Annotated in this window: 65 protein-coding genes and 3 other annotated features (1 of these 68 running past the window's edge); of the genes, 21 read left to right on the top strand and 44 right to left on the bottom strand. The window is 37.4% G+C overall.

Annotated elements, in window-relative coordinates:
- The 3 genes from folE2 to A2U94_RS00280 all read left to right on the top strand — a co-directional run.
- Positions 1-144: the end of a GTP cyclohydrolase FolE2 gene (gene folE2 / locus A2U94_RS00290; RefSeq protein WP_025910043.1), read on the top strand. The gene continues 768 nt to the left of window position 1, outside the view; the window shows 144 of its 912 coding nt (coding positions 769-912); its start codon lies off the left edge, out of view; it ends in the stop codon at positions 142-144.
- A gap of 317 nt (positions 145-461) precedes the next feature.
- The gene (locus A2U94_RS00285; protein WP_025910042.1) at positions 462-1142 is read left to right on the top strand and encodes a response regulator transcription factor; all 681 of its coding nucleotides are present in this window, start codon (positions 462-464) and stop codon (positions 1140-1142) included.
- Positions 1139-2548 carry a sensor histidine kinase gene (locus tag A2U94_RS00280; RefSeq protein WP_025910041.1) on the top strand — a complete coding sequence of 470 codons (1410 nt, stop codon included), beginning with the start codon at positions 1139-1141 and terminating at the stop codon, positions 2546-2548. The genes A2U94_RS00285 and A2U94_RS00280 overlap by 4 nt, the downstream gene beginning before the upstream one ends.
- Before the next feature lie 318 nt (positions 2549-2866).
- Here A2U94_RS00280 and A2U94_RS00275 read toward each other — a convergent pair whose 3' ends face one another.
- Entirely contained in the window at positions 2867-3256 is a 390-nt protein-coding gene (locus A2U94_RS00275; protein WP_035320781.1) for a FixH family protein, read from the bottom strand.
- Between the two features lie 650 nt (positions 3257-3906).
- On the opposite strand from A2U94_RS00275, the gene A2U94_RS21730 reads away from it, so the two are divergent.
- Positions 3907-4044, top strand: coding sequence for a hypothetical protein (locus tag A2U94_RS21730; protein ID WP_226372918.1), 138 nt, complete (start codon positions 3907-3909; stop codon positions 4042-4044).
- Positions 4045-4198: 154 nt separating this feature from the next.
- Here the strand turns inward: A2U94_RS21730 and A2U94_RS21020 are convergent, their stop codons facing one another.
- Entirely contained in the window at positions 4199-4348 is a 150-nt protein-coding gene (locus A2U94_RS21020; RefSeq protein WP_153301153.1) for a hypothetical protein, read from the bottom strand.
- Between the two features lie 142 nt (positions 4349-4490).
- Positions 4491-6224: an ABC transporter ATP-binding protein gene (locus tag A2U94_RS00270; protein ID WP_062954390.1), complete on the bottom strand. Its 1734-nt coding sequence runs from the start codon at positions 6222-6224 to the stop codon at positions 4491-4493.
- Positions 6225-6383: 159 nt separating this feature from the next.
- Between A2U94_RS00270 and A2U94_RS00265 the strand changes: the two genes are divergently transcribed.
- On the top strand, positions 6384-6581 hold the full coding sequence (locus A2U94_RS00265; protein WP_025911246.1) for a spore germination protein: 198 nt from the start codon (positions 6384-6386) through the stop codon (positions 6579-6581).
- A 12-nt stretch (positions 6582-6593) separates the two neighbouring features.
- Here the strand turns inward: A2U94_RS00265 and A2U94_RS00260 are convergent, their stop codons facing one another.
- The 5 genes from A2U94_RS00260 to A2U94_RS00245 form a co-directional block, all read right to left on the bottom strand.
- Positions 6594-7655, bottom strand: coding sequence for a CopD family protein (locus tag A2U94_RS00260; protein ID WP_025911244.1), 1062 nt, complete (start codon positions 7653-7655; stop codon positions 6594-6596).
- A gap of 4 nt (positions 7656-7659) precedes the next feature.
- Positions 7660-8205 carry a copper resistance CopC family protein gene (locus A2U94_RS00255; protein WP_025911242.1) on the bottom strand — a complete coding sequence of 182 codons (546 nt, stop codon included), beginning with the start codon at positions 8203-8205 and terminating at the stop codon, positions 7660-7662.
- A 415-nt stretch (positions 8206-8620) separates the two neighbouring features.
- Entirely contained in the window at positions 8621-8845 is a 225-nt protein-coding gene (locus tag A2U94_RS00250; RefSeq protein ID WP_025911240.1) for a hypothetical protein, read from the bottom strand.
- Between the two features lie 588 nt (positions 8846-9433).
- Positions 9434-9610: a hypothetical protein gene (locus A2U94_RS21415; RefSeq protein ID WP_167556128.1), complete on the bottom strand. Its 177-nt coding sequence runs from the start codon at positions 9608-9610 to the stop codon at positions 9434-9436.
- Positions 9611-9729: 119 nt separating this feature from the next.
- Positions 9730-10008 carry a Fe-S cluster assembly protein HesB gene (locus A2U94_RS00245; RefSeq protein WP_025911238.1) on the bottom strand — a complete coding sequence of 93 codons (279 nt, stop codon included), beginning with the start codon at positions 10006-10008 and terminating at the stop codon, positions 9730-9732.
- 172 nt (positions 10009-10180) lie between these two features.
- Here A2U94_RS00245 and A2U94_RS00240 point away from each other — a divergent pair, with 172 nt between their 5' ends.
- On the top strand, positions 10181-10627 hold the full coding sequence (locus A2U94_RS00240; protein ID WP_025911236.1) for a Dps family protein: 447 nt from the start codon (positions 10181-10183) through the stop codon (positions 10625-10627).
- Positions 10628-10645: 18 nt separating this feature from the next.
- Here A2U94_RS00240 and A2U94_RS00235 read toward each other — a convergent pair whose 3' ends face one another.
- Complete coding sequence (locus A2U94_RS00235) at positions 10646-11197, bottom strand: hypothetical protein (RefSeq protein ID WP_025911234.1); 552 nt, start codon at positions 11195-11197, stop codon at positions 10646-10648.
- Between the two features lie 172 nt (positions 11198-11369).
- Between A2U94_RS00235 and A2U94_RS00230 the strand changes: the two genes are divergently transcribed.
- A complete protein-coding gene (locus A2U94_RS00230) occupies positions 11370-12002 on the top strand; it encodes a spore coat protein (RefSeq protein WP_035321250.1) in 633 nt (210 codons plus the stop codon).
- 37 nt (positions 12003-12039) lie between these two features.
- On the opposite strand, the gene A2U94_RS00225 is transcribed toward A2U94_RS00230, so the two are convergent.
- On the bottom strand, positions 12040-12783 hold the full coding sequence (locus tag A2U94_RS00225; protein ID WP_025911231.1) for a YwqG family protein: 744 nt from the start codon (positions 12781-12783) through the stop codon (positions 12040-12042).
- A 151-nt stretch (positions 12784-12934) separates the two neighbouring features.
- On the opposite strand from A2U94_RS00225, the gene A2U94_RS00220 reads away from it, so the two are divergent.
- Complete coding sequence (locus A2U94_RS00220; RefSeq protein ID WP_062686366.1) at positions 12935-14287, top strand: hemolysin family protein; 1353 nt, start codon at positions 12935-12937, stop codon at positions 14285-14287.
- Positions 14288-14600: 313 nt separating this feature from the next.
- Here the strand turns inward: A2U94_RS00220 and A2U94_RS00215 are convergent, their stop codons facing one another.
- From A2U94_RS00215 to A2U94_RS00195, 5 genes are all read right to left on the bottom strand, one after another.
- A complete protein-coding gene (locus A2U94_RS00215; protein ID WP_025911355.1) occupies positions 14601-15551 on the bottom strand; it encodes a sporulation protein in 951 nt (316 codons plus the stop codon).
- Between the two features lie 329 nt (positions 15552-15880).
- Entirely contained in the window at positions 15881-17065 is a 1185-nt protein-coding gene (gene chrA / locus A2U94_RS00210; RefSeq protein WP_025911353.1) for a chromate efflux transporter, read from the bottom strand.
- Positions 17062-17376, bottom strand: a complete 315-nt coding sequence (locus A2U94_RS00205) for a PadR family transcriptional regulator (RefSeq protein WP_025911351.1) — start codon at positions 17374-17376, stop codon at positions 17062-17064. Before A2U94_RS00205 ends, chrA begins: the two co-directional genes overlap by 4 nt.
- Positions 17377-17520: 144 nt before the next feature.
- Positions 17521-17862, bottom strand: coding sequence for a hypothetical protein (locus tag A2U94_RS00200; protein ID WP_025911349.1), 342 nt, complete (start codon positions 17860-17862; stop codon positions 17521-17523).
- Positions 17863-18017: 155 nt separating this feature from the next.
- Positions 18018-18434: a CBS domain-containing protein gene (locus tag A2U94_RS00195; RefSeq protein ID WP_025911347.1), complete on the bottom strand. Its 417-nt coding sequence runs from the start codon at positions 18432-18434 to the stop codon at positions 18018-18020.
- A 282-nt stretch (positions 18435-18716) separates the two neighbouring features.
- Between A2U94_RS00195 and A2U94_RS20490 the strand changes: the two genes are divergently transcribed.
- On the top strand, positions 18717-18821 hold the full coding sequence (locus A2U94_RS20490) for a YjcZ family sporulation protein (RefSeq protein ID WP_076512409.1): 105 nt from the start codon (positions 18717-18719) through the stop codon (positions 18819-18821).
- A gap of 165 nt (positions 18822-18986) precedes the next feature.
- On the opposite strand, the gene A2U94_RS00190 is transcribed toward A2U94_RS20490, so the two are convergent.
- On the bottom strand, positions 18987-19979 hold the full coding sequence (locus tag A2U94_RS00190) for an extracellular catalytic domain type 1 short-chain-length polyhydroxyalkanoate depolymerase (RefSeq protein WP_025911346.1): 993 nt from the start codon (positions 19977-19979) through the stop codon (positions 18987-18989).
- A gap of 408 nt (positions 19980-20387) precedes the next feature.
- On the opposite strand from A2U94_RS00190, the gene A2U94_RS21015 reads away from it, so the two are divergent.
- On the top strand, positions 20388-20525 hold the full coding sequence (locus A2U94_RS21015) for a hypothetical protein (protein ID WP_153301150.1): 138 nt from the start codon (positions 20388-20390) through the stop codon (positions 20523-20525).
- Positions 20526-20721: 196 nt separating this feature from the next.
- Entirely contained in the window at positions 20722-22230 is a 1509-nt protein-coding gene (locus A2U94_RS00185) for an FAD-dependent oxidoreductase (protein WP_175384184.1), read from the top strand.
- 367 nt (positions 22231-22597) lie between these two features.
- Here A2U94_RS00185 and aroA read toward each other — a convergent pair whose 3' ends face one another.
- The 11 genes from aroA to A2U94_RS22065 form a co-directional block, all read right to left on the bottom strand.
- On the bottom strand, positions 22598-23875 hold the full coding sequence (gene aroA, locus A2U94_RS00175; protein WP_025911344.1) for a 3-phosphoshikimate 1-carboxyvinyltransferase: 1278 nt from the start codon (positions 23873-23875) through the stop codon (positions 22598-22600).
- A gap of 22 nt (positions 23876-23897) precedes the next feature.
- A complete protein-coding gene (locus tag A2U94_RS00170) occupies positions 23898-24755 on the bottom strand; it encodes a prephenate dehydrogenase (protein WP_025911342.1) in 858 nt (285 codons plus the stop codon).
- A 20-nt stretch (positions 24756-24775) separates the two neighbouring features.
- Positions 24776-25942, bottom strand: coding sequence for a chorismate synthase (aroC, locus tag A2U94_RS00165; RefSeq protein ID WP_025911340.1), 1167 nt, complete (start codon positions 25940-25942; stop codon positions 24776-24778).
- Between the two features lie 68 nt (positions 25943-26010).
- Positions 26011-26215: a binding site (T-box leader), on the bottom strand.
- A 6-nt stretch (positions 26216-26221) separates the two neighbouring features.
- Complete coding sequence (locus A2U94_RS00160) at positions 26222-27295, bottom strand: bifunctional 3-deoxy-7-phosphoheptulonate synthase/chorismate mutase (protein ID WP_025911338.1); 1074 nt, start codon at positions 27293-27295, stop codon at positions 26222-26224.
- A 91-nt stretch (positions 27296-27386) separates the two neighbouring features.
- Positions 27387-27591: a binding site (T-box leader), on the bottom strand.
- Positions 27592-27660: 69 nt separating this feature from the next.
- Positions 27661-27865, bottom strand: a binding site (T-box leader).
- Between the two features lie 265 nt (positions 27866-28130).
- A complete protein-coding gene (locus A2U94_RS00155) occupies positions 28131-28661 on the bottom strand; it encodes a chromate transporter (protein WP_025911336.1) in 531 nt (176 codons plus the stop codon).
- Positions 28658-29236: a chromate transporter gene (locus A2U94_RS00150; protein ID WP_025911334.1), complete on the bottom strand. Its 579-nt coding sequence runs from the start codon at positions 29234-29236 to the stop codon at positions 28658-28660. Before A2U94_RS00150 ends, A2U94_RS00155 begins: the two co-directional genes overlap by 4 nt.
- Positions 29237-29269: 33 nt before the next feature.
- On the bottom strand, positions 29270-30883 hold the full coding sequence (locus A2U94_RS00145; RefSeq protein ID WP_025911333.1) for a gamma-glutamyltransferase family protein: 1614 nt from the start codon (positions 30881-30883) through the stop codon (positions 29270-29272).
- A gap of 28 nt (positions 30884-30911) precedes the next feature.
- The gene (locus A2U94_RS00140; protein WP_025911331.1) at positions 30912-32153 is read right to left on the bottom strand and encodes a pyridoxal-phosphate-dependent aminotransferase family protein; all 1242 of its coding nucleotides are present in this window, start codon (positions 32151-32153) and stop codon (positions 30912-30914) included.
- Positions 32154-32165: 12 nt separating this feature from the next.
- Positions 32166-33416 carry an allantoate deiminase gene (gene allC, locus A2U94_RS00135; protein ID WP_025911329.1) on the bottom strand — a complete coding sequence of 417 codons (1251 nt, stop codon included), beginning with the start codon at positions 33414-33416 and terminating at the stop codon, positions 32166-32168.
- Positions 33417-33509: 93 nt separating this feature from the next.
- Positions 33510-33743, bottom strand: a complete 234-nt coding sequence (locus A2U94_RS22070; protein WP_258954101.1) for a hypothetical protein — start codon at positions 33741-33743, stop codon at positions 33510-33512.
- A gap of 11 nt (positions 33744-33754) precedes the next feature.
- Positions 33755-34144 carry a hypothetical protein gene (locus tag A2U94_RS22065; RefSeq protein WP_025911327.1) on the bottom strand — a complete coding sequence of 130 codons (390 nt, stop codon included), beginning with the start codon at positions 34142-34144 and terminating at the stop codon, positions 33755-33757.
- 186 nt (positions 34145-34330) lie between these two features.
- On the opposite strand from A2U94_RS22065, the gene A2U94_RS00125 reads away from it, so the two are divergent.
- A complete protein-coding gene (locus A2U94_RS00125; protein ID WP_025911325.1) occupies positions 34331-35932 on the top strand; it encodes a PucR family transcriptional regulator in 1602 nt (533 codons plus the stop codon).
- Positions 35933-36237: 305 nt separating this feature from the next.
- Here A2U94_RS00125 and A2U94_RS00120 read toward each other — a convergent pair whose 3' ends face one another.
- Together A2U94_RS00120 and A2U94_RS00115 are read right to left on the bottom strand one after the other, a co-directional pair.
- A complete protein-coding gene (locus A2U94_RS00120; protein ID WP_025911324.1) occupies positions 36238-36549 on the bottom strand; it encodes an MTH1187 family thiamine-binding protein in 312 nt (103 codons plus the stop codon).
- Between the two features lie 109 nt (positions 36550-36658).
- On the bottom strand, positions 36659-37828 hold the full coding sequence (locus A2U94_RS00115; protein ID WP_025911321.1) for a C40 family peptidase: 1170 nt from the start codon (positions 37826-37828) through the stop codon (positions 36659-36661).
- A gap of 423 nt (positions 37829-38251) precedes the next feature.
- On the opposite strand from A2U94_RS00115, the gene A2U94_RS00110 reads away from it, so the two are divergent.
- Positions 38252-39949 carry a catalase gene (locus A2U94_RS00110; protein WP_025911319.1) on the top strand — a complete coding sequence of 566 codons (1698 nt, stop codon included), beginning with the start codon at positions 38252-38254 and terminating at the stop codon, positions 39947-39949.
- A 61-nt stretch (positions 39950-40010) separates the two neighbouring features.
- Here the strand turns inward: A2U94_RS00110 and A2U94_RS00105 are convergent, their stop codons facing one another.
- Both A2U94_RS00105 and A2U94_RS00100 read right to left on the bottom strand, forming a co-directional pair.
- Positions 40011-40409, bottom strand: coding sequence for a YfbO family protein (locus A2U94_RS00105; RefSeq protein WP_225002376.1), 399 nt, complete (start codon positions 40407-40409; stop codon positions 40011-40013).
- 306 nt (positions 40410-40715) lie between these two features.
- Positions 40716-42053, bottom strand: a complete 1338-nt coding sequence (locus A2U94_RS00100) for a sodium-dependent transporter (RefSeq protein WP_025911316.1) — start codon at positions 42051-42053, stop codon at positions 40716-40718.
- Between the two features lie 179 nt (positions 42054-42232).
- On the opposite strand from A2U94_RS00100, the gene A2U94_RS00095 reads away from it, so the two are divergent.
- Positions 42233-42688 carry a hypothetical protein gene (locus A2U94_RS00095; protein WP_142925390.1) on the top strand — a complete coding sequence of 152 codons (456 nt, stop codon included), beginning with the start codon at positions 42233-42235 and terminating at the stop codon, positions 42686-42688.
- 25 nt (positions 42689-42713) lie between these two features.
- On the opposite strand, the gene A2U94_RS00090 is transcribed toward A2U94_RS00095, so the two are convergent.
- Entirely contained in the window at positions 42714-43139 is a 426-nt protein-coding gene (locus A2U94_RS00090; protein ID WP_025911312.1) for a DUF6843 domain-containing protein, read from the bottom strand.
- Positions 43140-43317: 178 nt separating this feature from the next.
- On the opposite strand from A2U94_RS00090, the gene A2U94_RS21410 reads away from it, so the two are divergent.
- Positions 43318-43458, top strand: coding sequence for a hypothetical protein (locus A2U94_RS21410; RefSeq protein ID WP_175384183.1), 141 nt, complete (start codon positions 43318-43320; stop codon positions 43456-43458).
- Between the two features lie 51 nt (positions 43459-43509).
- On the opposite strand, the gene A2U94_RS00085 is transcribed toward A2U94_RS21410, so the two are convergent.
- The 9 genes from A2U94_RS00085 to lepB form a co-directional block, all read right to left on the bottom strand.
- Positions 43510-43926: a DUF350 domain-containing protein gene (locus tag A2U94_RS00085; RefSeq protein WP_081801912.1), complete on the bottom strand. Its 417-nt coding sequence runs from the start codon at positions 43924-43926 to the stop codon at positions 43510-43512.
- Positions 43919-45211 carry a glutathionylspermidine synthase family protein gene (locus A2U94_RS00080; protein ID WP_035321296.1) on the bottom strand — a complete coding sequence of 431 codons (1293 nt, stop codon included), beginning with the start codon at positions 45209-45211 and terminating at the stop codon, positions 43919-43921. The genes A2U94_RS00085 and A2U94_RS00080 overlap by 8 nt, the downstream gene beginning before the upstream one ends.
- Positions 45212-45213: 2 nt before the next feature.
- Complete coding sequence (locus A2U94_RS00075; RefSeq protein ID WP_025911357.1) at positions 45214-45510, bottom strand: hypothetical protein; 297 nt, start codon at positions 45508-45510, stop codon at positions 45214-45216.
- Positions 45511-45522: 12 nt separating this feature from the next.
- Complete coding sequence (locus A2U94_RS00070; protein WP_035321291.1) at positions 45523-45969, bottom strand: hypothetical protein; 447 nt, start codon at positions 45967-45969, stop codon at positions 45523-45525.
- Positions 45970-46494: 525 nt separating this feature from the next.
- Positions 46495-46962: a hypothetical protein gene (locus tag A2U94_RS00065; RefSeq protein ID WP_025911306.1), complete on the bottom strand. Its 468-nt coding sequence runs from the start codon at positions 46960-46962 to the stop codon at positions 46495-46497.
- A gap of 96 nt (positions 46963-47058) precedes the next feature.
- Entirely contained in the window at positions 47059-47298 is a 240-nt protein-coding gene (locus A2U94_RS00060) for a hypothetical protein (RefSeq protein WP_025911304.1), read from the bottom strand.
- Between the two features lie 316 nt (positions 47299-47614).
- A complete protein-coding gene (locus A2U94_RS00055) occupies positions 47615-48508 on the bottom strand; it encodes a sulfite exporter TauE/SafE family protein (protein WP_025911303.1) in 894 nt (297 codons plus the stop codon).
- Positions 48509-48751: 243 nt separating this feature from the next.
- On the bottom strand, positions 48752-49855 hold the full coding sequence (locus tag A2U94_RS00050; RefSeq protein WP_025911301.1) for an oxidoreductase: 1104 nt from the start codon (positions 49853-49855) through the stop codon (positions 48752-48754).
- An 82-nt stretch (positions 49856-49937) separates the two neighbouring features.
- Positions 49938-50492 (bottom strand): signal peptidase I, encoded by a 555-nt coding sequence (gene lepB / locus A2U94_RS00045; RefSeq protein WP_035321281.1) that lies wholly within the window; start codon positions 50490-50492, stop codon positions 49938-49940.
- Positions 50493-50832: 340 nt separating this feature from the next.
- Between lepB and A2U94_RS00040 the strand changes: the two genes are divergently transcribed.
- Positions 50833-51495, top strand: a complete 663-nt coding sequence (locus tag A2U94_RS00040; protein ID WP_025911297.1) for a hypothetical protein — start codon at positions 50833-50835, stop codon at positions 51493-51495.
- A 76-nt stretch (positions 51496-51571) separates the two neighbouring features.
- Here A2U94_RS00040 and murG read toward each other — a convergent pair whose 3' ends face one another.
- The gene (gene murG / locus A2U94_RS00035; RefSeq protein ID WP_025911295.1) at positions 51572-52636 is read right to left on the bottom strand and encodes an undecaprenyldiphospho-muramoylpentapeptide beta-N-acetylglucosaminyltransferase; all 1065 of its coding nucleotides are present in this window, start codon (positions 52634-52636) and stop codon (positions 51572-51574) included.
- Between the two features lie 161 nt (positions 52637-52797).
- Here murG and A2U94_RS20480 point away from each other — a divergent pair, with 161 nt between their 5' ends.
- Positions 52798-53160 (top strand): CHY zinc finger protein, encoded by a 363-nt coding sequence (locus A2U94_RS20480; RefSeq protein ID WP_076512423.1) that lies wholly within the window; start codon positions 52798-52800, stop codon positions 53158-53160.
- 337 nt (positions 53161-53497) lie between these two features.
- On the opposite strand, the gene A2U94_RS00030 is transcribed toward A2U94_RS20480, so the two are convergent.
- The gene (locus A2U94_RS00030; protein ID WP_025911292.1) at positions 53498-53812 is read right to left on the bottom strand and encodes an ArsR/SmtB family transcription factor; all 315 of its coding nucleotides are present in this window, start codon (positions 53810-53812) and stop codon (positions 53498-53500) included.
- A gap of 177 nt (positions 53813-53989) precedes the next feature.
- Between A2U94_RS00030 and A2U94_RS00025 the strand changes: the two genes are divergently transcribed.
- The 3 genes from A2U94_RS00025 to A2U94_RS00015 all read left to right on the top strand — a co-directional run bounded on the left by A2U94_RS00025 (position 53990) and on the right by A2U94_RS00015 (position 56206).
- Complete coding sequence (locus A2U94_RS00025; protein ID WP_025911289.1) at positions 53990-54283, top strand: putative quinol monooxygenase; 294 nt, start codon at positions 53990-53992, stop codon at positions 54281-54283.
- Positions 54284-54800: 517 nt separating this feature from the next.
- Positions 54801-55091 (top strand): hypothetical protein, encoded by a 291-nt coding sequence (locus tag A2U94_RS00020; protein WP_025911288.1) that lies wholly within the window; start codon positions 54801-54803, stop codon positions 55089-55091.
- 431 nt (positions 55092-55522) lie between these two features.
- Complete coding sequence (locus A2U94_RS00015; RefSeq protein WP_025911287.1) at positions 55523-56206, top strand: DUF4397 domain-containing protein; 684 nt, start codon at positions 55523-55525, stop codon at positions 56204-56206.
- 37 nt (positions 56207-56243) lie between these two features.
- On the opposite strand, the gene A2U94_RS00010 is transcribed toward A2U94_RS00015, so the two are convergent.
- Entirely contained in the window at positions 56244-56810 is a 567-nt protein-coding gene (locus tag A2U94_RS00010) for a GrpB family protein (RefSeq protein ID WP_025911285.1), read from the bottom strand.
- 424 nt (positions 56811-57234) lie between these two features.
- On the opposite strand from A2U94_RS00010, the gene A2U94_RS00005 reads away from it, so the two are divergent.
- Positions 57235-57671 (top strand): SH3 domain-containing protein (locus A2U94_RS00005; RefSeq protein ID WP_156482204.1); only part of this gene is annotated, 437 nt, incomplete at its 3' end.

The raw sequence follows: 57671 nt of genomic DNA, 5'->3' as shown, positions 1-57671 counted from the left end.
GTTGAAGATATGGTCCGCTTAGTAGCTGCTGACTTATACGAGTATCCATTTGTAGAAGCCTTTACTGTATCATGTCGTAATGAAGAGTCTATTCACTTACACGATGCTGTTGCAACGATTACATTTGACAAACAGCCCTGCTAACTAATAAGGGTGAGACATAGATATTTCAGTTAATGCTAGGTCCGAACTATAGAAAGTTAAATACTTTTGGTAGTTCGGATATTTTTTTGCTGCTTCGGAACACAATTTAAAAAAACTAGCTCCATCGAACGGACGTATTCTCACAACTTATACTATTTAGAAACGGCATGGTTTGTTTTTGAGAGAGAATTGTTTCGTTATATTACAATCTCTTCACAAGCTACAATAAAGCAAACGATTGCAAAAGTTCACTGATTTCTCACATATTTCCGATATACTAAAAGAAGAACTTTATACTGAGAAAGGGCATGATGAAAATGCAAAAGCCAACTATATTAATTGTCGATGATGAACAACAAATGCGACATTTAATCAAGCTATCTCTTCAGCGAGAAGGCTATATGTGCATCGAAGCTTCAAATGGAGAAGAAGCATTAGATGAATTAGCTCATATGCTTCCTTCCCTTATTCTCATCGACGTGATGATGCCAATCATGGATGGGTTTACATTAGCTGAACGAATAAGAAGCGTCCACCCATCTATTCCAATCATCTTTTTGACTGCACGCGGAGATGAATTTGATCGTATACATGGATTAAAGATTGGAGGGGACGACTACATTGTTAAGCCGTTTAGCAGCGGAGAACTAATAGCACGTATTGAGGCTGTCCTCCGCCGTACAACTGCACTTCCACGTTCAGTTGAAGTCTATCAGCGATTTGGAAACGTTAAAATCAACAAGCTTGGTCGAACTGTATATGTAAATGATGAAGCGATATCGCTGACGTTAAAGGAGTATGAACTACTCGTCTATTTATGCAACCACATTGGACGAGCCTTCACACGTGAACAGCTGCTACGTCAAATTTGGGGACTAGATTACCTAGGAAGTGAGCGTACCGTTGATACTCATATCAAAACGCTGCGCTTAAAGTTAAAAGCGGAAGGTGACTTGATTCAAACCGTATGGGGAATCGGTTATAAAGCAGAAGTATGAAAAAGCTTTCACTTTCTCTAACAACCAAGCTCCGCTTATTAATAAGCGGCCTTCTATGTTTTTCTATCGTATTTTCATTTTTATTTATTCAGTTTCTTTACGAATCACTCTATGTAGACAAAACAGAAAGCTCACTTGTAGCAGAAGGCCAACAAATTGCTGCTCACTATCACACAGGTAAAATTTCCGATTTTTTAATTGGAAACGTGAACTGGCATAATACAGTCTCAGAAGCGGAAATTTTAATTTTTAATAATCCCGAAGAGCTGAGTGGATACTCTCCATTTTCTAAAGAAGATAAGCCTATTATTTCAAAAGCAGAACGAAAAAAACTCTTAAAAGGCGAATACATTGTTAAAAAAGGCTACGAAGAAAAATTTGAACGCAATCTTATTGGTGCTATTGTACCGCTAATTGATCAAAAAACAAATGAGCTAGCAGGTATCGTTTACCTATATGTCCCTTTAGCTTCATTGAATGAAGTTTTTACAAAAGCAGCAAAAATCTTAGCGATTGTCGCAGTTATTACGTTTATTTTTCTATATTTAATTGGTAATCGGATTACAAAAGCAATTGTGAATCCATTACAGCGAATGAAAACTTTTTCAAATGAAATTGCAAAAGGAAACTTTTCTATACGTATACCTTCTACCAGCAATGACGAAGTTGGTCACCTTGCTGAAGCGTTTAACTCCATGGCATCTTCCTTAAAAAAAAGTGATGAACAAAAGCGTGAGTTTCTTGCAAACGTCGCTCATGAACTACGCACACCGCTTAGCTATATAAAGGGCTACAGTGAACTTTTACAAGATTCAACTATGAGCCAACAAGAACGAAACGATTATTTGCACGTAATACAACGAGAAACGACAAGAATGAATGCACTTGTTCATGATCTTTTAGACTTATCTCAGCTTCAATCCGAAACGCTCACCATGACAAAGTCGCCTCTTGTTTTGGCTCAGCTTATTAATGAAACGCTTGACGTTTTAGCCATTAGCATTGCTAAAAAGCGGTTAACAGTTTCAGCCAACTTAGATGAAGATATTATCATGAATGCAAATGAACTCCGTTTAAAACAGGTATTCTATAATCTGATTCATAATGCAATTCGTTACACGAATGCGGAAGGACACATTGACATCTCACTTTCCCATGATGAAAATAAAGTTGACATCAACGTAACTGATACGGGAATCGGCATATCAAAAGCAGATTTAAGTCGCTTAGGAGAACGTTTTTTCAGAGCGGATAAAGCTCGGACTCGCGACAAAGGTGGTACGGGCCTTGGATTAGCGATATCTAAGGAAATTATTCATTATCACGATGGAACCTTAAACTTTAAAAGTAATCTTGGTCAAGGAACTACCGTTACAATTACGTTTCCTTACGAATCTTTCCAATAGAGAGTTTGAGACATAACAAAATGAGTGCTTCTAAAAGACGAACACTAGCTGTTCCCATCTCTTTGATTTGTCTCAACTCGTTCGTTCCATTGCGCTACGGCCACTCGCTTTCCGCGGGGAGGAACCTGAGCTTCCTCGCTGCGCTGCGGGATCTCACGTTTTCCTCTCTTTCCCGCAGGAGTCGAGTGTCCTACGCTCCATTCCACCCTGTTTCCAACATTGTTTTCACAATCAACCAAAAAACCTGAACGATTAAAAGTTATGAACTCTCAATCGTTCAGGTATAGTAAGGACTGAACTACTTATGTCTCAGTCTCTTCATTTTACTTCCACACGTATTTTAGGCATATTATGAGAGTCTTTTGCCGTTACGTGCGATTGAACTGTATAAATTCCAGGCTCTTGAAAATCCGTTTCCACTTCGTATATGCCGTCCTTGCGATGTTTTGCTTCAATCATTTCCCCTTGTCCCTCTGCATTTTCTTTCTCAATTTCAAATTGTACGTCATCTGCGTTTTCAACTTTCTCATCACCATATGTAACAACCGCTTTAAAGATAACGGTTTCATCTTTAGATACTTCAGATGGACCATTCAGCTTCACATCTAGCATTTTAGGTTCAGCACTCGCTTCTTGCTCTTGATCTACCCCACACCCCATTAGAAAACCACATATACTTACTAGACATACAATTTTCTTTGCGTTCAATTTGACCGCTCCCTTCCATATAATCCCCTCATTATTTACTATAAACTGTAAATGTGAGAAAATCATGAAGTTTTTGCAAAATTTCATGATTTACAAAACATAAGCTGTCTATTATTATAAATAATAATAATTTCGATTTGTTTTAAAGAAGAAGGTGTTTTTATGTCTTCTCTGCTAGTTGTAAATAGCCTTGCATATAAGTACAGTCATTCATTTTACGAAGTGCTTCATAAACTCAAACAGAGCTTGAACATTCCTATCTTGTTTATAACACAACAGATACCTAAACAACTTCATACTTCTATTACATATCTAGAAGATCAATCCTTGAGTTTGGGACATAACAAAATGATGGCTTCTAAAAAACGAACACTAGCTGTTCCCATCTCTTTGATATGTCTCAACATGTTCGTTCCATTGCGCTACGGCCACTCGCTTTCCGCGAGGAGGAACCTGAGCTTCCTCGCTGCGCTGCGGGATCTCCGTTTTCCCTCTCTTTCCCGCAGGAGTCGAGTGTCCTACGCTCCATTCCACCCTGTTTCCAACATTGTTTTCACAATCAACAAAAAACCTGAACGATTAAAAGTGAGAAACTCTCAATCGTTCAGGTTTATCATTGGCTGAATTACTTATGTCCCAGCCTCTTTTTCATGGCACGTAAATTAGCCGTATTATCAAGCGGATATGAAGAAAAAGAGTATAAGACTGGATGGTGGGCAGAAGAACTATTTGCTCCTTTATTAAAGCTAGAAGAAGCAGGACATACAAGAGTATGCTGTTTGGGCTAACGACCAAATCATTACAAGCCGTGATCCGTTCTCTTCAGAACTGATGGGCGATGAACTTGTGAAAAAGCTAAAAGCTTAACTGATTACCCCCCTTTACTTTCACCTTGCTGAAGGTAAAGGGGGTTTTATAATTCAATCATGTTACTTCTCACTCTCAGTTATTTTTAACTTTAGCAGCATCAACAATAATGGTCTTTCCAAAGTCCGGTTGTTGGGTCGACAAAAGCTCTAATGTTCCATTACGATATACATGAATAAGCTTATATGATTTACTGTTATAAAAAACGTTATCTCCTACTTTCATTATCTAGCCCCCTTTTTTTCAGTAAATGGTTTTAACGTTCACTCTATCATAGTTCTAGGATGTCTCACAAGACCTTCGACAAAGATAGTGATTTTCCACTAAAAAAAGCGCACTACCACTCTAGTACGCTCTTTTTACATTATCAAGATTCTGTTTGGAACTGCTGTTGAACCAAGCGGCGATAAAAGGTGTGCGTGCTTAGAAGCTCTTCATGTGTTCCATTCCCCGTCACTTCTCCATCTTCAATTACTACGATTTGATCAGCACTTATAACCGTTGATAAGCGGTGTGCAATGACAAGGGAAGTTCGCCCTTTCATAACTCGTTCAAGCGACTCTTGCACAAGCTTTTCAGACTCCGAATCAAGACTTGCTGTCGCTTCATCAAGAAGTAAAAATTGAGGATTGCGAAGCAGCGCTCTTGCAATTGCAATTCGTTGACGCTGACCTCCAGATAAGTTTACTCCTCTTTCACCAAGCATTGTATCGTATCCATCGTCAAAATTAATAATGAACTCATGAGCATTTGCCTGCTTTGTTGCTTCAATTATTTCAGCTTCTGAAATTGTACGCTCTAGCCCATACGTTAAATTTTCACGAATCGTTCCTGCTAAAATTGGCGAGTCCTGCTGCACATAGCTAAACAACTGACGCCACTCTCTTAGATTAATAACCTGACTATCTTTACCCTCTAATAAGATTTGACCAGAAGATGGGGCATAGAAGCGCTCAAGCAGTGAAAAAACGGTTGATTTCCCTGCACCGCTTGGACCAACTAACGCCGTTACTTCTCCTTTTCGAGCAGAAAATGAAATATTTTTCAACACCAATTTTTCCTCGTATTTAAACGCAACACGTTGAAACGTTAAATCACCAATTCGCTTAACTTGTTCTCCATGATGAAAAGACTCTTCTTCTTCATCCAAGATAGCAAAAATACGCTCTGATGCACCTTTCGTTTGTTGAAAGCTTGTAATAAAGCGAGTAAGTGAACCAACAGGTACCATAATTTGAAAGAGATAAAGAACAAATGCTACTAGCTCTCCTGCGCTAATAAACTCCTGACTAACGCGGTATGCACCAAATCCTACAATTGCAATCATAACGCTTGTCATCACGGTACTAATAATTGGCGTTATAATCGCTTCAATCTTTGCACGGCGTATCCCAAATAAAAAAAGTGAGTGAAATGAGCTTTTCCCCTCTTCAATTTCTTTCCTTTCAGAACTTGATACTTTAATTAAACGTATCTCACTAAGCATTTGAGCTAAAAACGCCGTGAGCTTTGACATTTTATCCTGCTGTTCACGAGAGATCTTATGAATCTTTCTGGCAAGTGGCATAACCAATAAGAACATTACTGGAATAACCGCTAATAAAATGAGCGTCATTGGAATATCTAGCGTAAACAAAATAACAATTGATATACTGATTGATAAAATATTTTTGACAAACTCTATCATTTCTGTTGATAGTAAGTTCATCACAATGGTTGTGTCATTTGTGATTCTACTCACCATTTCGCCAGAGCGATTGCGGTCGTAAAATGATACCGGCAGCTTAACAAGCTTATCCCAAATCGTTGTGCGCAGCTTCTCAACCACGCCTTGTCCCACTTGCGCCAAAAGATATAGAGATAAAGCGCTGGTAATCATTTGAATAATAAATAGTCCAATTAAAACTGCAATCATTTGTTTTGATAAACCGCTGTTAATTGTATCCATCAGCTCTTTAATTAGTAAAGGAATAACAAGAGAAGACCCTGTATTTGCTAATGCAAATACAAAAGAAACACTAAGCTTTCCTTTTGATGGATTGGTTAGTCTCCAGAGCTTTTTAAATGAAAAGTTTGTTTTAGCTTCTTTAGATTTGTTCATAATTTACCTTCTATCTTTCTAAATTCTACGTTTTCCATTTCTATTGTACACGAAATGAAAACAAATATAGAAATATTTACTTTCCCTTTACACTCGTCTATACATGATAAAATGGCTTGTCATAATATATAAAGAGTGCTCAAAAAAAGGATGATGATTATGCCCGTTTGGATTAAATCCGTTTACATTGGAAAAATCACCGGTGGAATTGTTAATTTTGGTGACGTATGCTACATTTCTCCTTTCACTAACTCAAAAGAAAATAGCGTATCGCCCACAACAGGTGATGAACCAGCTAATGATAGCAAATCAGGTAAAAAATTACGGCAACGAAAAAAGACTTTCAAACAACGTTGAAAGCCTTTTTTATTAAAAAGAAATGCTTGTAATCATAGCAATGTATAAAGAAAATACAAACAATGCTCCACTTAGCAAACTAAACCAGGCATTTATTTTTTTATAAAAAATAACAAAGATATATGCAAGAAAGAAGATTGCCAAAAACGAGAAGATTGCACCTACGATTGTAAAGTGAAACGTAATTGGTAAGGTGATTGGCTGACCATAAATAAATGGAAGCAGAGAATTTGCTTCTGCATACTGTAGATTTGTAGGCGGTGATTGATTAACCATCACGCCTGTTACAAAGAAAATAATTAGTAAGGTCACCGCTTCAACTCTTAGCCATCTAGTTGGGCGAAAAGTATGTGAGCGTTTCACTTTACGAAGCAAAATACCATTGATTACTGCAAAAACGATTAATAAAATAATACTTATTTGTTTAAGTAACAAACCTTGTCCATAGTTTGTAGACCATGAATTTATGTAGTTAGGGAGTCCTACTATAATAAGCATGGCAATTACTCCGCTTAGTGAAAGTAGAATAAAACACCCTACTGCAAAGGGAGTAAACCATGTTAAAAAAGGTTTCCAATTCACAGCTTTTTGTATAAAAAAGGAAACGGTTAAAACAACTCCGCTCCAAAGACCGACAAACAGCACGTGAAGAAAATGCGAAAGCATGCCGTTAAGCGGCGAAATCGAGGCGGCGTGGCCAGCATAAGAGATCCCAAGCACTAGACCAATAGTTAGTATTGTATAGATATGAGGATGACTTTTTACGACAATCGTAAGAATCAATAACATCGAGGAAAGTACAACAATCAACCATGCATGACCTGTTTTACTTCCAAATAGTACTGCCTGAATTGTATCTGAGAAACCTCTAATTTTTGAAAATGCAAGCACAATTTCTAAAACTGGGCCTATAGAAAAAATTCCTACTGCAGAAGCACTGCCAATTAGCCACTTACTCGATATACTTAAAGCAGGCTTGTTCTCTTCAGAGATATACTGTAAAACTGCTGTACCGAGTAAGAACGCTAAACCAATATACGTAACCCATTCAAATAGCGGTAAAACTACTGACATTGAATCAGCCTTTCTTTTTTCTAAACACAAAGATGAGTGCTGTTGCTACGATAACCACTGCTACAATCATAATAACGAAGAAAGATGAGTTTTCGCTTGTTGATTCAGCTTCTGTTTGCTCATCTGGAGAGCTGCTTTTTTCAGCTTCTTCTGTAGCAGACTCTTTTTGTGTATCTTTATTTTCAGATGTTACTTCTTCTTGATCTGCATTCACGGTAAATGAAATTGCATCTTCCATAACATGACCATCTTCTCCTACAATGTTCCACTTCACTTCATATTCTCCATTTGGAAGCGGCTCTTCAAATGTACCTATTAAATCATGACCTGATACTTCCTGTGAATCAATTGAAAGTTCTTGACCATCTTTTGTCACGGTCAGTGTACTTACTTTTTCAATATGTGTCTCAAAGCTAAGTTTTATTTCAGTTAGCTGAGACGTAACCGTAGCCCCGTTTTCAGGTACGGTTGTTTGAACATGCGTATGGGCAAAACTCACCGTTGGAAGAGCGAGTAACATTACCATTAAAAACATCATGATTTTTCTCATTAATTTTCACCTTCATTTAAATTTTCTATGTATTTGTTTCTATCCATTACCAAGTGTACGTTTTTCTTTATGTCTTCTCAATAAACAACACAATTTTGCTACAAAAAATTCACAAATGAAGTTCCATCATTGTTTGTGCAGCTGTTTTTTTAGAATGATAAACCCTCCGACAAGAAACGGTAACAACACACCAAATACTAACAAAGCAATTACAATCACAATCGATAGCATTAATATTCCACCCGTACTACCTAACATATGCTTTTGTAGCTGCTTTTTGGTTTCTTACAAATGGAAAGATAGCAATTAAGATAATCATTTCAAATACATATTGAAATAATAAAAAACTGTTTGGGGCTAATGATTACTGCTTCCTGATGCATATCGACCTTTGTAATAGCACGTCACCTCATCTCTAGTTTACAATTAGGTGGTTAATAGGCTTAAAAATTGCAATCAGCCAATCTAACGGATTAGGGAGCGGAAAGTGCATGCTATGTAAAATATTTAGAGTCATGCTAAAGAGTAGAAAGAAAGAAAATAAATAGAGTTCTTTTTTCTGCTCTTTTTTTAATAAAGAAGGAAGCTCAATCGCCGTAATGATACCGCTTAAAAGTAAAACACCAATTAGTAACTTCATCTTCCTTCCCTCCTTCTTCATCCTAGTTAGTAATAGCATTTCTCTAACCCCAAAAAATATTTATCAAAATAAAAAGACTAGATACTGGTTTGTATCTAGCCGGTAATCTAGCAACTTATTAGCTTGTCCGTTAGGTGTTATAAACTGATCTTTAATAATAACTTTATCCATCCAAAGACAGAAAGCCAAAGCGGAATACTTAAAGACGTTCCCCATAGTAAGCCCAGTAAGAAGTTTCCATTTTCACTCATGCAAACCAACTCCTTCTTGCTTTTTAGAACGCATTTTACATATGTTATATTGGAACTAATTATAGTTTAACTTTAACAGAAAACGCTTTCAAAAGATAGTGAAATAATACCTAATAAAGAGTCTAGCACATAACGAAATGATTCTTTCCCAAAGACGAATGGTGATGTTTCTAAAATAGTTAGGTTGTAAGAACAAGTTTGTTTCATTGCGCTGCAAACACTCGCTTTTTTAAATTGTTTTCAAACCAACAAAAAATATCCGAACTATCAAAAGGAGTTAACTCCCGACAGTTCGGATAGATCCTTGACTGAAATACGTATGTCCCAGCCTTGTTACTCACTTGTGCTCTCCATGACGCTGAAGACGATTCTCGATAAACAGTCGCTCAACAAATTGATTTAACTGCTGCTGATACATCAAACGTTCTTTGGCTGAACGCGAGTCTCGAATTAACTGTTTAAAATGTTTAATTTTTTTACGTTGTTCAACCGTTACATGATGAGAAAGAAGCATGTAATCCCCCCTCGTTTTCATTAACGCTTAAATTAAGTAAAACAATATTTTTCCATTATTCCAACAGATTTGTCAGACATTCTAACAAATTATTTATCGACTTTTTTCAAAACCTTTACTTATTGACCTTTGGCACCTACTAAAGCTAGCCCAGGTCCGTATGGTGTTAGATGAACATCTAGTAAAAGTTCTTTTGTATAAGGTAGAATCGCCTCTTGGATTGCTACTGATATACCGTTAATGACCTGCAGTTCATCATTTTCTTGGGCTTCTTCAAATGACAATCCGATATTTGGAATTTCACAGCTAATTCCTTTAAAGTAAAGACGAATACCTTCAATTTCTTGTTCTGATAAAATCTCTTCAATCAATGCTTTTGCTTCATTTGTAATAATCATTCAATCTCTTCCCTTTACTATATTCTCTTAGCTATCTTAACATAACCTCCTAACTCTTCTCATTAAAGAAAAAAGGTTCGTTATTAAATTATAATAATTATAAATAAGTATTGATTATAATTTAATATATGTTATAATCTATATATATCAGTTAAACCAGGAGGAATGACACATGAATTTAGAACAATTCTTAAATCAACAAATTGCTAACTTAAACGTATTTTACACGAAGCTCCACCGCTTTCATTGGTATGTAAAAGGACCTCAGTTCTTTACTCTTCATGAGAAATTTGAAGAACTATATACAGAAACGGCTGCGGATATCGATGAATATGCAGAGCGTTTATTAGCAATTGGTGGACAGCCTGTAGCTACGTTAAAAGGTTTTTTAAGCCTAGCTACTTTAAGTGAAGAGGGAAATGAACAAACTGCTCACGAAATGATTGAATCTGTTGTTAATGATTACCTAATTCTCGTTCAACAGCTCAAAGTGGGGATTAAGATTGCTGAAGAAGCAAATGATCACGTTACTGCTGACTTATTCATCGGCACAGTTGGTCGTTTTGAAAAGCATATCTGGATGCTTAATGCGTTTTTACCAGTAAAAGAATTAGTATAAATAAAAGACGAGCCTACTTTACTTGGCTCGTTTTTTATGTTGTAGCCATTTAAAAAAAGTCATATCATCTTGAACACCTTCAACCAAAACTGCTTCATACACATGTGCACTTTTATAATAGCGATTATACCCATTTTGCTGTTTAAAAAATAAAATCTGCTCTCTTTTCTTCTCTGTCATTTTTGCTTTTAACTTTTGCTGTTTTTGTAGCATCTGCTGTATGGTTGCTTCAGACACAACATTCACATTAATTTTCCATTCATGTCCTTCGATGTCTGTGTATACAGCCCAAGTCATTTCTTCTTCCTTTTCTTTATTACCAATAAAGATCATTTTAACGGGCTTCATTCTCAATGCTAAGTCTTTACCAAGTGCAAAAAATAAATCTTCAATAACCTTATCGCTTCCAATGTAAACATCGAGATGACGAAGTACCATGACATTTAAATCAAAGCTGCCTGCAATGAGAGGGTTGCCATATTGTTTGCATAAATGTAAAAGCTGATATTCTTCCAATAAGCTTGTTGCTTCTGCTTGTAGTTGCTCCGACCATACCATTAACTCATTCATTAAGCTATATCTCCAATCCTTAAAGTTAAAGTTCATATTCGATATGTGTTGTAAAATTCCTTTGATATCATCAATAAAATCTAAAACCTTTCAATATTTTTCTTTTTGTACGTATAAAGATGCTTGGATTCTTTACACTAAACAACGTATTTATTACACTAGGAGGATGGATATGAATAACGAACAAACACATATGAATATGCATACTGGTAAGGTTCCTCAAGTTATGAATCACGGAGGACATGAACTATTTGACGTTCATGAAACGCTAGCTGGCATGATCAATGTTTTAGATCAGTTCATGATGTTTCGACAATACATTCAAGATGAAGAGTTAAAGCAAATGTTAGATCGTCAATATAGTTTTATTTTGGAAGACTACAACCGTATTGTAGAATCTTTTTCAACAGGCCAAGACCCTTCTAGTCCAACGCAAACCTATAACATGGCAGAATCAAACGATTTTGTATACGGATTAAAAGCAAGTCAGCCTAAAAAACCAAATCAATCCATTAATGACATTAGCGATAAAGGAATTTCTGGGCACATGTTAGGCTTATTAAAAGGTCATGCTTCACTCGTTACCATGACCTCACTTGAAATTACAAATCCTATTGTACGCCGCTTATTCGCTGATAGCGTTCCTAATTGGATTGAAATGGCATATGAAGTAGCCCACTATCAAAACAAGCGTCATGATTACCAAGTACCGCAGCTAGCCGCTCAAGATGTACAGCAAATGACGCAAAGTTTCGCAAAATCTACACAGCCTCCCGAGCTTCCAAACAATAAAACGTTACATTAAAAAAAGCATCTGCTTTGTGTGAAAGCAGGTGTTTTTCTTATGAACATTGCATGATTAACCATGTGTTTTCGAATTGTTTTTTTTCAAGAGCTTGTCTTTCAACACAATAATATAAGATTCCAACGTCGCCCCACATCATATTAAGCTGATCATCAGAGTCAATTTGAAATAATAACTGCCAGTCGCCTTTCTTACCAGAGAACTCTTGACATTCTTCCAAAACGTCCCCTTGGATATCCCACGCTGTTCCCCCAATTTGGTGAAATGGAATGTTACCATTGATTTCTAACATAAGAGCATCAAATTGATCATACAGCTGATCGTCTTCTATATATGTATCTCCAAGTCGGATATCATAGCTAAACTCTACCCCACACTGTAGGTATATGCTTGAAACGTCTACTTTTGTTGCAGTTAAATCATCTGCTGTCCCTTCATAAAAAAGTACGCGCCAACCATTTTGTTGATCCGCTTCACCATATGCTTCACCATCATAAAAGAAGTACAGATAACCCGTGTCAGGAAGAAGTAAATCTTGCTTCCACGCACCTTCTAACTGAGATAGATTGATTTGACCAATAAACTGTAGATATTCTCCATCCTGTTTAGGCCAGTAAAAATCTTCCGGTAAATCTGGGTATCCTCCTAATTTTGATGTACCCACTTCCAGTTCGTCAGCACGTGTTGGGTGTACCATAACACATGTATACAAAGAGCTATATATATCTTCCTTTAGTGTTTGAAGTCCATGTTTCAAAATTAAATTATCCAATATATTCACTATTTTCACCTCTAGGCTAGTATAGCACAAACCCATTAATGAGAACGCTTCTTTCTCTTTTTAAATAGCGCTGGGGATTGTTTCAATACATGTTCTTCCTTCGTTTAGATAACACTTACTATATACACGTACTAAATAGGTGGTGAAACGTTTGACGATTTTAAATCTTTTCCTCGTTGCTCTTTTAATTGGCTTAACTGCCTTTTTCGTAGCAACTGAGTTCGCAATTGTAAAAGTGAGAAGCTCGCGCATTAACCAGCTTGTTGATGAAGGAAATAAAAAAGCGATAGCGGCTAAGCATGTTATCACGCATCTAGACGAATATCTATCTGCTTGTCAGCTTGGAATTACCATTACAGCTCTAGGTCTTGGTTGGCTTGGTGAACCAACACTTGAACGCATCCTACATCCTCTTTTTGACGATATCAATATGAATGAACGTTTAGCAGGCATTCTGTCATTTGCGATTGCATTTGTCATTATTACATTTTTACATGTTGTGGTAGGTGAACTAGCACCGAAAACGTTCGCTATTCAAATGGCAGAACGAATTACTTTATTATTTTCTAAGCCAATTATTGGGTTTTATAAAATTATGTATCCATTTATTAAAACACTAAACGGATCCGCTCAGCTCCTAACTCGTATGTTTGGGTTACAGCCTGCTTCTGAGCATGAGGTAGCTCATAGCGAAGAAGAAATTCGAATTTTACTTTCTGAAAGCTTAAAAGGCGGAGAAATTAACCAATCTGAATATAAGTATATGAATAAGATTTTTGATTTTGATGACCGCTTAGCAAAAGAAGTGATGGTACCTCGCACTGAGATTGTAACTGCATCAAAAGATGATATTGTAGAAGTTTTTCTACAAGTGGCCAATGTGGAAAAATATACTCGCTATCCAATTATTGAAGATGGTGACAAAGATAAAATAGTTGGGCTTGTAAATATCAAAGAAATTTATAATGACATTGTGTTTAACCAAAAGGATGGTACAAACACTTTAGAATCCTATGTCAAGCCAATTTTAAAAGTAATTGAAACCATCCCGATTCATGATTTATTAGTAAAAATGCAAAAAGATCGTGTCCAAATGGCGATTTTATTTGATGAGTATGGCGGTACAGCTGGTTTAGTCACAATTGAAGACATCGTTGAAGAAATTGTTGGTGAAATTCGTGATGAGTTTGATGCAGACGAAATTCCCTATGTACAAAAAATTAAAGAAAATCATTATATTTTAGATGGCAAAATGTTAATTAGCGAAGTAAATGATTTGCTTGGTACAGATATTAGCGACGACGAAGTAGATACGATTGCCGGTTGGGTACTAACTGAACGATTCGATGTTGTTAAAAACGATATAGTACAATATAATGATTTTTATTTTAAAGTGTTAGTCATTGAAGACTTTCATATTAAATACGTGGAAGTAAAGAAACGAAAAGAAAATTCTTCAAGTAGTAATGAAGATAAAATAAAAAAAGAAGAGTTTGGGACATAACAAAATGATGGCTTCTAAAAGACGAACAATAGCTGTTCTCATCTCTTTGATTTGTCTCAACACGTTCGTTCCATTGCGCTACGGCCACTCGCTTTCCGCGGGGAGGAACCTGAGCTTCCTCGCTGCGCTGCGGGATCTCAGTTTTCCCTCTCTTTCCCGCAGGAGTCGAGTGTCCTACGCTCCATTCCACCCTGTTTCCAACATTGTTTTCACAATCAACCAAAAAACCTGAACGATTAAAAGTTATGAACTCTCAATCGTTCAGGTATAGTAGAGGCTGAACTACTTATGTCTCAGTCTCCTTTGTTTCTTATTACCACTCATCGTCTCCGCTAAAAAAGTCACCATCAAAGAGATCATCGGCTCCTTCTAAGTCTTCTTGTATGTCATCAAATGCCACATCTTCAAACATGTCATCCATCACTTCTCCTAAAAGCATACCACCTATCATACCTGCTGCAAACCCTCCCATAGCGCCTCCAAGACCGCTCATACCTCTTTTATACTCGCCTCTTTGGTAATGAGAAGGCTGAAAGTGTTCATAGCTAGCTGGATTGTCAATCATTTCTTCAATAATTTGATGAAGTGATTGCTGAAGCTTCTTATTATTACTGAGTTCTTCAGTTGAAAAAGAGATTTCTCGCTTTATTTCACGCTCTCGACCAAAGCTTGGTAAATCCAGTTCAAGCAAAATACGAAGACCTTTATCTTCTACAGCTACCTCAAATTCTAGCTCTCGAATACGGCGTTGAAATTGAGAGGTTGGGAAAAACTCAAACTCTTGTTTATAACCGTTAAATTGGCCAGAATGCTGTTTCTCTCTAAACCCTAAACTTTCAAGTGCTTCTACAAATTGATAAAGTGCCTCAGGAGCTTTAATACGGATGTCATCTCGATCTTTGGCATCTGCTCCTCCTTCAATATCTAAATGTGTTTGAAAGAAATAGCTACAATTGCTTGCTGAAATAGGAATATCCATTGGTAAATCATATTTAAAACCCCATTCTTTCTCTTCTCCTTCTCTAATAAGGAAAGAAGAAACGATTGGGATGCTCGCTACTTTATGTGTATGAAACTGACCGTTACGTCCACGCACCTCCAGCCATAGTTCTACATTTATAAAATTAATGTGCTGCTCAATTTTGCCACCTTGGACTTTGATTTTTCCTTCCACATGCTCACCTAGCTTATATGTATTTTCTTTCAAAGTGAGGTCGACTTTTGCAGCGCCTACACCCATCTTTGCAAATATTTTCTTTAACATGATAATCCTCCTTTTAAATTACTTACACTTGTATTACTACATACGAACGCTTTTTATATAAGTTTCAAAAAAAAGTTCTCACTCCGAGAACTTTTATCGCACCCTTAATTCTTTCATCTTTTGTAAAATGTTCAGCTCGCTTCGCCGACAAATAAACAAATATAGCCTATCACAATAATGCTAACACCGACTGTTTTAATTAACTAAGCCGCAATTTCTTTATCACGTAATAGCTCTTCAATCCACTCCATGGATTTTTCCTCTTCAGTGATAACGCATAGTTATCTATACTATGCGTTCGCCCAGTTAGAAGTGAATAGTCATTGGTATTAGAAAAAAACCGATAGTAGATAACCACCTAGAGCAGTTGCAAGTACAACAATCCAGGGAGCTACTTTCCAGTACATTAATAAGCCAAATGCCACAAGCACTAATGCAAAGTCTGGTGTTGTTTTGATTGCACTAGTAAAAACTGGATCATATAATGCTGCAAGCAAAATTCCTACAACAGCTGCATTTACGCCCATTAAAGCTGCTCGTACGCTTGGTTTTCTACGAAGAACATTCCAAAATGGTAAGGTTCCAAGAACAAGCAAGAATGACGGTAGAAACATTGCAACAGTTGCAACTAAGGCACCGGACCAACCAGCGGTTACTGTTCCAAGGTAGCTCGCAAACGTAAATAAAGGCCCTGGAACTGCTTGAGTTGCACCGTATCCGGCTAGAAATTCAGACTCTGTCACCATGTTAATTGGTACTACTTCACGTTCTAGCATTGGAAGAACAACGTGGCCTCCTCCAAAGACAATCGAACCAACTCGATAGTAAATATCAATTATGCTCATCCAAACAGTAGGAATTGCGGTACGTAAAAGTGGTAATCCTACTAATAATGCGATAAATACAATCCATGCCAGCACGCCAACTTTTCGGCTGATTGTAATAGGCATGTCCTGCACATCATCCATTTTCATTTCTTTATATAGAACATATCCTATTATGCCAGCAGCTATAATAGTACCAATTTGTCCAATAACGCTTGGAAAAAACAAAGTAATTAGCGCTGCGAGTATAGCCATCGCAATACGAGGTCGATCTGGCGCTAAGTTTTTTCCCATGCCAAGAACCGCTTGGGCAACTACTGCAACAGCAACAATTTTCAGACCATTAATCCAGCCTGCACTTGATGCGTCAAATCCTTGCACTAAATATGCAAACACGATAAGCACAATAACTGAAGGCATTGTAAAACCTATCCATGACAACACGCCTCCAAAAATCCCACCGCGCAGCATCCCAATCGAAATTCCCACTTGACTGCTAGCTGGTCCCGGTAAAAATTGACACAATGCAATCAAATCCGCATAACTTTTTTCATCAAGCCACTTTCTCTTTTTTACATATTCTTCTCTGAAATATCCTAAATGTGCAATAGGCCCACCAAAAGAGGTTAACCCAAGCTTAGTTGAAATCAGTAAAATTTCAATCCACCTTCGAAACACTGATTGATTCATGTTGTATCCTCTCCTTCTTTTAATACTTCTCTAGCTAATTCACGAATTTGCTCTTTTGCACCTTGAAGCACCTCTTGCCCTTTTTCAGTAATCGTATAATACTTGCGAATTTTCCCTTTTACAATTCGCTCTTCTTTTATTAAAAGCCCATCTTTCTCCAAATGATGAAGCGTAGGATAAATGGTTCCAGGGCTAATATCGTAACCATGTGAATGAAGTTCTTCAATCATATACGACCCGTAAATTGGCTCGACGCTGGCATGGTACAAAATGTGGATTTTAATACTTCCCAGAAAGAATTCGCGTAACATAAGGATCCCCCTTATCCAATATCATATTTTGATATCGGATATTGATATCATAACATGATAAAGTTAATCATAATGTTAAGTGTTTGTAAACTTTATTTTTTTATTAAAATAAAAAAACCTTACCCGATGTAAGGTTTTACACTCTTAATATAGTAGGCGATTCCAGTTATCTCCCTTTTTCTTATGATGCGTACTTTTTTCATCATGCTGTTTTTTTTCTTTTCGATCCTGTCTTTCCGCTCTACGCTCATCACGAAGGCGATGTCTTTCTGCACGTTCTTCCTTCTTTTTGCAGTGCCCTTTTTCTCTTTCTACTCGCTCTTCCTTCTTTTTACAGTTCCCTTTTTCTACACGACATTCCGCTTTGGCATAATCTTCTTCTTTGCGTTTGCATCTTCTTTTCTTACATTTAGCTTCTGCTTTAAAGTAGTATTGATTTGATTGATGAAACTTTTTTTCTGCTTCTTTACGATGTTTTTCTGTCATATAAATTCACCTTTCAACATAGAATATTTTATTTATAGTAATAAACTATGTACAATCCTATAAGTACGTGCATTGTTGCAATTAAGTAACTGCGCCTTTTTTTATATTTCTTCTAAAAAAAAGCCTTTACATCGTTTTGGATGTAAAGGCTTTTTTCACTTAATCATACGTTTAATTATATTATCTGAATAAAACTCTAATATTTCTCTTCTACGAATAATACCGATAAAGACTCCTTGATCATCAACAACAGGTACAAAATTTTGCTCGATTGCCTTTGTAATAATCCCATCAATTTCTCCATAAATTGGAATTGGTTGATAATCTTGATAACGATCAACCTCTGTTACCTTAATATTTTCCATATCTTGAAAGCGATAATCTCCTAGACTTTTTAACTTCCAAAGCAAGTCCCCTTCAGTTAAAACACCAACGTATTTACCTTCATCATCTACCAAAGGTACCGTAGAATAGCGATGGTGCTCCATCTTCTCAAGCGCCTGCCTTAAGGTTGATTGAATATTAAGGGTTACTACTTCTTGTTTTGGAATCAAAAAAAATGCCAAATTCATTTTTTACTCTCCTTTTTCCCCACTAAACGTCCTTCTTATCTGTTTACTTTTCTTGTTATTTATTTCGAACAGTAACAAATTATAATTAGTATATACATGTTTACACGTTTTCTTCATTACTATTCCCTAACAAGCATATCATCAATCTTAAATTACACATTTTATTCACTCTAATCGAGAAATTACATAAGTTCGCACATTTAGTATTCCCGCCTATTATCGTCACCTTTTCAAGCGTCTTGCGTACAATAAAAGTGTAATATAAGGAAGGAGGCGTTACGAATGGGTTCTTATGGCGGTTACAATGGTGGTTTTGCATTTTTAGTCGTACTATTCATTCTTTTAGTTATCGTAGGTTGCAGTTGCTATGGTGGCTGGGGATACTAATGAATAAGTGGAGAGCTGACTCGTCAGCTCTTCTTCCTTTATATTACATATTCTTTACACACCTGAATATTCCTGCTATACAAGGCTATTTATCATAAGTAAATGTCTTGATATCATAGTAGAAAGCTCAGTATATGAACCGGACTGAGCTTTTTATTTATTAGTTTATACACGAAAAGCATTTCCGTTTTTCATAAAAAACTCCCACATAATCCTACTTGAATCAGGGCCTTTTTCATCCGTATAGCTTCCTTCTGCGCTTCCGCCAGACCACGCGTGTCCCATACCATTTACAGTGTATTGATCGATTGAAATTTCTCCTTTGGGGCTTGCATATTGAGCATAAGTAAAATCTCTTCCAAACTGCCTTTTTTCTTCTCTAACCACTTTAGGCTTATGGTCAATCCACCCTTCAACCTTTCCATCAAACGCTAAATTATTCGTAGTAATCCACTGTTCTACGACTTGATCTGCATTTAAAACATTTACCGTAGAGTCCGCATTTCCATGAAACACAATCACCGGCATCGGCTTAGCTCGCTTACCCATTACCTGATGTGCAACTCTACCTTGTCTCACAGGTGGAGGACCTTGATTCGCCATTGCTGCGTACGCATTAAATACATTTAATGCTGCCTGATACTCAAGTCCAGCCGCCACGCCGATTCCAGAAAATAATTCAGGATACGTAACGCCCATAACGATGCTCATTGCTCCGCCAGCAGATAGCCCTGCAATAAACACTTTGTCGTGTTGAATAAAGTGCATACGCTTTACTTTTTTAACCATCCCAGCAATAATAGCAGGCTCTCCCAAACCTCTCAGTTGATGAAGAGGCTCAAACCAGTTCCAGCACTTCTTTAAATTTGCATTACTTGATTGCTGAGGATAGATAACGATAAATCCTTTTTCATCTGCAAGTGTGTTCATGTTTGTTCCTTTTGCGAAATCGCCTGCGCTCTGTGTACAACCGTGCAGCATAACCATAAGAGGATACGTTTTCAAGAAATAATAATTTTTAGGCAAATAAACTTTAAATTTCTTTCCTTGATAAGTATATGTTTTAAACGTACCACCAGATTGTGTTGAGAATTCCTGATCGTGATCTAAAGAGAGAAGTAACAAAGCCATAATAACAAAAGGTAGTGAGCCTGTCATAACATTCCACCTCTTTTTGTCAACGTTTTCATTTTTCTGTTTACACCTATATGTGAAAATTGTCACTAGAAGATGATAAAAGGACAAACAAATCGTTTGCCCAGTTATAATTAAACGAATAAGAACGTCGTCAGTGTACTTATTCTATACCCCGTTAGCTAGTCTTGAACACATTAATGTTCATATACTTCTATTCTATGAACGTTTTTTGACAAATATCATTTTTATTATGATAAACAAACAATGGTTAACGTAACACCGGCTCCAGTAGTCAATACGGCTGCACCAAGTAAACCAAATAACTGTAGTGAAATTGTCGAGCCTGCTGCTAAAGTGACGATACTTTATCCCTTATAGTTTAGTAAACTAACCAAACCTCCTACAACCATGGATGGGACTGCTACACCATTGGTTACAATCCGTGCTGTCGCTAATAAGCCTGCATTAGACTGCTGTTTGTTAAGCATTCATCAACTAGTTGATGAAATTATTATTATCGATACGGGTTCTGTTGATGATACAGTCAAAATTAATGTACGGATTTAATCCCTACACACGCTAGCACTTTATATAATGAACACTATTTTAAGCAACGAAAATCTTTGATATAGACTGAGCTTAGAGGACAACGCTAAGCTCTTTAATGATTTATAGACATATTCACGACCTTATTTGGAAACATTATGCATATACAACGAAAAAGGTGGAGATAGTGTTGGATATTCCCAAAAAGGCACAGCCGATGTGGAGAGAAGAAGTTAAACTCCCAAAAGGCAGTACATTACAGGAAAATCGCAAAGTAGATGTGGTAGTAGTTGGTGGTGGAATTACTGGAATTACAACGGCTTATTTGTTGCAGAACGAAGGGCTAAACGTGGCACTTCTAGAAGCTAATGAAATTTTAAATGGGACAACTGGTCATACAACAGCCAAAATTACTGCTCAGCATGACGTTATTTATGATGAACTAATTGGACATATTGGCGTTGAGCAAGCAAAGCTTTATTATGAAGCAAATGATAACGCTCTACACTTTATGAAAGATCTAATCGAAAAAGAAAACATTGATTGCCAATTCTCAACGCAAGACGCTTACTTGTATGGTGCTACACTAGAATTTGATCATCGGATACATAAAGAATTTCGTGCGTATGAAAAACTTAACATTCCATGCGATTTTAAAACATCGCTTCCGTTTCAGTTTGATATTCGCGCTGCAGCTATTATGAAAAATCAAGCTCAATTTCATCCTCTCCAATATTTAACTCACCTTGCCAAACAGTTTTTGGAAAAGGGCGGAGTGATTTTTGAAAATACCGTAGCAAATGATATTGAAGAAGGTACATCCCCTACTGTCATTACGAGGGATGGCCACCGAATATCCTGTCAGCATGTTGCAATTTGTACACATTTTCCTTTTTATGATGGAGCAGGGTTTTTTTATACTCGAATGTACGCCAAGCGCTCTTACGTATTAGCGGCAAAAACAAAACAAAAATTTCCGGGAGGTATGTACTTAGGAGCAGACCAACCAACACACTCGCTGCGCTCAGCTACTTTAAATGGGGAGGAAGTAGTGTTAATTGGTGGTGAAGGTCATAAAGTAGGACAAGGAATCAATACAGAATACCACTATCAATCGTTACAGCGATTTGCAGAAGAAAACTTTAACGTTCTTTCCTATCCCTATCGATGGTCAGCTCAAGATCTTATTACCATTGACAAGATCCCTTATATTGGTAAATTGAAAGAAAGCAAAGAAAACATCTTTATTGCAACAGGATTTAAAAAATGGGGAATGACGCACGGAACGGTAGCCGCACAGCTTATTACAGACCTTATTATGCAACGGAAGAATCCGTATGAAGAAGTATATAAGCCTTCTCGTTTTCATGCTGATCCAAGTATCCGCTACTTCTTACGTCAAAATTTAGATGTTGCAGATCATTTTATTCGTGGAAAGCTTGATTTGCCTAAAAAGTCCGTTGAACAACTAGAAAAAGGAGAAGGAAATATCATTTATGTAAACAGTAAACGAGCAGGAGCCTACAAAGATGAAGGTGGAAAAATCCATTGTGTTGACACTACTTGTACACATTTAGGCTGTGAAGTGAACTGGAATGCTGGAGATAGCACATGGGACTGTCCATGTCATGGATCCCGCTTTTCTTATGATGGCACGGTCTTAGAGGGTCCAGCTAAAACGCCGCTAAAAACGATTAATCTAAACGACGAAGAAAGCACACAATAATGTGTGCTTTCTTTATGCTTCTTTTCGAAAGAATCGATTATAGACTAAAATCATTGCGTACATCATTAAAAAGGAAGAGGTAAAAAAAACAAGCTTTCCCCAAACTGGGATATGATTAAAATAGCTTGTTTCATAAAACAAAACAAAAAAGCTAAATGGCAACAAAAACAATAGCCAAATAAAATCTCTATCCTTTAAAACTTTTAGAAAGAATAAAATCCCTCCGATATAGACAAACATTAAAAACATTGTAATTCACCAAATTCTCTTTCGTACTTTCTTCCATTATATAAGATAGTTAAAAGAAAACCTAGGTATATTCAAGTTAAATATGAAATACCGATCTTTTCACCTAGTTTTTAATCGATTATTTACTTCCTTTAAGTTTATCTAGATGAGCAAAGAATGATGGGTATGATACCGATACAGCTTCGCGGTTTTTAATGATTGTTTCACCTTCTGCAATACAAGAAGCAACTGCTAGCATCATGCCAATACGGTGATCTCCATGACTATTTACGCTTGCACCATGAAGCGGCGTTCCTCCATGAATAATCATTCCATCTTCTGTTGCTTCAATATTAGCACCCATTTTATTTAGCTCATTAACGACTGTGTCAATTCGATTTGTTTCTTTCACTTTTAATTCAGCTGCATCTTTAATAACTGTCGTTCCTTGAGCCTGAGTTGCAGCCAGCGCGATAATTGGAATTTCATCAATTAAACGAGGAATGAGATCGCCTCCTACTTCAGTGCCTTTTAAAGGTGCTGACTTTACAACTAAATCTGCAAAAGGTTCTGCTACATCTGTCTTTAAATTCTTTTCTTCAATAGATGCACCCATATTAAGTAATACATCTAAAATTCCTGTGCGAGTTGGGTTCATACCAACCTTTTTTAATTCAATTTGACTGTTTGAAATAATAGACCCTGCTACTAAGAAAAACGCAGCCGATGAAATATCTCCGGGCACTTCAATATGTGTACCCGTTAACGTTTGTCCACCTTCAATTGAAACAGATAATCCTTCTTCTTTCACTTGAACACCAAAAGCTTCTAGCATTCGCTCAGTATGATCTCGCGACTTTTCTGGCTCAATAACCGTTGTAACGCCTTCGGCTTGTAGCCCAGCTAATAAAATCGCTGACTTTACCTGCGCACTAGCTACCGGAGATTTATATGTAATTCCTTTTACATTTCCACCTCTTAAAGAAAGAGGAGTAAAGTTGCCTTCTTCACGTCCATCTAATTGAATTCCCATGCTACGTAAAGGGTCTGTCACTCGCTTCATGGGACGTTTTGCAATAGACTCATCTCCTATCAGCGTATGATGATGTGCCGTATTTGATAAAATCCCCATTATTAAACGAATTGTTGTTCCTGAATTTCCAACGTCCAATACTTCAGTCGGCTCTTGTAGCCCTTGAATGCCACGACCTTTTACAATAACTGTTTCTTCATTCACAACTTCAATTTCTACGCCTAATTTACGAAAGCAAGAAATAGTGCTAAGGCAATCATCACCTGGTAGGAATCCTGAGATGGTTGTTGTTCCTTCTGCAATTGATCCAAACATTACCGATCTGTGCGAAATCGATTTATCACCTGGAACTTGAATTACCCCGTTTAATCCTTGAAGTGTCATATTCATTCTCCTTTATAATAATTTATACGTGCAGGGAATCTCTGAATTGTTTAGCATCTGAAAAGTAATGAAACAATTCATGACTATCTCCCTTTTCGAGCAAGTTCTTCACTTGCTCCATTTCTTTCATCCAATCATCTAAAAGTGCTAACAGCGTGTAGCGATTTTGTTTTAGAATATCTCTCCACATATGCGGGCTACTTGATGCGATCCGAGTAAGGTCTCGAAAGCCTCCCGCTGCCATCTCAGTAATAAGCGTATTCTTTGCTGAGTATCCTTTCACTTGACGAACAAGACTGGTGGCAATTACATGAGGCAAATGACTGATAACCCCTGTTACTTGGTCATGTGTAATCGCATCTATAAAGACAAAGTGAGCTTGTGTCGGCGCAAGTAAATGCATAAGCGCATCTATCTTTTGTGGATTTTCGTCTTCAAAAGGGGTTAACATATAGCGAGCTTCATAAAATAGATCTGCTCGTGCATTACTTGCACCACTTTGGTGAGAACCAGCCATTGGGTGTCCGCCAATGAACGTTACTCCTTTTTCTTTTAACAAAAATGCCGTTTCCATTACTGCTACTTTAGTACTTCCAACATCTGTTATAACAACATTTTGTTGCAATGTCCACTTTGAAAGAACGTGTATCCAATTAGCTGTCTCTTCTACCGGCGTTGCTAAAATAATATAATCTGCCATTTCAGCTTCTTTTTTTACATCATCTGCTTGTTCGTCAATGACTGCGTGTGCCATTGCCACACGCATTTCTTCTATATTAATATCTGCTCCCACAATATGCACGTTTTCATTTTTTTTAATAGAAAGTGCCAGTGAACCTCCGATAAGACCAACACCAATCAGTAATACACGTTTTTTCACCTTTCATTCTCCTTTATATGTTAAAATTGCGCTGCATGCTTTCGATGCTCATTAATGTTTTGTTGCAGCAAATCAATGCGGTCTGAACCAAATTGTTCAATAATAGCCGAAGCTAATTCCCATGCAATAACTGATTCAGCTACAACAGCTGCTGCTGGAACTGCACAGCTATCAGAGCGTTCAATACTAGCTGCAAACGGTTCTTTTGTATCAATATCTACGCTTTGAAGCGGTTTATATAACGTTGGGATTGGCTTCATTACGCCTCGCACAACGATTGGCATTCCAGTAGTCATACCACCTTCTAATCCGCCTGCATTGTTTGTTTTACGCGTGTAACCTTGCTCTTCACTCCATAAAATTTCATCGTGCACTTCACTTCCTGGCTTACGTGCTGCTTCGAATCCAACACCAATCTCTACACCCTTAAAAGCATTTATGCTCATAATCGCCGCTGCAAGCTTTGAATCTAGCTTGCGATCGTAGTGTACATAGCTTCCAACCGCTGTTGGCATCCCTTCTACGACTACTTCTACTACACCGCCAATGCTATCACCGTTTTCTTTGGCTTCATCAATTGCTTTCATCATCTTTTGTCCAGCTTCTTCATCCAAGCAACGCACGGGAGATGCTTCCGTTTTTTCTTGAAGTTCCGCTAAGGATTGGTATGATGTCTGCTCTGCTTTGACACCGCCAATTTCTAGAACATGACATGCAATATTGACACCAACAGCTTTTAAAATTTGCTTTGCAACAGCTCCGGTTGCAACACGAACTGTTGTTTCACGAGCAGATGAACGTTCTAAAACGTTTCTCATGTCACGATGTCCGTATTTAATTGCACCGTTTAAATCTGCATGACCTGGTCTTGGCTTTGTAATTTGACGCTTCACTTCTGCATCTTCATCCACAGGGTCAGCTCCCATGATATTTCTCCAATGCGTAAAATCTTTGTTTTCTACTACGAGTGCCACTGGTGAACCTAAAGTAGCCCCATGTCTTACTCCACCTACAATTTGTACACGGTCTGTTTCAATTTGCATGCGACGACCACGACCATGACCTTTTTGTCTTCTAGCTAAATCTTCATTAATATGTTCTGCCGTTAATTCAAGCCCCGCTGGTACCCCTTCAACAATTGCTGTTAATTGTGGACCATGTGACTCTCCTGCTGTTAAATATCTCATCGTTTCCATCCTCCAATTTGTAAAATTCAATCTTTTCACCTAATAAAATAAGCTCGCCCCTCTTTTAAGATAGGGACGAGCTTATTCTCGCGATACCACCCTAGTTGCAAGCTATTCGTACTTACCACCTTCATTGTTTAACGATCAGTCGACCGCTCTTTACAGAGTGCTCAAGGAGTGTATTTTGCTCACATCTTTGTACTGATTTACACCGTCCATCAGCTCTCTATAACAGGGAGATGCTTGCTACTAGAGTCCTCTCATTGCATCGCTATATAATTATGATAACTTAACTGCCGCACCTTTTAATTCTGCCATGAAGTCATGGAATTCAGGAATGTTCATTTGTTGTGCTGAATCTGATAATGCCACAGCTGGATCTGGATGAACTTCAGCCATAACTGCATCTGCACCAATCGCAATTGCAGCTTTTGCACAAGGTAATAATAAGTCTTTACGTCCAGTTGAATGCGTTACATCTACAACAACTGGTAAATGCGTTTCTTGTTTTAAGATTGGTACTGCTGAGATATCTAATGTGTTACGAGTTGCACGCTCGTATGTGCGGATACCACGCTCACAAAGGATGATGTTACCATTTCCACGAGACATAATGTACTCAGCAGCGTTAATGAACTCTTCAATTGTTGCAGCTAAGCCGCGTTTTAGTAGGATCGGTTTATCAACTGAACCTGCTGCTTTTAATAATTCAAAGTTTTGCATGTTACGTGCACCAATTTGAATTACATCTACGTACTCTAATGCTGTTTCAATATCTTGTGGTGAAACAATTTCACTGATAATTTGAAGACCTAACTCATCTCCAACTTTACGTAAGATTTGCAAACCTTCTACACCTAAACCTTGGAAATCATATGGTGATGTACGAGGCTTAAATGCTCCTCCACGCATTAGCGTAATGCCTTGTTCTTTTAGAGCTAAGCCAACTTGTTTTACTTGCTCGTAGCTTTCTACTGCACATGGTCCCATAACGAACTGTAAGTTTCCATCTCCAACTTTCGTTCCGTTTACATCGACTACTGTATCGTCAGATTTCTTTTTACGAGATACAAGAAGCGCTTTTCTATGATCATCTTCTTGAAGCTCTAAGCTTGCCTTGAAAATTTCTTTAAAAATATGTTGAACTGTTGATGCTTCAAATGGTCCGTTATGGTTTGCTAAAATGTGATTTAATGATTCACGCTCACGAACTGGATCAAAACGTTTTACACCTTGTGTACCTTTTAGTTCACCAATTTCTTTTGCAATCTCACCACGTTTATTTAATAATTCTAAAATTTCTAAATTTAATTGATCGATTTGTCCACGTAATTGCTCTAAAGTTTTTGTCATTGTTAAGACCCTCCTAGATTTTGTATGTTTTTATAGTATCTTACATGTCCGCTGAGTGCGGAATATACAAAAAGTCCCTACTGATTGTGTCAGTAGGGACGAATTGATCGCGGTACCACCCTAATTGCAAGCATTTGCTTGCCTCTTCATTACGATAACGGCTATGCCGCTTTTGCTATGCAAAAGTAAGCTCCAAGAATGTAATTCACAACTAGTTTGTGTTCTGACTCGCACCGACCGTCAGCTCTCTGAAACAGGGAAACATGTTGCTACTATGCTCTTTTCATCGCTTGTTTAATTATTTAATTTTCTATAGGGCGGTAAATACAAAAAGTCCCTACTGATCTCACCCTTAAGGTAAGGTCAGTAGGGACGAATTAATCGCGGTACCACCCTAGTTGCAAGCATTTGCTTGCCTCTTCATTACGATAACGGCTATGCCGTCTTTTCCTACTCAGAAAAGATGCTCAAGGAATGTACTTCGAAGGGTTTGTGTTCTGACTCGCACCGACCGTCAGCTCTCTGAAACAGGGAAACCTTTTCTACTATTGCTCCTATCAACGCTCAATATTGACTATGTATGTGTGTTTAAACGTTTGTTTTAACGTTTAAATGATGTTGTGTGATGTTGATTTGTATTATGAATGGTTTTACCTAAATCGTCAATACTTTTTTAGGTTTTTTTTTAAAATCTTTTACAAACTTTTTCCATAGACTTCCTTAAAACGTTGAATTATAAGCATATAAAACGTTTTCAATTAACTTCATTTTTTTATAAATAATACTGATTTTTATTATTTTCACACAAAAAAAGGCCTCATACTCGAGGTCTTTTTTAAGCAAGAAAAATAGCACCGTAAGCAAGAGCACCTACAATAACAATCGCTGGATGAACACGTAATCTCTCCATCAGTACAAAGCTCGTAACAATTAAAAATAACGTCTGCCATACCCCTGAATCCACATAAGAGCTTGCAAAGAAATCATAAGCCATAACTCCAAGTAGAACAGCAATAACAGGGCGAATAAAGTTTGTCATTTTCTTCACGTTTGGTGAATCTTTATACTTATATAAGATCCGTAATAAGACAACTAGAAGTATGACAGAAGGAGCAATTGTAGCTAGTAATGAAACAAACGCCCCCAGGATACCTGCTTCTTGATAGCCAATAAAACCTGCCATTTTTGTTGCGATTGGACCCGGTAGCGCATTACCAATTGCCAACATTTCACTAAACTCATTAACCGTTAACCACCCGTAGCGGTCAACTACTTCTTTTTGAATTAATGGAATTGAGGCTGGTCCCCCTCCATAACCTAAAATATTTGATACAAAAAAAGCCATAAACAATTGCCAATAAATCATACAGTTTCCCTCTTTTGTTCCTGAACTTCTTTTTCTTTTTGCTTTCTTTTAACGGGAATCCACGCTGCAACCATTAGTAAAATAATAATAATTGCTGGATGAATATGAATAAACTCCATCAGTACCAAACTTACAAATGCCAGTAAAATAGCTTTTGTCCAACCTAATCCACCAGTAGATTTTTTCAAGAAATCCCACGTCATAACAGCTAACATAACCCCAACTACAGGTACAACAGCTTTAGTCATTCCGATTACCCATGCCTGGTCTTTAAACTGCGTAAGGGTTGTCAAAAGGAGAACCATAAGCAAGACAGTTGGTGCTACTGCCGCAATTAATGCGTTAATCATCCCTATCACTCCGCCAACCCGATACCCAATATATCCGGCTAGCTTTGTTGCAATAGGACCTGGTAGCGTATTAGCAATTGCTAATACGTCACCAAACTCATCGCTATCCATCCACTTGTATGTATCAACAACCTCTTTTTTAACAAGTGGTATAGCGGACGGCCCACCTCCGTAACCAAGCATACCTGAGCGAAAAAACGCGATAAAAATATGTAATTGCTGCATTTTATACGCTCCTTTCTTTGTTGTAATCTCTCCTTAATACGTTAGAACAGCCCCATCTGTTCGAGGCTCTGTTCCTCCAAACAATACCCCTGTTTGAGGATCTCTGCGAATAATTTGTCCACGACCAAACGAATGACGACTTGTTGCCACTTGAACATCATGACCTTTTCTCTCTAACGCTTCCACAATATAACTTGGCATATCTTTTTCTACAAGAACTGTTTTATCATTAATCCATTGCCACCTTGGTGCATCTAGTGCCGCTTGAGGATTTAAATCAAAATCAACCATATTCATAATGACTTGAACATGACCTTGAGGCTGCATGAACGCTCCCATTACACCAAATGGTCCAACCGCTTGATTACCTTTTGTTAAAAAGCCTGGGATAATAGTATGATATGTTCTTTTACCTGGCTCTAGTCGATTATCGTGACTCTCATCGAGTGAAAAATTGTGTCCGCGGTTTTGAAGAGCAATGCCTGTTCCTGGAACAACTACTCCTGATCCAAAGCCTTTATAGTTGCTTTGAATAAAAGAAACCATATTCCCTTCATCATCAGCCGTTGCTAAATAAACGGTTCCACTGTGAAGTGGTTGACCAGCTTCTGGTAGCCTTGCATCGTCACCGATTAAAGCTCGACGTGCATCAGCATATTCATCGTGTAACAGATCTTCTATAGCCACCTTCATATGCTTAGAATCAGTAATAAATTTCTTTCCATCTGCAAAAGCTAGTTTCATCGCTTCAATTTGCTTATGGTACGTATCCACTGAATCTTTAGTTTTAAACTCATAACCTTTTAAGGTATTTAGTGCTAAAAGAGCAATTAAGCCTTGACCGTTAGGCGGAATCTCCCAAACATCATAGCCTCTATAAGACACCGAAATTGGCTTAACCCATTCAGGTTGAAAAGCTGCCAAATCTTCTTTTCGAATAAAGCCTCCATGAGCTTTAGAAAACGCATCAATTTTTTCAGCAATTCTTCCTCGATAAAATGATTCAGCTTCTGTTTCCGCAATCTCAATAAGCGTATCTGCATGATCACTTGATGACCACACTTCACCAATTTTTGGCGATTTTCCATTTATTCCAAATGTTTCAAACCAGCCAGCAAACTCTTCCCCTTTTAATTCGCCTTTAAACTTCTCGTATGCAACATTCCAATTGTAACCTAAAATCGGAGAGATAGGGAACCCCTCTTGAGCATATGTAATTGCAGGTTGCAGTACTTCTGTTAAAGGAAGCTTTCCAAATCGTTTTGATAATGCAGCCCAGGCACTAGGTGCACCAGGAACTGTTACAGGTGTTAAGCCATACTCGGGCATTTCTTCTGTTATACCTCTCTCTTTTAAAGCTTCTATTGAAAGCTTTTTAGGAGCAGGTCCGCTAGCATTTAAGCCGTGCAGTTCATCATTTATCCAAACAAGAGCAAACGCATCTCCTCCAATGCCATTTGACGTCGGCTCGACTACTGTTAAGCACGCTGCTGTTGCAATTGCCGCATCAACTGCGTTACCTCCTTTTTTTAGCATATCTAAACCTGCCTGCGCTGCTAAAGGTTGACTTGTTGCAACCATTCCATTTTTTCCAAATGTACACATTCTTTGCGAACCGTATGGATGCGTTAAAAAAAATTCATTCATTTCTCCCACTCCCCAACATGATCTATTTCTACACATGAACCAATTCACTATCATAAACATCTAAAGCAGCTTGTAAGGCTTTCCCTGCATTTATTAAAGTTCCTTTTCTTAACAAGGTTGCCTCAAGCCCGGCCAGCGTATATAAAACGTTATCCTGTCGACAGCTATATCCCATCGTACCAATTCTCCAAATCTTACCGTGAAGCGGACCAAACGAGCTTGCTATTTCAATTCCAAATTGATCAAGTAGCGTACTGCGAACGTCTTCTCCATTAATGCCGCTTGGAATAATAACGCACGTCACGGTTGTTAACTTTGAAGCCTCATTGCCAAATAACGATAACCCCATTGCTTTAATACCTGCAACAAGTGCTTTTTCATGTAATTTATGACGAGCAAACCGTATATCTAAACCTTCTTCAAGTAAGATCCGAACTCCTTCATGAAGAGCATATAACATTGATGTTGCTTCCGTATGATGATTAAGGCGACGATCACTCCAGTAATCTTGTAATTGACTTAAATCAAAATAATTACTAATAATATTCGGTCGTGTTCGAACATTGTTATCTGCTTCTGTAGCAATTCCTTTCTCCACTTTTTTTCGTTGAGTAATATGATGCTCCACTCGTTCATTATAAGTAATCGGTGCCATCCCTGAAGGTACAGATATACACTTTTGTGTTCCAGCAATAAGTGCATCAATATACCAATCATCCACTTTAACATCTATACCCCCAATTGTTGCGACGGCATCAACAATAAATAAAGCATCGTTTTCTCGGCAAGCTTTCCCTATTTCTTTTAAGGACTGAACTCTACCTGTAGATGTTTCACCATGAACCATAGCTACTATTTTCGGATTGGTTCTCTTGATCTCACGAATAACTTGTTCTGGTTCAAACACGCTTCCCCATTCACATTCAATATTGTGGACAACTGCTCCGTATCGCTCAGAAATCTCTGTTAACAGGTGACCAAACCGTCCAAATATAGGTACAAATACCGTATCTCCTGGTTCAATAATGCTTGCTAACACTGCTTCAAGCCCAGCTCTTGAAGTTCCATCGATTGGGAATGCCCATTTATTTTTGGTTTGAAACAATTCTCTTAGCATCTCCATCGTTTCATTCATAATCGTTGTAAATGCAGGGTCGAACTGACCAAGGATTGGCGTTCCAAGCACCCTTAGCACCCTAGGGTCTGCTTCTACAGGTCCAGGTGTCATGATTGTTCTCGGTGGAGCATTTAGTATTTTTTTATTTATCATCTTAACATCCTCCTAATAGGCTAATTTGTAAAGTAACTCAATTAATACCTGAATTCCTTTCTCAAGCTGCTCAGCGCTTGTGTATTCTTTAGGTGAGTGACTAATTCCATTTTTACTTGGTACAAACAGTAAGCAAGTAGGTAATTTTGGTCCAAACACCTGTGAATCGTGACCAGCCCCGCTCACCATGCTCATATATGAAATGTTCTTTTCCTCGGAAATATTTTTAGAAATTTCAGATAAATTTTTATCCATTTGTACTGGTTTTTCATTCATCCACCGATTAATTTCTGTTGTTACACCTGCATTTATAGCAATTTCTCGTAGCATCACTTTTATCTCATGTTCAACTTTATCCAAGACACCATCTTCACCGTGTCTTATATCAATACTAAAGCTGACTTTTCCAGGTATAACATTTGGTACGTTAGGTGAAACATCTAACTTTCCTACCGTCATATACAGCTTCTCTTCGTATTTTTTGCTCATATCCAAGAGAGACGTAATGAAACGACAGCTTGCTGCTAAAGCGTCTTTACGGTGAGTCATCGGTGTTGTTCCAGCATGATTGCTCTCTCCTTGCACGGTTACTGTAAACCTTTTTTGTCCTGCAATACTTGATACAATTCCGATATCAAGCTGTTTTTTTTCAAGCTGCTCACCTTGCTCAATATGTAGCTCAATAAAATGTGAAATATCTTGTCTAAACGGCTTTTTATAGTGACCTTTTCCAAATTGGTATTGTTCCATTGCTTTCTTTAACGTAATATTTTCTCGATCTTTTATTTCTTGACTCATATTTTCATAGCTGTATAATCCAACAATGTGACCAGACCCCCAATAAGTTAAAGGAAATCGACTTCCTTCTTCCTCACAGAGAGACACTACTTCAATCGACCGCTTTGGCATTCCGTACGTTTTTCGTAAGTGCTCTACTGCTATAAGACCTGCGATAATTCCAAACGCTCCGTCATATTTGCCTCCATACACAACTGTATCCACATGTGATCCGACTAGAATGGTTTTTTGATTCTGTTCTATCCCCTCAAGTCTTCCATAAAGATTCCCCACATCATCATAGTAAGCAGTTAGTTGATTTTCTGTCATCTTCTCTTTTAATGCTTCTTGAGCAGCGTACCATTCTGTTGAATATAGTAAACGTGTAACACCTTTTCTAGTATCCGCTCCAAATTGAGAAAGCCACTGAAGGTCTTTTTCAACCTGTAAGCAGAGCTTCGATTTCCCCTTCATTTCAGCAACCATCTTTTCCACCTCTTTCTTTTCATTTTACGAAATCTAAAAGTTGTTTTCATTGACAAATCCTCCAAAAAAAAGGTGTTTTTTTGGATAATATAACTAAGACCAACCGATTAGGTTTGCCACGACTAACAGTATAGCCCCCGCGGTCATCGACAGCAGGAAAAGAGGAAGAATAAACTTTACCCAGCGGTTCCATCCTACTCCAGAAATCGCTGCAGCTGTAACCCCGTCATACCCCAACGAAAGCATAAGTGGCATAATCACTGGGACATATACAATTGCTAATTCAGGCGTTCCAATAAAGCATGCTATTAGTGCAAAAGTAAACATAAATACCGGAATTAGTAGCTTCGGCTTATGAGAAAAAAACTTTTTGCTATTTTTCCAACCCCAAGTTCGATTACACCTGCTGACCGAAGCGTTACAAATACTCCTCCAATGACAAATGTAAAGAAAATCACAGGAGCTGCTTCAACCATGCCTTGGGGAACAGCTTTTAGCATCCCTAGCAAACTGACAGGACTTGACTCCAATTCTGCATACGAAGTAGGGTCAATCATTTCCCTCCCATCTTCTCCTTGAACTCGATCATACGCTCCTGCTGGAACTAGATATGTAGCAATAGTCATTACACCAATGATAATGGCTAACATGAAGTAAATATGAGGAAATTCTCTTTTTTCTTTACTTCTTTTAATGAATGTTCTTTTAAAACTGGCTGCGACATCCAACCCCTCCGTATTGTTATATTTTATTACATATTATGTTATATAATATATCTTACAAAAGATTTTATCTCGATTCATTTACTTTTTATACATTTTTTTCTGAATTTTTTATTTATTTTAACCAATTTATGTTTTAAAATAGGAATATAGCAATATTTAATGTAACTTTTTATAACAAGGGGTGGGAACATGGAGTTACAAACATTATTAAGCAGTCGGCCTTATGCTAGCGCATCTGTTGTGGCCGGAAAAAATGGGTTAACAAGAACCGTCCAAAATATTAACATGATGGACGCTCCAGATATTTTAACGTTTCTAAAAGAAGGGGAGCTGCTCGTCACAACCGGCTATCACTTTAAAGAAAAAGAAGAGAACCTATTACAATTGGTTGAGGGCATGGCAAAAAAACAGTGCGCAGGTCTAGCAATAAAAACGAAGCGATTCTTCGAACAAGTACCTTCATCTATTTGCGAACTCGCAGAGAAGCTAAACTTTCCTATCATCGACTTACAAACAGACGAAGCACTTGGTTCCATTATCAACGAATCTTTAAGCTTTATTTTAGATAAAAAAACAAGCGATCTTCAACAAGCGATGATGACTCATCAACTCTTTTCCTCCTATATTCTACAAGGAAACGGTGTTGAAAAAATATTACATTCACTTCAAACGTTATGCGACGCTCCAATTGGGCTATTCGACCTTCACGGAAATTTATTGTTTCACACAGAGAAAAAAGAAGAAAAAGCATCAGCTTCTTTAGAAAAGATCGCCGTTCAGATAAATAATTATTTTCACCTTAAAGCCAGCTATGCTACGTTTTCTATCACAAAAACAAAACAAGAACTCAGCTTATTTTTAATTCCTACACATACACACAAGAGCAACTTTTTAGTTATTTATCGCAGCATGTTGCCAAACGAATCATCCTTATTAACAATTGAACAAGCAGCGAATGTACTTTCCTTTGAAATGATGCGTCAACATGCTTTAAAAGAAGCAGAGCGCCGAAAGAAAAATGAATATTTCCATCAACTAACTCATGATTACTTCAAAAATATAGATGAAGCCACTTATCACGGAAAGCAGATTGGACTTTCTCCTGACAAAAAGTACATTTGTGCTGTTGGGAAAATCCCATTACAGCATTATACATACACAGATAGCGAAATGATTTATGAGCTCATCGAGTACGAATTGTCAAAACAGCCTATTCCAAGCTTATTATTCACACAGGATAATCGCTACGTCATTTTATTTTTCCCTGATAGTTACGATAAGCATCAGTTTATCGCAAACCAGCTCATCCTTATTCAAAAGGTTGTAAAAAGACATTATAAACAAAACGTATGCTTCGGAATAGGAAACCAAAGCCAGACGCTATTAACCGTGATAGATTCGTACAAAGAGGCCATCGAAGCACTTGAAAACATTCAAATGACCGACCAAGCAGCACCTATTCAATTTTATCAACCAAAACAATTTCGAGAACTTTTAAGACTTATTCCCTCTGCAGACTTGGAAGAATATCACGAAAAAGCGCTGGAAGGACTTCTTCACTACGATCGAAAAGACCAACCTATTTTATTAGACACGTTATCTACTTACCTAAACTTAAATTGTCAAATATCAGAAACAGCCAAACAGTTATTTATTCATAGAAACACCGTTATTTATCGAATTGAAAAGTGTGAAGAAATATTAGGGAGGTCGGTTCATACACCGGAAGAAACGCTTCGACTACGAATTGCGTTTCAAATCCACACTCATTTACACTCTAACTTTATTTAAAAAACTGAGCTCTTACATCCCTGTAAGAGCTCAGTTTCAGAGTCTTTATTAATTTATTCAAAAGATTCCCTTCTAGATTATACCAATTTAACTAACTCAGATTTTTTACAGTTCCAACTACTTCAAGCGGCACTAAAATCTCTATTTTATTTCCCAAAGGAGAAAAAGCAGAACCAGCATACTCCTTTACGTTTAACGGCTCGCAACTAACAAAATTTCTGTACCATGATGAAATGCATACATACTCCTTGTTACCATCTTCTTGGTAAACAAGTAACAAAAAAACTAGCAGCTGATGGTAGCTGCTAGTTTTGATTCATTTTTAATTCAACAGCCTTTAATTTACCAGCCATTGTATGCTTTTTATCTCGTCGATCATCGATACGCAAGTTAGTACACACTCGCTCGATTCCATTTTCAAACGGAACTTCATGTAGCTCTTGAACAATTTTCAACAAAAGACCAAGCTCACCTTCAATAAGCGTATTCATGGGAGTTAACTGATACTCTACCTCCTCTTTGTATTTCTCTAACACTTTCTGAATATCCGCTACGTATTGGCTAACGCTGGGCGTTTTAGTCCCTACCGGTATAATCGTTAAATCTACAATCGCCATGTTACTTCTTCCTCCTTTTTCATGTTTATCATACCAAAAAGAAACAAAAGTCATACTTGTCTTGTTTCAATGACAAAAAAGAGGATAGTATATTATCCCCTTTTAAAACTTATAGATAACGTTTCGCACCTAAATAACGAGGCTGCCAGTATGAGTTACTCATAGAGCTAATCATAACACCTTTAGATGATGATGCATGAAGGAACTGACCTCCACCTAAGTAAATTCCTGCATGACTTGCACCCGGCTGATATGTTTCAAAGAATACAATATCTCCTGGGCTCGGTGTGCTAACACGAGTTCCTGTGCTGTAGATACCCGCAACTGTACGCGGTAAGCTAACTCCTGCAGCGTTACGATATACATAGTTTAAGAATCCACTGCAGTCAAATCCACTTGGAGAAGTCCCTCCCCATACGTATGGTGTTCCCACGAAACGTTTCCCATATGAAGTTACTTTTGAAGCACTAGAGCTTGATGGCGTACTAACGCTTGGCTTAGACGTAGTGTTGTTTGAACTTGAGCTAGAATTTAATTTGTTCATCGTAGCTGGCCCTGCAATTCCATCTGCTGACAAGCCATTTGCGCGTTGGAACGAGCGAACTGCACTTGTTGTAATTGAACCGTAGTATCCCGTTACGTTAGCAGAGAAATAACCTTTATTTTTTAATTTTTGTTGCAAGCTACTTACTGATGAACCAGACATGCCCGAACGTAATATAGATGATGTACCCGTTGAAGTAGAGCCTGAACCAGCGCTAGTTCCACCATTTTTCAGTTTATTAAGCGTAGCTGGCCCTGCAATTCCATCTACTGACAGACCATTCGCACGTTGAAAAGCCATAACTGCATTTTTCGTAATTGACCCAAAATATTGAGTAGTATTTCCCTTGAAATAACCTTTGTTTTTCAGCTGCTGTTGTAGAGATTGAACATTTGCACCTCTAGAACCAACACGTAATAAAGTGCTAGATGTGCTAGAAGAATTAGAACTACTTCCTAACAGTTTACTAAATGTATTTTTACCGGCAATTCCATCTGCAGCTAATCCGTTCGCACGCTGAAAGTTCATAACTGCGCTCTTTGTAATTGTTCCATAATAATTTGTAGTTGTACCGTATGTAAAATAACCCTTGTTTTTTAATTGTTGTTGTAATTGTTTTACATCTGAATTACTCATTCCTGGACGTAAAGTTGTATCACCTAATGCCGCTTCACTAATTGTTGGTACTACTGTTAAAGATCCACATAATGCTAAAGAATATATTAACTTTTTCATAGAAAAGGTTCCTCCATTGTCATAATCTACTAATCTAAGACGTTTACATTGTAACAACACTGTATTACAAAATAACATCACCAATATTACATTTTTGTTACAAGAACCGACATTTTTCTTCCGTTTCTATGCCTACAGAATGACATTTTCAGTACTTTATAAGTATATAAGATTATTTAATTAACTTTATTTTACATTTAAATTCCTTTTCGGAGGGTAAGATTGGTTCTAAAATCACCGTTAACATTATGTTTATATTTCAATTATTTTTTTGTATAGTTCGTCGTATTTTTACCAAAAGCTGAAACTTTTTTGTGTTTTTTTCGTTTATGCACCTTTTCAAATGAAATAGATGCATAAAATGATAAAACATGGAAAAAATAGTTTACTGTAATAACTTAAGCTGATTGGAGGAATACGTAAATGTCTAACAAAGACGGAATTCACGGTACGAACGTAAATGGCGCCGGTGATTCTGAAGATAAGCGATTTACTGAAGGTGAAGATGAACAAACATTAACAACTCGTCAAGGACACCCCATTCGTGATAACCAAAACAGTCGCACAATTGGAAATCGCGGCCCTGCTACTTTAGAGAACTATCAACTAATTGAAAAACTTGCCCATTTCGATAGGGAACGTATACCAGAACGCGTAGTTCACGCTAGAGGAACCGGTGCTCACGGATACTTTGAAACATATGGAAAACTAGGTGACGAACCTGTAGAGAATTATACGCGTGCAAAAGTTTTTTCAGGAGCAGGTAAGCAAACTCCTGTGTTTGTACGTTTTTCCACTGTTACTCATGGAAAAGATTCTCCAGAAACGATGCGTGACCCTCGAGGATTTGCAGTTAAATTTTACACAGAGGATGGAAATTGGGACTTGGTGGGAAATAACTTAAAAATCTTTTTTATTCGGGATGCAATTAAGTTCCCTGACCTTATCCACTCATTTAAACCAGATCCTGTTACAAACAGACAAGATACGGAACGAATTTTCGATTTCATTTGCCAAACGCCTGAATCAATGCACATGATTACCTTTTTATTTTCTCCATGGGGGATTCCAGCTAACTACCGTCAAATGCAGGGCTCAGGAGTTAATACATATAAGTGGGTAAATAAAAATGGGGATGCTTTTTTAGTTAAATACCACTGGGAGCCAAAACAAGGTATTAAAAATCTTACTCAGAGCGAAGCTGAAGCTATTCAGGCAAAGAACATTAGTCACGCTACGCAAGATTTATATGAGGCAATTGAAAAAGGAGATTATCCAGAATGGGAGCTTTGCATGCAAATTATGGAGGATGGCGAACACCCTGAACTGGATTTTGACCCTTTAGATGATACAAAGATTTGGCCTGAAGATCAATTTCCGTTTCTACCAGTTGGGAAAATGGTCCTTAATAAAAACCCGAATAATGTATTTGCTGAAACCGAGCAAATATCGTTTGGAACTGGCGTGTTAGTAGATGGTCTTGACTTCTCTGATGACAAAATGCTTCAAGGTAGAACGTTTTCTTACTCAGATACTCAGCGTCATCGCGTTGGTGCAAATTACTTGCAGCTGCCGATCAATGCACCAAAAAAGCATGTAGCAACAAATCAACGAGATGGCCAAATGGCTTACCATGTGGATGAGGCACCGACCCAAAACCCTCATGTTAACTATGAACCTTCGCTTTTAGGTGGCCTTAAAGAAGCAACAGATAGACCTAAACCTCATCAACCCAAAGTAGAAGGCCATCTTAAAAAAGAAAAAATTGAACGTACAAATGATTTCAAGCAAGCTGGTGAGCGCTATCGTTTACTAGAAGAATGGGAGCGTAAAGATTTGATTCAAAACCTTGTGGACGGGCTTAAGCCTTGTCACCAACATATCCAACAGCGTATGATCGAGCTTTTAACAAAGTGCGACGAAGATTATGGTCGACAAGTGGCAGCTGGCATTGGCTTTACGATGAATGATGATGGCACTTATGATATGGAAGCTGGATCCGAAATCACCCCATCATTTGGGCACTTCCCAATTGAAGGGGGTTCTCCTTTAGGAAGTAATAAGGCTTCTGATGCTGTACAAGAAGCTGAACAAAAAGGACACGATGCCCACCCTTATTAAACATATTTCAACAAAAACAGCCCCCCTACTAGCAGGGGGGCTGTTTTTGTTCGAAACGGGATTACCATTTTACAGCAAACACGCGGTAGTCATGTTTTAGCTGTGGCGCATTGTACGGTTCGCCATATAAATATCCTTCGCACACCATTGTCGGCTGTAGTGGTTCAACCCACTGTTCAACCTCTTTCGCTGTGCCATTTGTTAAAATATAAACACATTCAGAAACTGGTCCATCATTGTTAACATGATCGACTTGTAGTACTTCCACTAACACATCTTGGACACACGTTTTATTCTGAATTGACATAAGCGTACGATACGTAAGACCGGTTGGCAGCGTAGCTTTCACTCGAAAATGCAAACTATTTTCGTCAAAGAAAGACGCTAATGAGACAATTGGTAACGTCTTATTTTGTTCATACGCTTGAGATAGAATCTTGACCAGAACTTCCTCACTCAAGACGATCCCTCTTTCTAAAAAACGCTTCATCACAACACATGCGAACATTGTCTAATTATGCTCATAGGATATTATACTACCACATTTTTTAATAACGTGTACTATTTTTTTTGAAATTCAAATAGAATTTGTTACCATCTACTTCTTTCTACTCCCCACAACTCTAGCAATTATTAATAAAACAAACAGCAAAACAAATACTCCGACACCAACAAACATCTCATATAAGAAATTAACCACCTGCGTGTCCCCCCTTTTACTCATAGCAAAAAGAACGCCGTCAAAACAGCGTTCTCTCGCAACTTATCAAAGAAAGCCTAACATATTTACAAATACAATGATGATTAATACGGGAGCTACATAGCGAATGACTAGTAACCAAAGCGCAAACCACTTTTTCACATTGTTAGAACCTTGTTGAAACTCTTCAATTAAGACAGCTTTTTTCATTTTCCATGGTACAAATAAAGCTAAGAGCAAACAACCTAACGGCATTAAAATATTACTTACTAAAAAATCGGCAGCATCAAAAATTGATTTACCAAAAATCATTACGTCTGCTAGCGGTCCAAACGATAGTGCTGAAGGAATACCAACAATAAAAATTAATACTCCAGATATCCATGACAACTTAATACGTTTACCAGATTTCCCTTTTGCTAATGACGCCACAATAATCTCAAGCATAGAAAAAGCAGATGTCAATGTTGCAAATAAAAATAGCGCTAAAAACAATGTTTGGAATACTAGTCCAAAAGGAAGTTGTTCAAAAATTGTAGGTAAAACTACAAATAACAGCCCAGGTCCTTCTGCAGGCTCTCCTCCCATTGAAAAAACTGCTGGAAAAATTGCAAGGCCAGCTAATAGAGATATGACAATGTTTAAACCAGCAATAGACACTGCAGATTTCGGCAAGTTCTGTTGCTTCGTTAAATATGAGCTATACGTTACCATTACGGAAACACCCACACTTAATGAAAAGAATGCCTGACCCATCGCAAATAAAATAGCTTCAGACGTTAAGTTTGTAAAATCTGGATAAAGAAAAAACTTGACGCCTTCCATTGCGCCATCTAATGTTAAAGATCGAATAATAATAGCAATAAAAAGTACAAATAATGCAGGCATTAAAATATTGTTTGCTTTTTCAATTCCGTTTTGAATCCCTCGAGATACTACGATAATTGTCAGGAGTAAAAATACAAACTGTGCAATTACAGCGCTTGTTGGATTAGCAATTGTGTTACCAAACAATGTACTATAGTCTTTCACTCCACTGAGTCCACCTGTCACGCTGGCAAATAAGTATTGTAAAATCCAGCCGCCAACTACACTATAAAATGATAACAAAATAAAGCACGTAATTACGCCTAGGTAGCCAATTCCTTTCCAGATGGATTTGGGCGCTACAGCGTCATAAGCACGAATTGCTTCTTTTTGCGTATTACGTCCTAATACGAACTCTGCTAGTAGTAAAGGAAGACCGATAATAGCTGTAAACAGAATAAATAGAAGAAAGAACGCTCCTCCCCCACTTGTACCTGCTACATAAGGAAGCTTCCAAATAGCTCCAATTCCGATAGCGGAACCAGCCGAAGCTAAAATAAAGCCAATTTTTGATGTCCATTGTTCCTGTTGACTCATCTCATCTCACCATTCTCTATATTTTTTCTGATTTGTCATACTATATCACACAACTTTGGTTCCGAAAAGGTTTTTTATTGTTTTCCTGTAAAAGCTATGGTATGAATAATATAGAGAGTAAACGTTTAAAGTAAAAATACTCTTTACTTTTTCTAAAAGCTTTACAATTTGAGGTACAAATGATGACAAATCAACAAGAAAACAAAAAAGAATGCTTATATAAGTTTCATGATTTTATTTTAGTTCAATGTCCAAGCTGTCAACTTTGTGCTCGTATAACTTCAGTTAGCCATATCAATGGGTTACATCAGTGTGAATGCTCAAACTGCGGTTATGATGATAGTGCTTCACATAAAATGGAAATTTCTTTTGAATTTAAAGAAGGATTCGATCCCTTTTTCAACTTGCCTTTGTATTTAAAAACATCTTGTCCAAATCATTTGCTATGGGCATATAATTTAGAACACTTACAATACATTGAATCCTATGTTAAAGTCGGCCACCCAAGGCATATTCCCGAGCCCGATTTGTTCCATGTTTATGTTCCTAGCTGGGTTACAAGCAGCGAAGATCAAAAAGAAGCGCTAGCTAAAATTGAACAGCTCAAATTTAGTGTTTTTCATTCCGAAAAGTAGCCAGCACTCATAGCTGACTACTTTTTTAGTTTGATTTATATTCCCTTCTGTAATCACCTGCTTTGTCAAATTCATCTGCGCTTCCTACAAAGAAAAACTCAATTGTATGATTGGTATTTTCTGTCCCTTCCGTTGCGCCATGAATCATTTTTCCTGGTTTTAACTCTTTTCTATCGCCACCGTCGCTTACATAGTAATATTTATTCGTAGCCCATCCTTCATGCGTCAGTAACGTTTTTGTTCGACTTCTGCCGTTTTGGTCAATATGAAAAACTGTATATTCCCCTTCCATTTCCGTAGGTTGCCCGTTATCTTTATCATATTCAACCGCCACCCAACCTCTATATCCATCGGGAATTAAATAGAGGCTTGGCCTAGCTGTTTCATTTGAACGACTGCAACTTATTAATAGCATAATTGTAAAGCTTAACAACAAAAATCTCTTTTTCATTCATTCACCCTCTTTAATTTATTCAGTATAAAAGGCTGTATTTAGTGTTTGTTTTGAATATAAAACTATGCGAACGAACACGAGAAAAATATATGCTGAATGATAATTTCTACAGAGAATTATTTTTATTATTTTTTCACATAATAAAAGTAAGACTTTTAATTGTGGAGGAAAGCACATGGGCTATTTGTTTTTATTTATTTTGCTGTTTGTGATTCCTTTTTATATGCAGCAACGAATTGTTCAAGCCGATCGAGCTCGTACAAAAGAGCTTCTTGATGCTGAGCAATCCAAAGTACCAAAAAGCGATTCCCCTTAATCAAGGAATCGCCTTTTGTCTATCGTTCATTCTTTAACATTTCAGCTAACGTTAATAAGTTAAGCTTCCCGCAACAATAAAGCCAACAGCAATCGCAGCAGCAAACAGCGTAAAACCAACGGCAATATTACCTTCTTCAACTTTCTTTGCCAAGTTTGTTTTAGGTGTCATAACGTATTCAATAATCCAATAAGCAATCACCTGTGTTACAATTCCCACTATGCCCCAAACAGCTGCATCAACTAAGTTAAAGCTATTGCTCCAAACCGTGTAAATAACAATTGCAAGACCAATTCCTTTTCCCCATAACTTAAGTGCCACGGCAAGGTTTCCTTTTCGAATAAGTTCACGGTCATTAAACTTTGTTGTTAATTCAAATACGATAATTCCAAGAAATAACAAAAGTAAACCTACAACTACGTGAGCTAGAAAGCTACCAATACTTCCCCATTCAATCCATTCAGTCAACGCCATTTTTTTCATCCTCACTTTCATTTTTTAATCCAATTGGCAAATAATAAGATGCATTATCAGTAATTTGATTTCCCGCTCGAATACCAACTGCACTCGGCCTTCCATTTAGTAAAAAGCAACCATACATAATATGGGCTGTTTGTTTTCCTTTCTCTGTGACAATTTCTGCTATGTCAAGTTCTAAGAATTGTTGATAAACAGGCACTTCATCTTCATACGTTTTTTGTGCGTCCTCAGCCACTTTTTTACCTGAACCTTCATATATTTCAACCGTATCACCTTCTCGACCAAACGAAGGCTTTTTTACATAAGGCTTTTGACTTTTTATAAAAACATCTTCTTCTAAATATGTAGGTAAGAAATAAGTATAAATCCATTCATGCTCTTCTTTTGTAAAAAACGGATGCTTCTGCTCATACAGGCCCCAAATCACAACTTGAATTGCTTTTGATTGCAATAAAAAAGCAGATGGCGGATTGATAATTGCGAGTTGTTTATCTTTGACAAGCTTTAAAAGCATCTCACCAACGCCTTCATCTGTAACTGGATCTCTATCGTTCACTAAGTGTTCAATGGGATACGTTTGTCGATAAAGAACGTCAATTTTCTGCCCGGTCGTATCATATAGTCCTGACTCTAAAATAAGCTCTCCTTGTTCATGTATTGGCTTATCTACAATTCTAAGCTTATCTAACGGTTCATACCTTGCTTTTACATTGGCTTGTTCCATTAAATACATTGTTGTCCATTTGTCTTCTTCATGGTCACCATGGGATGAAAAAACAATATGCGGATACGTCGTCTTCCCAAGCTTTTCATAAGCTTTGAAAATGGCTTCTTTTAATACACGAGATAAATGTTCTTCTTCTTTTTGATTAGGATCATGTAAACCAAACTGCTTGCAAACACGACGATTCACGTGGAATAATTCTTTAATGAAGGTAGGAGTGTCCGCATTTAACTCCATCACTTTGATACCAGATTCGTTAACGATGAAATCAATTCGAGAAATCACAGTTTCTACCTCCATGGTCTGAAGCCGAATATAAGGTAAAACTTCTTTTGGAAATCCTAATGATTGCAACGTTTCGTCGTCAAGCGCTCGTAAAAGATGAGCTGTTTTAAAAAATACATGCCCCACTCGATCTGCAGCGGTTTTAACCTGCTTAATTTTTTCTGCCTTTTCGACTTTTATATCGTATAAAGCGTACTCTTCATCGTATAAATCATGCCAAAACGAGTCGATATTTTCATAGAATTGTTTGCGTATATCGGTCATGTTTATCCCCCAAAACCACCTTTAGTCCCTGATCCAATTCCAGATTTATAAGATTTATAGGATGAGTCACTTGTTAAGGATTTTTTAGAGCTATATGTTTTTCCATTATGATAGTAGTGGCCTCCACCAGTTGTACTTGATGAGCTATCACAATAATATGTTTGAGTATCTTCATCCCAATCCCAGTCTCTACAGCTGTCATCATCCGGTTCAGGAGGGCGATTCGACCCGCAGCCAACGAGTGAAGTAACCATTACAGTGGTTAAAACGCCAGCCATCATTTTTTTTGTTTTTGACATCTTTCTTCCTCCTCAATACTTAACTCCTGTTTCGGTGACATATAGTACATATACTTTTCGGTCTTCATCAATTTCTGCTGAGTCCCGCTCCCATTCTCGACCGTTGAAATAACTATAAACAGTGCCTAAATATGAGAGCACTTCAAGGTGATTGGAGAGGGACTTGATTGTAAGCAACGGGTGATTACGATACGAATTCAGTTCTCGAATTTCAAGCGTTAAATATTCGCTATCACTTTCCTTCTCCTCTTTAGGAGCATGCTCATATTCATCAACGTAGATTACATGAATATCATCTTCAAAAGCAGACGAACGCTGCTTATAGGTAACACCTTCTTTTACGAAAAATTCACATTCCCTCCGAGCAAGCACTTGTTCTAGTTCAATAGACTCATAATGATAAATAGAAGTATATGTTTCATTTAATTTCAATAGACGGTATTCCAACAAACTCTCCATCTTTTTTCACCTCCGTTTGTGACGATTGTGTGACATTACACCATTATATACGCGACGCAAACATGAAAGTTTCAAATTTTTAACAATATTTTCTCAAAAAAATCGATTCAGCTGTCTGAATCGACTAGATATCATTGATTTTAATATGATCATTTCATATGAGCCTTGTACTAATAATGTAATAACTTAATAACCTACAGCACCTACCTAATAATAACAAATTCTGTAATAAAAAAAAGTACAAAACTTACTATTGCGATAAGAAGCCCTCTCTCAATCTATACAAAATCTCGTTAAGAATTTTGTCAAACTAGTACATGTAACTTACAAAAAAGAAACTCGGACGTAACTACATGGTTCCTTTTCACAGACGAATCATGACTGTTCTAACATTGTTTTCACAACGAACAAAAAACCTGAACGATTAAAAGTGAGAAACTCTCAATCGTTCAGGTTTATCATTGGCTGAATTACTTATGTCCCAGCCTCAAATCATTGACTGAAACACTTATGCCCCAGCCCCTTTTACTCTTTGCTACCTCTCGATATTAGTTCAAAACCTCCGCTAAAAGGGTCAAAAGCATACTTTAACACTTGCTCTCCACGCGCAACTGTAAGTAAATATTGTCTCTTTTGAGAATTCTGAGGACCATTTGCTTCATACACTTTATCACCTTCCATAAATTGAGATAGAAGAAGCTGTTCTCGCTGGGCGAGTATATCTTTTGCCTCTTCGTAACTATATAATGGAAGGTTGTTTGTATAAATAACTGGGACAAATACTAACACAATAATGGCTGCTGTAAAGAACCCTTGTCGAGCTACTCGCATCATTCGGTTCGGTCGCTTTGATAATAAAATAGCAGCTGCTATTACAGCTATAAGCGGGACAATATAAAATTCTACCAATGGGATATTGGCAAATACGGATCGATTAATTCCTAAAACAATAATTTCGATTGCTGCTACAAGAACTAGAATAAAATAAACCACAAACTTCTTTCACACCTTTATATTCCAATGAAGATTATATAATCTTCATTCGGTCATTTTTATCCTTATTGTACCATAGCACTACTAAATTAAGCATTATCTGATAAATGAAATTCGATCACTAGGTTGTAAAACTTCTACATGTTCTTCTACGCTCTCTGGGTATTTAATTCCTTGTCCTGTATTTAAGCAAACTATGTGCTCCGTTCCTTTTAGCCACCCACTCGCTTTTAGTTGTCTCACCGCAGCAAAGGTCGCTGCCCCTCTAGCTTTAGATGCATCATATTTCTTTTGACATTTTGGACAAGATAACGATTCTACATAGCTAAACGGCATATCAATAGCTCCTTTCTTTTATAAGGCAATATATACATGAAGGTGGGACATAACAAAACAAGTTTTCAAAAAGAAGAACAACTCCTTTTCTCATCTCTTTACGTTGTCAGAATACGTTTGTTCGATTGCGCTGCGGGATCTCAGTTTTCCCTCTCTTTCCCGCAGGAGCTAAGTGTCTTACGCTCCATTCCACCCTGTTTCCAAAATCTTTTTCACAATCAACAAAAAACCTGAACGATTAAAAGTGAGGAGCCCTCAACCGTTTAGGTTTATCATTGGCTGAATTACTTATGTCCCAGCCTCACTCTTTAATTATTTACCACTTTATTTGCAAGGTTTCCCGCTTCTTTTTTTCTTTTTGACCTCTTCTTAACGCTAACGTGATGGAAGCAGCCCAAACAATTAAAATAAACGCATAGATAGCTGTTTGCATAGGAGTAGAAACAGAGCTAGACATTAAAAGAGTTCGTGCATTAGTCAAAATAATAAAGCCACCTACCAACGCCCCTAATAAATGGGCTGGAATAATTCGTACAAGCCAAGCTGCGATTGGCGCTGCAATAATTCCACCAATCATTAAAGCAGCTACCCACATCCAGTTCACTTGTTCCCAACCAAGCGAAATTAAGAATCCTAAAGTAGCTGAAACCGCAATAGCAAACTCACTCGTGTCTACTGTACCAATAACTTTACGAGCACTCAATCCACGTTTTGTTAATAAAACTGGGGTAGCAATTGGTCCCCATCCTCCTCCCCCCGTAGCATCAGCGAATCCCGCTATTAACCCCAAAGGAATTGATTGTTTTGCAGATAATGGCTTTGCTTCCCTTTCCTCACTCACTTTAAAAATAAATAAAAACCGAATTAAAACGTAAACCCCTAATAGCAGTAAAAATGTAGAGATATAAGGCTTTACCATATCACCTGGTATGTTACTTAAAAAACACGCTCCAACAAACGCTCCAATTGACCCTGGAATTACTAAGCGTAATACGGTTGTCTTATCAACATTTCCAAATCTAATATGGGAAGCTCCTGATGCAGCAGTCGTTACGACCTCCGCTAAATGAACGGATGCAGATGCAACAGCAGGTGCAATTCCAAATGTGAGTAATAGCGTGGTTGATGTAACTCCGTAAGCCATTCCTAACGATCCATCAATTAATTGAGCGAAAAATCCGATAATTGCAAACGTAAGTAGTTTTTTCATTTTTTTATTTCCTTACCCTTTCATGATGATAAATTGTTTTCTTTTATAGTTAAAGTCCTTTTTGTATTTGGGTAACAAAAAAAGACTCCTAACCTATTGTTAGAAGCCTTCGGTTTTTCCGATCAGCCCACTCATTGCTAGCTACAGTATATTCAGCTTTTATGAGATGGTTTCATTTTAATTCAAACTATTCCTAGAAGTCAACTATGTTTTTTGAAAATCATAAATAATGATTTCTCTTTTTTAAAGTTCCTCCAATAAATCTTCAACCTCATTACTATCTAATTTTTGATAAGCTTCAACTTCTTCTAATTCAGGAATCTTTCCATAGAATGGCTCTTCGCTTCTTCTTACTTTTTCCACCCAGTAAGGATCTAGATTTAAAGCTTGTTGAATCGTTACCATTGATAACTTTCCTCTAATTGCCTCCTCCACTTGTAAAGGTGTAAATAAATTTCCTCCGCTAATAATGGGAATGCGCTGATTTACACGTTTAATAATCGCTGGCACAACCTCAGCCTCACCCTCTTTATGAGGCGTTGTTTTAGCATGAAAAGATTTGACTTCTAAATGAACATAGTCAACTTTTTCTTCAATTAACTGATCAATCCATACCATGGTATCATCTACCTTATTGCCTCCATATCCCTTTTCCTCCGGAGTCATCGCATAACCAAGTAAAAAGGGTCTATTAGTAGTATTTTTAATAACTTTGGAGACCGTGCGAATAACTTGAATTGAAAAAGATAGGCGATTTTCAGCTGTTCCTCCAAAAGTATCTTTACGATGATTTGCTTGCTTTGAAGTAAACTGCTGTAAAAGATGCCCGCTTCCTCCTTCAATTTCAACCCCATCAAAGCCAGCTTGAATAGCACGCTCGGTTGCACGAGCAAATGCGTGTAACGTATGATCTATTTGAGGTTCATTCAGTTCTTTTGGTTTTTTTCCTTTTCTACGAACCGCCACCCTGCTAGGAGCAACTGCTTTGTCCCCAACTTTTAAATACTCAGCTGACAAAGCTCCACCATGAGAGATGCGTAAAATCGTTTTAACCTTCATTCTTTTTGCCATGGCTGTAAATTCATGGAGTTTTCTTGCTACATAATCTCTATGAATCCCTAATTGACCATCCATTGTCTTTCCGCCTTCTTCTATATAAGCGGGGCCTACTATCACCATGCTAACATCCTTGATTCGCTCTCGATAAAAAGCCATATCTTTATCAGACAACTCTCCATTTTCATGAGAACTCTGCGTAAATAAAGGCCCCATAACAAGGCGATTTTTCATTTCCATTCCGTGGACAAATTTAAAATGTTTAAATAATTTTTCATATGAGGCGTTCAAAGGTTTCACACCCTTTTTTCTTTTAGCTTGGCTTTTATTTCAATCCTTTATGACGATTTATCACATAAAAAAGGAACGTTATTTAGTAAACGTTCCTTACGTCCTGAATGGGGTAGAAAACAAATTCTGCCTTTCCTACTACATCATTGATGTTAACATTCCCTAATCCATTTCGACTATCTTTGCTATATAATCGATTATCACCCATTACAAATATTGAGTCTGAAGGGACCTTAATCGGGCCAAAATCTCCGGTTAACTGCATTTGTAAGTATCGAGCCGCTTGTAAATTACGCTCTAAATACGGTTCTTTTACTTTCTTATCATTAATATATAGTTCATCATCTTTCATTTCAATTTTCTCTCCAGGTAACCCAACTACTCGTTTTACATAATGCTTAGCTTCTCCGTTTCCATCAACAATGATAATATCTCCACGTTGCAAATCATGGATAGCGTAAGACAATTTGTTAACAAACAATCGTTCCCCATTTTCTAGCGTCGGGTTCATCGAAGCTCCTTGGACTATATATGGGCCAAATATAAAAGTACGAATAATATATATAAGTGCAATTATGCAGACTAAGGACTTAAACAGACTTCTCAGCTGATCACTTGTCGTCTTTTCAGTAGCCATGTTTTGAACTCCTTTATTGAAACATTCATTTGTTTTATTATTTTCTTCTTTACACATTTATTCTCATTACATAGTAGAAAGACTAACTTACATAGTAAAAAAATAACCCCTAATTTAACATTAGAGGTTTCCATTACGCAAGTTACGTCTTTACCCCTCTTATTATATCATCATGAAGCTAATAGAGACTAGCTTTTACATATTCTTTATCAAATTGTCATTTTTTTATCATACTTCATCATATTGCCTAATGAGGTGATAAGTAAAGAATAATGCATAATTTACTCTATCTGTTAAAAGCTAACCAATAACAAACAATCAGATGAAAGGAGTAATCGACATGAGAAAAATCATCCTTCTCTTAACAACATTAATGCTGTTTTTCACCTGTACCTCTACCTCATGGGCTGCTGAAGAACCACGCTTTCAGTATCGCTATAACTATACCGAGTTAAGAGAGTTTTTACATATAAATAGTAAAGAATTTAAAAAAGAATGGAAAAGTGGCACGACGATTGCTCAAATGGCCGAAAAACGAAATATTAATGAGCAGGAACTTCTTTTATTTTTAGCGGATAAGCAATTTTCTCAGCTTGATCGGGCTCTTCAAAAAGGGGAAATTGATAAAGATTTTTATCATAACTATTCCATGACGTTAATGCGCGATAATATCTTGTCCTTTATTCATGCCAATGATCACAAATCTACCGCTAAGAGAATAGATAAACCCATTAAAACGTTAGCAGGAAAAACAGCACATTGGCGTGGCAAAGTAGAATTTCTAAAAGAAGAAGGCGAAGTTAAAAGCTATACCACCGTGCAACCTATTCAAAAAGAAAATGCCGAACAGCTTCTTTCTGTTGATACGGTATTAAGTAATAACCTTAAAGCTTATGACGTAAAAGACAGCAGCCAAGTAACAGAAGACATTACGTTTGCCATGATTGAAGTAACATGGGAAAAAGAAGGCAAAAAGCAAAAAGAAACGATTGTTGTAAAGTAAACTCATCAACTTTCCCATAAAAAAAATCAGCTCCTTATTATAGCAGCTGATTTTTTTGGTACTTAAATTACATGCTTTAAATTTGATTTATCTCTTTCACTAACACAGAAATAGCGTCTGTTTTTGTCGCTTCACGCATTGTACGCTTCATTTCACTTGCTTGTTTTTGAAGAAGCTCTAATTCTTGTAAAAATGTTTCTTTTGTAATCTGCTCTTCTTCTAAAACGGTACAGTAACCTTTCTTTTGAAAGGCTTTTGCATTCAGGATTTGATCTCCTCTGCTTTGCGCTTTAGATAAAGGAATAATCATCATTGGCTTATGAAGAGCTAAAAATTCGAAAATAGCATTAGATCCTCCGCGCGTAATGACGTAATCAGTCGCTGCTAACACGTCAGGTAGCTCTTCGTTCACGTACTCTAACTGGCGATAGCTCGGCAAGTTCACTAAGCTCTCATCAACGTTGCCTTTTCCACACAGGTGTACAATTTGGAACTTTCTTTGAAGTTCTGGAAGCGATTCACGAACAACTTCATTAATTTTTCGCGCACCTAAGCTTCCACCCATGATTGTAAGAATTGGCTTTTTATCATAAAAGCGGAGCCAGCTTTGACCGTTGTTTGCTTTTCCGTGAAATAATTCTCGACGAATCGGCGAACCCACAACCTGCACTTTTTCTTTCGGAAAATAAGCAGCTGCTTCGTCAAATGATGTGAAAATTTTTGTTGCAAAACGCTGAGCGATTTTATTTGCCAGTCCCGGAGTTAAATCACTCTCATGAATAAATACTGGAATATTAAGCGACTTCGCTGCCATAATGACAGGTACCGTTACAAATCCACCTTTAGAAAACACAAGCGAAGGTTTAAGCTTTTTTAACACTCGCCTTGCGTCTCCTACACCTTTAACTACTCGAAAGACGTCTTTTACATTTTCCATATCCACGTATCGACGAAGTTTCCCACTCGAAATCGCATAATACGGAATATCTAAGTTTGTAATTAATTCTTTTTCAATCCCATTATGAGAGCCTACATAGTGAATATCCCACTTCTCTTGATCTAACTCTTTCATAATAGCAATATTGGGAGTAACGTGGCCAGCTGTTCCCCCGCCAGTAAATACAATTACGTTCTTACTCATCTTATTTCCTCTCTTTACACTGCATTTCACGCATTTTTAATTTTCTATTCATTGAAAGATTCTTTTCCTTTGCCTTTATATAAATGATAAAGGCTTAACGCATTTATTATAACACCTTCTATGTATATATACTGTTTAAAATCCAAACGATGCTCAATTTCATGATACAATTATCATGTTTAGCTTTCAAAAAGGATGTGATTCTCATTAAGAACGTTAAAGGAAAAACAATCGACCAAGAAACGCGTTGCGTTCATTATCATTCCGCTAAAGATATTATTTCAATAAAATTTTATTGCTGTGAAGACTACTATCCTTGCCATCGCTGTCATGAAGAAACAGCAGATCACTCAGCTAAAGTTTGGCCTCAAAAGCTGTTTAATACAAAAGCTATCCTCTGTGGTGCATGTCATAATGAGCTAAGCGTTACTGAGTACTTATCTTGTAAATCACGATGCCCACACTGCCAAGCTGCTTTCAATCCAGGATGTAACTTGCATATTCACCTCTATTTTGAGGTCTAAGTGCTTCATTCATTAAGAAGAGTTTGGGACATAACAAAATGATTGCTTCTAAGAGACGAACACTAGCTGTTCCCATCTCTTTGGTTTGTCTCCACACGTTCGTTCCATTGCGCTACGGCCACTCGCTTTCCGCGGGGAGGAACCTGAGCTTCCTCGCTGCGCTGCGGGATCTCAGTTTTCCCTCTCTTTCCCGCAGGAGTCGAGTGTCCTACGCTCCATTCCACCCTGTTTCCAACATTGTTTTCACAATCAACCAAAAAACCTGAACGATTAAAAGTTATGAACTCTCAATCGTTCAGGTTTATCATCGGCTGAATTACTTATGTCCCAGCCTCTTTTATAGTAACTCTTCGTTAACGTTAACTACTGCTGAGAGCAAACCTGGAAATAGCTCCTCTAGATCTTCTATTCGCAGTGAGTAAAAGTGCTGTGTTCCTTCAATTCTAACCTTGATAACTCCTGCTTCGCGCAGTACCTTAAAATGGTGGGATAGCGTTGATTTTGATACATTAAGCGTCTGATAATAAGAACAGTGACTCTCCTTTCTTTTCCCTAAACATTGTACAATACGCAAGCGATTTGGATCACTCAAAGCATGTAAGATAGACGTTAAACGAATTTCAGATTTGGATGGTTGATATGGATTTCTCATACGTAAAAGGTATCACATTCTCATACCTCTTTTCAATGTTTGATAATCTCCGAACTTTAATGCTTGCATGGCCACTTTTCAAGTGATATAGTGTTCATTGTTCGATGGTTTTCGAACTAATAAGACTAACGTTTTAAATACGACTAAAAAACCTTTTCATTTTAGGAGGAAATAAATATGATTACCATTCAAGCTTATATGAAAATTAATCCTGCAAAGCGCGATGCTTTTTTAGAAGCTATTCAAACATTAATTAAACATTCTACTGAAGAGGATGGAAACGTGAGCTATCAATTATTTGAAGACGCATTTGAAAAAAATTCATTTGTAATGCTTGAACAGTGGAAAGATGAGGCTTCTATTCAAGCTCATAATCAATCTGCTCACTTTGTATCGTTCGTTCAGTTTGCTAAAGATGGTGTGTTAGTAGCTCCTTTAGAAGCAAAAACTTCATTTTCTAAGCCCGAATAATTCAAAGCACTTTGAAAGTATGAGTCCAGCCAAGTTAATGGATACGCAACTGGTCACAAACAGTAAGTTCTATTTATAAAACGATCTATTATCCTGAGGTTCGCGCCATGTTAGAAAAGCATGGATTTCAGTTCAATGTAAAAGAGTTTGGGACATAACAAAATGATTGCTTCTAAAAGACGAACACTAGCTGTTCCAATCTTTTTGGTTTGTCAGAACACGTTCGTTCCATTGCGCTACGGCCACTCGCTTTCCGCGGGGAGGAACCTGAGCTTGCGGGATCTCAGTTTTCCTTCTGTTTCCCGCAGGAGTCGAGTATCCTACGCTCCATTCCACCCTGTTTCCAACATTGTTTTCACAATCAACAAAAAACCTAAACGATTAAAAGTGAGAAACTCTCAATCATTCAGGTTTATCATTGGCTGAATTACTTATGTCCCAGCCTCTTTTTCCTTTCTTTTTCCAAGTTCTATGCCTATAATAGTCATAGTCAATTATTAAGAAGGTGATTAGCGGTATGATTATTTTAAACGTAATACAAGTGGGAACGTTTCTTTTACTATTCGTTGCTTTTTTATGCTTATTCTGGACAATTAGACGCCCTAAACCTTGGAAAGGAATTGCACTACTTGCGAGTTTTTTCGTTTGTTCTGCTCCTTTGCTTTATGCTCTATACGATGAATCCAAACATAACTATTTAGATGCAAATATTGGGCTGGGATTAGCCTATATCTTCACTTGGGGATTAACTACGTTGCTTGCAGTTATTGCTCTATTCCGCACATTTTTCTTACGCCCTTATCGCTAAAAGGGCCCCCTAACAAAATGAGTTTGGGACATAACAAAATGATTGCTTCTAAAAGACGAACACTAGCTGTTCCCATCTCTTTGGTTTGTCTCAACACATTCGTTCCATTGCGCTACGGCCACTCGCTTTCCGCGGGGAGGAATCTGAGCTTCCTCGCTGCGCTGCGGGATCTCACGTTTTCCTCTATTTCCCGCAGGAGTCGAGTGTCCTACGCTCCATTCCACCCTGTTTCCAACATTGTTTTCACAATCAACAAAAAAAACTGAACGATTAAAAGTTATGAACTCTCAATCGTTCAGGTATAGTAGAGGCTGAACTACTTATGTCTCAGTCTCATTTTTTCGTATAGTTGCTTTTAATTTGTATACGCTAATAGTTGAACAGTTTCCTTACATACAACTGTCTCAAGATGAAATGAGGAGTGAAAGAACATGAAACGACTATTAGTTATACTTACGGCGATTATGCTGATTGCCATAAGCCGCACACTTGTATTTGCTTCTGAAACAAAAGCGCCTAACGAAGCAGTTCCTGCAAAGAATGCTGATGTTCGCATCGTACATGCTTCTCCAGATGCGCCTGCAGTTGATATCTTCTTAGATACAAAACCCGTTGTTGAAGGTGTTAAATTTAAAGATACTACGGATTTTTTACAAGTACCTGCTGGATCACATGAAGTAGAAGTTTATGCAACTGGTACAAAAGGAACAAAAGAGCCCGTAGTAAAAGCAACGCTTGTTGTAGAAGGTGGAAAGTCTTACACGATTGCTGCTATTAACAAAGTAGATATGTTAGAACTAAAAGCAATCTCCAACAATACGGTAGGAACGCCTGATAAAGCAAAAGTTCGTGTTGCTCACTTTTCACCTGATGCTCCAGCTGTTAACGTTGGACCAAAAGGAGCCGCTCCACTGTTTACAAATTTAGCATTCAAAACAGTATCCGACTACCAGACTCTTGCTCCTGGTGCTTATGATTTAAGCGTAACAACCGAAGATGGCAAAGAAATACTTGGACTTCCAGGTACTAAAGTAGAAAATGGTAAGAATTATACGGTTTTAGCCGTGAATACTGCAAGCCAACTTGAAACAATTATCTTAGAAGATACAAAGTAACGCTTAAAAAACCAGCGCGTTTTTGCGCTGGCTTTTTCTATTTTATATCTGTTGATTGCAAAGTTTTAGAAGAAACATACGCTTGAATATAAGCCTGTTTTTCTTCCATATATCGCTCATAATTATTCCAGTATGAAGATGCAAGTTTGTTTTTAAGGTCTATATACCCTTCCTGTAGCCTTTCACTTTTCTTAAGTTCATCTTGAAACGCTAAGCAGCCATCCCAAAAGGCTGAATCAACGGCCGTTACGTACAGATGAGCGTGTTGAATATGAGTTGGTATTGCACAGTAGGAGTCATTTTCCTTTATATATTTTGGATAATGCGACAAAGAAGCCTCATCTTTTAGAGCAATAAATATATTCATTTCTTCTATATAAACATATGGGCCATTTTGCAATATCTCAATAACTGACGTTAAGTCCTCAGAACGTTGAATACCTATTAATACATCGATAATTGGAGAAGCCGACATATTAGGGATAGCTGTACTTCCAATATGCTTAACTTCAATTGAAAAGTCTTTAAGCATTGAGGTTACCTTTTCTTTTTCAAATGCATAAAGAACCGGCCATTTTGTTTCATAATTCACAAGTTCAACCAATGATCTCCACCTCTCTTTAGCTTTCTTTATAATTTACCACTAAATTAATTAAAAATAAATAATTTTCTAATAATTATTTTTATACAATTTCCTCTTTCAAAAATTTTATGAAAATTGACCATTTCATTCTGAGCAATGTGGACTAAATTATTAATAAATACTCCATTTACTTGTTAATATTCCCTTATATATGCTTCTTTTTTTTATGAATTAAAAGTTAACGCTAAAGCACTCTCCCTTTTTATCTTCCATTTGTTTAGGACAAATTCATTATACCGTCACCGTTCGACATGTAGTATGATGGATAATGTAGGTAACTTAAGAGAAATATAGTTTTACCTTGAATTTTTGGTTAAGTTGCCGATATATGCTTTGAAATCCATTTTATCTTTAAGTAAATTTAGTAGAATGCAAGGAGGAAAAGATGAATAATAAACACATGATGTATGCAGTTTGTACAACTGCTGCTCTGAGCTCTTCGGCTCTTTTTTTTAATTTAGAAGCTGAAGCCGCTCAACCAGCGACTGTTAATGCCACATCATTAAACGTGCGGGCAATTCCAAGCACAAGTGAGGCAATCGTTGGCAAGCTGTATAAAGGAAACACAATTAATGTATTAACAGAACAACAAGGATGGGCAAAAATCCAACTTAATGGCAAAGACGCTTGGATATCAAGTGAATACATAGAGAAAAAAACATCACCCACAAATGTTGTTTCAAAACAAGCGACCGTGAACGCTAGCTCTTTAAACGTTCGCTCTGCCGCTAGCACTTCAGCTTCCATCGTTACCAACTTGCCGCGCAATGCCAAAGTCACCGTGATTAAAGAAAACGGAGACTGGTCGCAGATTAAAACGAG

The organism is Bacillus sp. VT 712 (assembly GCF_001614195.1).
Lineage (GTDB): Bacteria > Bacillota > Bacilli > Bacillales > Bacillaceae_H > Priestia > Priestia flexa.
This window is presented reverse-complemented; position numbering and strand designations above follow the sequence as displayed.

Coding starts and splice junctions, on each gene's coding strand:
- aroA (WP_025911344.1), bottom strand. CDS start 23,875: ATGACACTTCAAGGATTAAACGGGGTAATTCAAGTTCCAGGTGATAAA.
- A2U94_RS00110 (WP_025911319.1), top strand. CDS start 38,252: ATGTCTAACAAAGACGGAATTCACGGTACGAACGTAAATGGCGCCGGT.
- A2U94_RS00265 (WP_025911246.1), top strand. CDS start 6,384: ATGCCCGTTTGGATTAAATCCGTTTACATTGGAAAAATCACCGGTGGA.
- A2U94_RS00270 (WP_062954390.1), bottom strand. CDS start 6,224: ATGAACAAATCTAAAGAAGCTAAAACAAACTTTTCATTTAAAAAGCTC.
- A2U94_RS00015 (WP_025911287.1), top strand. CDS start 55,523: ATGAAACGACTATTAGTTATACTTACGGCGATTATGCTGATTGCCATA.
- A2U94_RS00235 (WP_025911234.1), bottom strand. CDS start 11,197: ATGAATGAGTTAATGGTATGGTCGGAGCAACTACAAGCAGAAGCAACA.
- A2U94_RS20490 (WP_076512409.1), top strand. CDS start 18,717: ATGGGTTCTTATGGCGGTTACAATGGTGGTTTTGCATTTTTAGTCGTA.
- A2U94_RS00025 (WP_025911289.1), top strand. CDS start 53,990: ATGATTACCATTCAAGCTTATATGAAAATTAATCCTGCAAAGCGCGAT.
- A2U94_RS21730 (WP_226372918.1), top strand. CDS start 3,907: ATGGCACGTAAATTAGCCGTATTATCAAGCGGATATGAAGAAAAAGAG.
- A2U94_RS00140 (WP_025911331.1), bottom strand. CDS start 32,153: ATGATAAATAAAAAAATACTAAATGCTCCACCGAGAACAATCATGACA.
- A2U94_RS00055 (WP_025911303.1), bottom strand. CDS start 48,508: ATGAAAAAACTACTTACGTTTGCAATTATCGGATTTTTCGCTCAATTA.
- A2U94_RS00255 (WP_025911242.1), bottom strand. CDS start 8,205: ATGAGAAAAATCATGATGTTTTTAATGGTAATGTTACTCGCTCTTCCA.
- A2U94_RS00080 (WP_035321296.1), bottom strand. CDS start 45,211: ATGACCGATATACGCAAACAATTCTATGAAAATATCGACTCGTTTTGG.
- allC (WP_025911329.1), bottom strand. CDS start 33,416: ATGGTTGCTGAAATGAAGGGGAAATCGAAGCTCTGCTTACAGGTTGAA.
- A2U94_RS00280 (WP_025910041.1), top strand. CDS start 1,139: ATGAAAAAGCTTTCACTTTCTCTAACAACCAAGCTCCGCTTATTAATA.
- A2U94_RS00125 (WP_025911325.1), top strand. CDS start 34,331: ATGGAGTTACAAACATTATTAAGCAGTCGGCCTTATGCTAGCGCATCT.
- A2U94_RS00205 (WP_025911351.1), bottom strand. CDS start 17,376: ATGTTACGCGAATTCTTTCTGGGAAGTATTAAAATCCACATTTTGTAC.
- A2U94_RS00285 (WP_025910042.1), top strand. CDS start 462: ATGCAAAAGCCAACTATATTAATTGTCGATGATGAACAACAAATGCGA.
- A2U94_RS00070 (WP_035321291.1), bottom strand. CDS start 45,969: ATGGAGAGTTTGTTGGAATACCGTCTATTGAAATTAAATGAAACATAT.
- A2U94_RS00240 (WP_025911236.1), top strand. CDS start 10,181: ATGAATTTAGAACAATTCTTAAATCAACAAATTGCTAACTTAAACGTA.
- chrA (WP_025911353.1), bottom strand. CDS start 17,065: ATGAATCAATCAGTGTTTCGAAGGTGGATTGAAATTTTACTGATTTCA.
- A2U94_RS21410 (WP_175384183.1), top strand. CDS start 43,318: ATGGGCTATTTGTTTTTATTTATTTTGCTGTTTGTGATTCCTTTTTAT.
- A2U94_RS22070 (WP_258954101.1), bottom strand. CDS start 33,743: ATGTTTACTTTTGCACTAATAGCATGCTTTATTGGAACGCCTGAATTA.
- A2U94_RS00100 (WP_025911316.1), bottom strand. CDS start 42,053: ATGAGTCAACAGGAACAATGGACATCAAAAATTGGCTTTATTTTAGCT.
- A2U94_RS21415 (WP_167556128.1), bottom strand. CDS start 9,610: ATGCTTCTTTCTCATCATGTAACGGTTGAACAACGTAAAAAAATTAAA.
- A2U94_RS00260 (WP_025911244.1), bottom strand. CDS start 7,655: ATGTCAGTAGTTTTACCGCTATTTGAATGGGTTACGTATATTGGTTTA.
- A2U94_RS00020 (WP_025911288.1), top strand. CDS start 54,801: ATGATTATTTTAAACGTAATACAAGTGGGAACGTTTCTTTTACTATTC.
- aroC (WP_025911340.1), bottom strand. CDS start 25,942: ATGAGATATTTAACAGCAGGAGAGTCACATGGTCCACAATTAACAGCA.
- A2U94_RS00195 (WP_025911347.1), bottom strand. CDS start 18,434: ATGAATTTGGCATTTTTTTTGATTCCAAAACAAGAAGTAGTAACCCTT.
- A2U94_RS00145 (WP_025911333.1), bottom strand. CDS start 30,883: ATGAATGAATTTTTTTTAACGCATCCATACGGTTCGCAAAGAATGTGT.
- lepB (WP_035321281.1), bottom strand. CDS start 50,492: ATGGCTACTGAAAAGACGACAAGTGATCAGCTGAGAAGTCTGTTTAAG.
- A2U94_RS21020 (WP_153301153.1), bottom strand. CDS start 4,348: ATGAAAGTAGGAGATAACGTTTTTTATAACAGTAAATCATATAAGCTT.
- A2U94_RS00230 (WP_035321250.1), top strand. CDS start 11,370: ATGAATAACGAACAAACACATATGAATATGCATACTGGTAAGGTTCCT.
- A2U94_RS00250 (WP_025911240.1), bottom strand. CDS start 8,845: ATGAAGTTACTAATTGGTGTTTTACTTTTAAGCGGTATCATTACGGCG.
- A2U94_RS00215 (WP_025911355.1), bottom strand. CDS start 15,551: ATGTTAAAGAAAATATTTGCAAAGATGGGTGTAGGCGCTGCAAAAGTC.
- A2U94_RS00095 (WP_142925390.1), top strand. CDS start 42,233: ATGATGACAAATCAACAAGAAAACAAAAAAGAATGCTTATATAAGTTT.
- murG (WP_025911295.1), bottom strand. CDS start 52,636: ATGAGTAAGAACGTAATTGTATTTACTGGCGGGGGAACAGCTGGCCAC.
- A2U94_RS00190 (WP_025911346.1), bottom strand. CDS start 19,979: ATGACAGGCTCACTACCTTTTGTTATTATGGCTTTGTTACTTCTCTCT.
- A2U94_RS00115 (WP_025911321.1), bottom strand. CDS start 37,828: ATGAAAAAGTTAATATATTCTTTAGCATTATGTGGATCTTTAACAGTA.
- A2U94_RS00155 (WP_025911336.1), bottom strand. CDS start 28,661: ATGATTTATTGGCAATTGTTTATGGCTTTTTTTGTATCAAATATTTTA.
- A2U94_RS20480 (WP_076512423.1), top strand. CDS start 52,798: ATGATACAATTATCATGTTTAGCTTTCAAAAAGGATGTGATTCTCATT.
- A2U94_RS00160 (WP_025911338.1), bottom strand. CDS start 27,295: ATGACAAAAACTTTAGAGCAATTACGTGGACAAATCGATCAATTAAAT.
- A2U94_RS00075 (WP_025911357.1), bottom strand. CDS start 45,510: ATGTCAAAAACAAAAAAAATGATGGCTGGCGTTTTAACCACTGTAATG.
- A2U94_RS00090 (WP_025911312.1), bottom strand. CDS start 43,139: ATGAAAAAGAGATTTTTGTTGTTAAGCTTTACAATTATGCTATTAATA.
- A2U94_RS00200 (WP_025911349.1), bottom strand. CDS start 17,862: ATGACAGAAAAACATCGTAAAGAAGCAGAAAAAAAGTTTCATCAATCA.
- A2U94_RS00040 (WP_025911297.1), top strand. CDS start 50,833: ATGAGAAAAATCATCCTTCTCTTAACAACATTAATGCTGTTTTTCACC.
- A2U94_RS00060 (WP_025911304.1), bottom strand. CDS start 47,298: ATGCCGTTTAGCTATGTAGAATCGTTATCTTGTCCAAAATGTCAAAAG.
- A2U94_RS00030 (WP_025911292.1), bottom strand. CDS start 53,812: ATGAGAAATCCATATCAACCATCCAAATCTGAAATTCGTTTAACGTCT.
- A2U94_RS00120 (WP_025911324.1), bottom strand. CDS start 36,549: ATGGCGATTGTAGATTTAACGATTATACCGGTAGGGACTAAAACGCCC.
- A2U94_RS00185 (WP_175384184.1), top strand. CDS start 20,722: ATGTGGAGAGAAGAAGTTAAACTCCCAAAAGGCAGTACATTACAGGAA.
- A2U94_RS00245 (WP_025911238.1), bottom strand. CDS start 10,008: ATGATTATTACAAATGAAGCAAAAGCATTGATTGAAGAGATTTTATCA.
- A2U94_RS00150 (WP_025911334.1), bottom strand. CDS start 29,236: ATGCAGCAATTACATATTTTTATCGCGTTTTTTCGCTCAGGTATGCTT.